We start from the raw sequence: 57,671 nt of genomic DNA, 5'->3' as shown, positions 1-57,671 counted from the left end.
CGGCGCCATCCTGGCCCAGGCCGCCCTCGAGGGGTTCTCCCTGGTCCGGGTGGTGCAGACCACCGCGGTGCTGTCCGGGCTGGTGCCCTACGGACTGTTCTTCCTCGTCGCGGTGGCCTACACCGTCGGCGCGGCGAAGAGCGGTGGACGGGGCGCGCTGGTGCAGCAGGTCAACGCGGTGGAGTCGATGAGCAACGTCGACGTCGTCTGCACCGACAAGACCGGCACGCTGACCACCGGCCGGCTCAGCCTGGCCGAGGTCGTGCCGGTCGGGCCGGCGGCGCTCGGCGACGTCGAGCGGCTGATCGGCTCGTCGGCCCGCAGCGCGGCCGCGGCCAACCTCACCACCACGGCGCTGGCCGCCGCTCTGCCCGGCGAGGCGTGGCCCGTGCGGGAGGAGGTCCCGTTCTCCTCGTCGCTGCGGTGGAGCGCGCTGCGCACCGACGACGGCGTCTTCGTCCTCGGCGCCCCCGACGCGCTGGCGCCGCACCTGTCCGGCGAGCCCCTCACCGGCGTGGTGAGCGAGCGGGCCGCGCAGGGGTTGCGGGTGCTCGTCGTCGCCCGCGCCGTCGATCCGCCGGCCTCGCTGCGTGACGGCGGACGGCCGCGGCTGCCCGCCCTGGAGCCGCTGGCGGTGATCGCGCTCGCCGACGAGCTGCGGCCGCAGGTGCGCGAGACGATCGGCCGCTTCCTCGCCGACGGCGTCGCGGTCAAGGTCGTCTCCGGCGACGACCCGCGCACCGTCGCCGCGCTGGCTCGGCAGGCCGGCCTGGACGGCACGGACCCGCTCAGCGGCGCCGACCTCGACGGGCTGACCGACCCGGCACTGGACGACGTCGTCGCGCGCACCGCGGTGTTCGGCCGCATCGCCCCGGAGCAGAAGGAGCGCCTGGTGGGCTCGCTGCGCCGGCAGGGCCGCTACGTCGCCATGCTCGGGGACGGGGTCAACGACGCCCGGGCGCTCAAGGCCGCCCAGGTCGGCGTGGCGATGCGCAGCGGCAGCGCCGTCACCCGGGACGTCGCCGACATCGTGCTCACCGAGGACTCCCTGGCCGCCCTCGTCCCGGCACGTCTGGAGGGGCGCCGCATCATCAGCGGCATCGCGACCTCCATGCAGGTCTTCCTCGCCCGGGTCGGCACCCAGGGGCTGGTCATCCTCGCGGTGACCATGCTCGGCCTGGGCTTCCCGTACGCCCCGGCCCAGGTGGGGCTGACCCTGCTGACCGTCGGTGTCCCCACCCTCTTCCTGACGATGTGGGCGCGCCCGGCTCCCCCTGATCCGCACCTGCTGGCAAACCTCGGGCGGTTCGTCATCCCCGCCGCGCTGGTCACCGCCGCCGGCGGCGTCGCGGTCTACGCCTACCACTACACATCCCTGCTCGCCGGCCCGCCCGGCGGCGAGGTCCCGGCCGACTTCGTGGCCCGCTTCGAGGAGTGGACCGGGCTGTCGGCCGACGACGCCGGGTTCTCCGAGGCGGTCGCGACCATCGGTGCGCAGACCGCGCTGTCGACCTTCGTCTCCTACGCGGCGTTCCTGCTGATCCTCTTCCTCAAGCCGCCGTCCAGGCTCTTCGCCTCGTGGACCCGGCCGGACGGCGACCGGCGACCGGCCGTACTCGTCGCCGTGCTGGTCGTGACCTTCACCGCGGGGTTGTTGATGCCCTGGTTCACCGGCTACTTTGGGCTCACCGAAGCCGCGCAGCCGGTGTTCACGACGGTGCTCCCCGCGCTCGTCCTGTGGTTTCTCGTGCTGACCGCCGCCTACCGGTTCCGGCTGCTCGACCGCGCCCTCGGGTTCGACCTGCTCGCGGATCCCCGCACACCCCGGCGCTGATCCCTGTCCGACCGGCCGGTCACCTGGCTGGGCGTCCAGCGAGTTCCCAGCCGCCGTACACCGGCTGGCGTGCCCGCCGCTGGGACCGTCGTCGGTACGGACCACCGGTGAGGGAACCGTGAGAGACATGAGCCCGCTGGACCGCCTACGCCGCCTCCTCCAGCGCCCGGCCGCCACCTGGCACAGCCCCGCCCGACCAGCTCGAGCACCTGCATGCCGAGGCGTTCACCCGGCTGCCCCCCGACCAGCGCCGGCAGGTCCTGGCCGCTCCGAGCGACGAGATCCCGCCCAGCGGCGCTGCGGAAGGTCGGCGCGGGCCCCGAGAACCCGGCCGGCTGCCGGGTCCGGTTGTCCCTCTCGTGGTGCGGACGGCCTTCAGGAGTTGCTGATCGGACCTGCGCGAACGCGTCTGTCGGCCCGCAGAGCCCCGTTGTCGAGGTGGGCGGCTCAGCTCCCGTCGATGTGGGCCGCCTTGGCACCGCCGGCGACGGAGTACTGGATCGGCACCTTGCGGGTGGCCATGAACTGCTCGAGGGTCTCCCCGCGGAAGCTGGCGTAGACCTGCGGGTTGGAGACGCCGAGCACCGCGGCCATCTTCTCCAGCACGAAGAAGCTGACCCCGCGGCGCACCATCTCCAGCCACTCGCGGCCGCGGATCAGGTCGCGCTCCTCGTCGGTCAGCTCGAACTCCTCGGCCAGCGCCTCGAAATCGTCGACGAACCGCTGCCGATGCGCGGGCTCGACCAGCCGGTGGAGGAAGTCGTTGATGCGGAAGCAGGCGCGGCTGCGCTCCAGGGTGAAAGGGTGGGTGCCCGGCAGCTCCTCGGCCCCGGCGAACTGGTGACCGATGTGCGCGCGGTAGGCCGCCACCTCCGCGGGGTCGGGGTTGCTCCCCAGGTCCTCGAACACCACGGTGGCGATGTTGGTGACCGAGGGCGCGTAGGTCTGGGCGTGCACCTTCGTGACGGTGCCGGACAGAGCCCCCCGCATGATCAGCCACACGATGACCTCGGACCCCTCCCAGCCCCCGAGCTTCGCGAACTCCGCGACGCGCATCTCGGCGAGCTTCTCGGGAGCGGTTTCGAGCAGCTGCAGGAACTCGTCGTCCCAGGCCTCGTTGATGAAGCCGGCGCGCTCACCGTGGACCTGGTGCGACATGCCACCGGTGGCCGCGATGGCCACGCGCAGGTCGTCGTCCGGGAAGCTCTCGATCGCCTTGCGCAGCGACTGGCCGAGCTTGTAGCAGCGGCGAGCGCTGGGGATCGGCAGCTGCAGGACGCCGACCTGCAGCGGCACGATGCTCCCCGGCCACGGGCCGTCCTCGTCGCCCATCATCGACAGCGGTGACAGGACCCCGTGGTCGACCGGCTTGCCCTGGAAGAACGACATGTCGAACTCGTCGGCCATGAGCGCGGCACCGATGTGGCGGGCCAGCGCGTCGTGGCCCCTCGCCGGCGGGACGTCGCGCGGACCGCCGCCCTCGTCCGCCGGGACGTACGCGTCGTCCACCCCGAGGGCGAAGGCCGAGTAGTGGTCGAAGAAGAACGACGTGATGTGGTCGTTGTAGATCATGAACAGGACGTCGACGTCCTGGCGCCGCACCCAGTCCCGCACCTCGGCGAAGCCGTCGAAGATCGGCGCCCAGGCCGGGTCGTTCTGCTTCTGCATGTCCAGGGCGAACCCGATGGTCGGCGAGTGCGACATGCCGATACCGCCCACGATCTTGGCCACGGTCTTCCTCCTGCTGCTCGAGATCTGTCTGTGCGGGGTCTTCTGTCGTTCGGGTCAGCCGGCGGCGATGAGCGAGTCGACGTCGACGGCGTCCTCGGTGGCTCCGTACTGCTGCATGAGCTCGGCGACCGCGGTGATCGAGTCGACGTCGATCTCCTGCGGGTAGGCGGGCAGCGCGATCTGCTGGGCGACCTCGGGCTCGATCTGGGTGTAGGTGGTGATGATGCGCCGCACCTCGTCGGGGTTGTCGCTGGCGTACTGCAGCGACTCCTGGACCGCGGCCCGGAACTCCTCGACGACGTCGGGGTTCTCCTGGATGTACTGCTGCGTCGTGAAGTAGGTGGCGACCGTCAGGTCCTCGACGGCCTCGGCGTAGGGCGCGGCCACCACCCGGTCACCCCGGCCGGTCATGGCGGACAGGAACGGCTCCACCACAACGGCGGCGTCGACGTCACCGTTGGCGACCGCAACCGGCATGTCCGGGAACGCCAGCTCGACGAAGTCGACGCTCGACGGGTCACCGCCCGCCGCCTCGACCACCGCGCGGGTCGTGACGTCGTTGATGTTGTTCAGGTTGTTGATCGCCACGCGGCGGCCGGCGAGGTCCGCCGCGGTCTGGATGGGGCTGTCGGCCGGGACGACGATGCCGGCGAAGTCGGTGGCCGGATCGCCGGTGGACGACGCGCCCTCGGCGACCATGCGCAGCGGGATGCCCTCCGAGCCGGCCAGCAGCGCCGAGGTGACGTTGCCGAAGGCGAACTGGAGGTCGCCGGAGACGACCCCGGGCACCGCGGCGGCGCCGCCGCTCTGCGTGACCAGCTCCAGGTCGATGCCGTGGTCGTCGAAGAAGCCCTGCTCCTCGCCGAGGTAGATGGGCGCCACGTCGACGATCGGGATGACGCCGACGGCGATCTGCGTCGGCCCGCCGCCCTCCGTCCCGGAGGCCGAGCCGCTGTCGTCGGAGCCGCAGGCGGCCGTCGTCAACACGGCCACGGCAGCGAGCGGGGCGATCAGTCGGCGGACTCGCACCGACGTGGGACCGGAGGTGGCAGAACGGGAGATCGTGGTCACACATCGAGTGTCGAAGAGGTAGATCGATCGGTCCAACGCCGATGTGCGGCCTCAGCGATCGACGAATCAGATCGATGAGCGCGCGCTTCTGGGGCACGCGTCCGCGGGCGGTGCTCGCAGCAGACGTACGACCGGGTCACCGTCGGACACTGACTGTCCGTGGCCGAGGTCTCGTCGGGCTGGGCCGCCTGTCCGATGACGCCGGTGGAGGTCATGGGGCTCGCCGCGGTGGCCTCGACGCTCGCGGTGCTGACCGGCGGCAAGACACGGCGTCACCGAGTGCCGGCCGTCGAGGAGATCGGCGTCCCGTGGGACGCCCGCACCCTCCGGGGTGAGACGACCCGCCTTCGGGCACCCTCCACGGACGAGGCGAGAACTCGAGCTCCCGGGGGTGCGGTGGAGGGATCGGCGCGGCGCGCCCATGGTCAGCGGTGGCGGAGCGCGGTCGCACGTCTGCTGGAGGTCACTCCACAGACCGACACCGCCGCGACCGCCGTCCGGGCGGGGTTGTCGATCGCCCTACCGCTCCTGGTGCTCTGGGCTGTGGGGCACGTCGAGTGGTCCCTGTACGCCACGTTCGGGGCCTTCACCGCCGTCTACGGCCGGGGCCGGACACGCGGCGCACGGCTGCGGATCCAGGCCGCGGTCGCACTCGTCCTCACCGCCGCGGTCACCACCGGGGCTCTCGTGGCGCTCAGCGTCCACCGGTCCTGGCTCGCCGTCCCGGTCGCCGCCGCGTGGGCCACCGCTGCGGCCAGGGCCTCGGACCACTACCGCTGGCGGCCGCCCGGCCCCACGTTCGCGGTGTTCGCCGTCGCGGCCTGTGCCGCCGTCCCTCTCGACCGGCCGGCTCAGGTCGCCGCGGCGGTGGCGACCACGGCCGGGACCGCCGCGTTCGCCCTTTTCCTGAGCGCTGTCGAGCCCGGACGGAGAGCCGCGTCGTACGCCGCTGGCCCTGCCGACCCGTCGGCGCACCGGCAGAAGGTGCACGCACTGCGGTGCGCGGCCGCCGTGTTGCTCGCCGGCACGGCCGCCACCGCGGCAGGCATCAGCCACCCCTACTGGGCGGTGGTGGCAGCTGTGGTCCCGCTGGCCACGCCGACGCTGTCGCGCCAGGTCGTCCGAGGGCTCCACCGCCTGCTGGGCACGCTCGTCGGGCTGGTGCTGGCGGCCCTGCTGCTGGCCCTCCCGCTGCCGCCGATCGTCACCATCCTCGTGGCCGCGGCGCTGCAGACGGTGACCGAACTGCTCGTCGCCCGCCACTACGGCGCCGCACTCCTCTTCATCACCCCTCTGGCGCTGCTCCTCGGCCACCTGGCCCATCCGCAACCCATCGGCTCGCTCCTGGCGGCCCGAGCACTGGAGACCGGCATCGGCGTCGCTGTCGGCCTCCTGGTCGCCGTCGCCACCCGGGACCGCAGCGCTGCCGCGCACAGCGCCACCGTCGGCGTCGAGCATCGATGACGACGGATGGGGCCACATGCCCGGGACGTCGTCTCGGCAGCGGACCGCGGCCTTCGGAACGGCAGGGCGATGGCGTCGCGGACGCTGGGGCCCACGTCACGACGACACGACCGACCGTCCGCGCACCCACCGGCACGGGTGCCGGTGCAGTCCTAGGTGCGCGGCCCGATGGGCTCGTCCTGGTCACACACCAGCTGGCCGTTTATCACGTGGCACGAGGCCTGGTAGCCGTGTGAGTAGAGCGCCTCGCCGACCCAGTCGTACCCGACGGCCGGCTCCGTGGGCGGCGTGTAGGGGACGAAGTTCGCTGCGTCGTCGGTACTGCCCGAGCCGTCGTAGCGCGCCACCGCCGGATACGGGTACACCGGGCGCGTGCGCGTCACCGTGCCGTCGTCGTCGACCCGGGAGGCGATGATCTCCTCCGGCGGTGTGCGCGTCTCCGTCCAGGCCATCAGCGGGGTGAGGACGTCGAACGTGTTCGCGCCCGTTCCTCCTCCGCAGTGGGCCACCCCGGGGAACACGTACAGCTTGGCGAACCGGTCGGCCTGCTCGGCCCCCATGTACTCGCGCACGTGTCGGTAGTAGTCGAGTGTCGACTGCGGGGTGATGTGTTCGTCCTCCCAGCCGTGCCAGAGCAGGAGCTTCCCGCCGCTGCGGGCGAACCGGGTCAGGTCCGGGTCGGTCGCGGCCAGGTACGCCGAGCTCTGCACGACCTGCCAGAAGTAGTCGACGGTGAACTGGAGATCGGCGAGCTGGTAGTTCGGGTCCTGCTGGTTCTGGAAGGCCAGGTACCGCAGGAAGGGTAGGGCGAACATCTCGCTGGCCGACGGGCCCTCCGCCGTCTCGGGCACGAAGAGGCTCCAGCCCAGCTCCGAACCCCACTCATGCGCGATCGGCTGCTCGAGGTGCCGCCCTTCCGCGTCGACCGGACCGTCGTGCAGCCTGCGGACCACGTCCACCTCGGCCTGGGTGAGACAGGCTGAGGCATCGGCCTGCTCGCTCGGGCACAGCAGCGTCGCCGGGTCGAAGTCGCAGGCACGGGGGTCGTCGAGGATGCCGTCCACCACGCCGTCGGCGTCGTCGCAGGCGTCCAGCACGGCCTGGTGGATCAACGGCAGCTTGCCCGCCAGCAGGATGAACCGGCCGTCCGCGTCCCGGTTCGCGAGCACGTTCCAAGCGTGGTGGTAGGTGTTCTGGACGACGATGTCGTTGGCGGGCGCGCCCGCGGCGATCCCGTCGAAGTCGTCCGGGTAGCGCTGCGCCTCCATGAGGGCCTCGCGGCCGCCGTCGGAGCAGCCGTCGAAGTAGGAGTACGCCGGCGCCTGACCGTAGAACTCGCCGATGACGGCCTTGGCGACCTGCGCGAGGGCGTGCTGAGCCCGGTAGGCGAAGTCGAGGATCGCCTGCGGGTTGTCCGCGGCCCACGTGCCGTCGTTCTGGCCCTGGTGGCCCATGTCGGTCGCGGCCATCGCGATGGTGCCGTCGGTGACCGGCCGGCAGGTGCCGGCCATCGGCGGGTCGAGGGTGATCGAGCCGCACAGGCCGCCGCAGCCGACCTGCAGGTACCGCTGCGTCCAGCCCTGGGTCGGCAGCACGAGCTCGAACACCGCGGCGCCCGGGCCGATGACCCCCGTGACGTGGCAGGCAGGGGCGGTCACGGCGAAGGGATCCCGGGAGTTGCCGACCGGGGTCCCGGCATCGATGGGGGCCGCTGAGGTGATGGTGACCGGGCCGTCGGTGACGCCGGTCAGGTCGAGCTCGGCCACCGCCGCGCAGTCCACGACCGGCAGCACCGCCGGCAGGTCCGCGAGCCCGTCGGCGGCCTCACCGGCGGGCCCGGGGTCCGCGAGGGCGGTGGCCTGGCTCAGCGCCAGGGCGGCGAGCACCGCACTCGTCACCGCCAGGATCCGCCGGGCCGTCCGCGCACCGGAGCGGCGTCGTCCCGTCCTGATCTGCATGGACCGTCTCCTCACGTCGGCGCACCAGCCGGGACGGGCGGGTTCAGCTGCTGCCGGCTGCGCCGGCCCGGCGAGGGTGGGCTTCCGTCCGGGCGGTGTCGGTGGCTTCGATCACGGCCCTGCCTGCAGCGACCACCGCAATTGTCACGTCTTCCTGGACGAGCTGCTCGCTGATCGGCCGACCCCTGGACCGGCCTCGCCCGAGCGAGGACGGCGACGGGCGCGGCGACCGTTGCGATCACCAGACGCTTCCCTCGATGGGGTCCACGTCCACCGGCATCGGCTCGACGTCGTCGGGGGCGACCGACGGCGTGCCGTGGGTGTGGAAGGACTCGATCGTCCTCAGCCCCCACGCCTGCCCCTTGGCTCGCTCGGCCTCCGTCCAGGTGATGGGCTTCCAGTCGGGGGCCAGCACCATACGGGCGCCGGCGTTGCACAGCTCGATGCGATTGCCGCCGGGCTCGTACACGTAGAGGAAGAAGGTCTGCTGGATCGCGTGCTTGTGCGGGCCGGTCTCGATGAACACGCCCTGTTCGAGGGCGATGTCGGCCGCGCGCAGGATGTCCTCGCGGGTGTCGGTGGCGAACGCGATGTGGTGCAGCCGACCGCGCGAGCCGGTCCAGTCCTGGGTGTAGACGACGTCGTAGCTCTTGTTCGTGAACGTCTGCCAGCTGGCCGCGATCGTCCCGTCGTCGAGCTGGATCTGCTCGGTGACCATGGCACCCAGGACGTCGACCTGGAAGTCCCTGTTCGCCAGCGGCTCGGCGCCGAGGAAGTTGATGTGGTCCAGGCGTCGCGCGCTGGCGCCCCGGGCCGGATAAGCCTGGGCCTGGTTCTTCAGCGATGGCGTCAGCTCGGCCGGCGGGCGGTACCACTCGCTCTCGTAGTAGAGGCCGAACTCGTGCCCGTCGGGGTCGGTGAACGCGTACGTCGGCCCGTAGCCGGGGTCGCCGTCCTGCCACCCGATGCCGTGGCCGCTGGCCTCGATCGCCTTGACACGGCGGTCGAGCGCGTCCGGGCTGGCGGCCCGCAGGTTGGTGCGCCCGACCCCGGACGTGGTGTGGTCGACCAGCTTGATCGAGGTGTTCTCGTAGTCGTCCCACGTGCGCAGGTACACCGTGTCCCCGGATGATCCGTTGACGGTCAGTCCGAGGTAGCGGGTGAAGAACTCGACGCTCTGATCGAGCACCGGGGTGCGGAGCTCGACGTGGGCGAGGTGGGCGATCTCGTGCATCGGTGGCATGACGTCTCCAGGAGGATGTGGGGTGGGCGCCCCCTCCCGGGCACCGCCCCGAGCGTGCGAGGGGTGGGGAGGAGGGGACCCTTCTCAGGCGCGGGGGTAGGCGGGGCCGTCGAAGAGCTTCCGGGCCGTCCGCACGACCCCGGAGCGCACCACCCGCGGCGGGGTGGCCGCGGCGTCGACGACGACGTCGACCAGCAGGTGGCCGGTGGGGTGCTCGACGTCGACCTGCGACCGGCCGGCGTCCCAGGCGGCGGTGAGCTCGTGCCCGACCGCCCCGGGCAGGAGCAGGCCGGTCGCCACGCTCACCGCGGCCAGCACGCCGATCGAGGTGTGCGGCTGCACGGGGATGAACGACCGGGTGCACACCTGGCCGCCGTCCCGGGCGGGGGCGACCAGCACGGTCTTGGGCACCGACGAGCGGCTCACGTCCCCGAGGCCCATGAGCTGCCCGGCCTTGGTGCGCAGCGCGTCGACCCGCTCGAGCAGCGCGGTGTCGGCGGCCAGCTGCTCGTGCGGCTCGTAGCCGGTCAGCCCGAGGGACTCCGCCGTCGCGACGACCACCGGCATGCCGTTGTCCACGCAGGTGACCTCGACCCCGTCGACGGTGTCGCGGAGGTGGCCGGTGGGCAGCAGGCTGCCGGTCGCCGACCCCTCGGTGTCGGTGAAGGCGAGCACCACGGGCGCGGCCGTCCCCGGCACGCCGGCGATCTCGACGTCGCCGCGGTACTCGACCCGGCCGCCCGGGGTGGGGAACGTGGCGACCGCGACGCTGTCGGAGTTGACCATCCGGATCCGCACGGTGGTCTCCTCCGCGCCGGCGGGCACCAGGCCGCGCTCGACCGCGAACGGCCCGACGCCGGCCAGGATGTTGCCGCAGTTCTGCTGCGTGCTGACGGTGGCCTCGTCCACCCCCAGCTGCAGGAACAGGTAGTCGACGTCGGCATCCGGGTGCTCCGAGGGCCCGACGAGGGCGACCTTGCTGGTCAGCGACGTCCCGCCGCCCAGCCCGTCGATCTGCCGCGGGTCGGGGGTGCCCATCAGCCGCAGCAGCAGGTCGTCGCGGTCGGCGGGGTCGGCGGGCAGGTCGCCCGGCTCGAAGAACAGCCCCCGGGACGTGCCGCCGCGCAGCATCGTGCAGCGGACGCCGGCGTCGTCGTAGCCGGAGGCGTCAGTCACCGCCGGCCTCCTTCCGGTACTCCTCGTAGGTCAGGTACTCGATGCCGAACTCGGGCAGCCGCTCGCGCAGGCCGTAGCGGTCCAGGCCCAGCTGCCCCTCCTGGAAGGCGGCGCGGGCGGCGGCCTCCTTGTCCAGACGGGCCTGCGAGGCGGTCAGCGCGCGGGCGACGTCGGCCCGGGGCACCACCATCACGCCGTCGTCGTCACCCAGCACGACGTCGCCGGGGTGGATCGTCTGGCCGCCCAGGACGACCGGCACGTTGACCGCGCCGGCGGTGGCCTTGACCGAGCCCTGCGCGCTGATCGCCCGCGACCAGGCGGGGAAGCCCATCTCGCGCAGCTCGGCGACGTCGCGGACGCCGCTGGCCAGGATCACGCCCCGCACGCCGCGGCGGGCCAGCGCGGTGGCGAACAGCTCGCCGAACAGCCCGTCGGTGGACGGCGAGTTGGTGGCCACCACGAGGACGTCGCCGGCCCGGCACTGCTCGACGGCGACGTGGATCATCAGGTTGTCCCCGGGCCAGCACACGACCGTGACGGCGGTGCCGCCGATCCGCGCGCCCGGCCACGCCGGCCGGTACTCGGGGCCGAGGTAGCCGACCCGGCCCAGCGCCTCGTGCACGGTGGCCACGCCGAAGGTGCCCAGCTTCTCGGCCTCGCCGGCGTCCGCCCGGGGCGGGTCGGTCACGACGACGGTCTTCATAACTGCTCCTTGGTGGTGGTGGGTCCGCTCGCTACAGATGCGGGGACGGGGGATTCGGGGGCTCCTCCTGGGTGGGACGGGGAGTCGGCACCGGTCACCGGCGTCCCCGGTGGGACTCCGGCGGCCGGGCCAGGAGGATCGAGCAGTGCGGCCGCCGCCGGATGACGTGTTCGGCGACGGTCGACCCGCGGTGGTGCTGATAGCCGAGCACGATGAGGTCGACGGCCAGTTCCTCGGCGCGCTGGACGATGACGTCGGCGACGTCGTGCTCCGTGGCCCCGACGAGCTCGCCGTGGACCTCGATGCCGGCCGAGGCCAGCCGATCGACGGCGTCCTGGACGACCTGCCGGTCCTGGACGTCGACGTCGTCCTCGACCGGGTCGACCCCGAACCCGGCGCCGGCCGTGATGTCACGGGCGCCGAGGTGCCCGCGGGCGACGTGCAGCAGGTGGACCGAGGCACCGGCCATCGTCGCGAACTGCGCCGTACGCGCGAGCGAGTCGTCCGGGGAGTCGGGGGACGCGTCGACGGCGACCAGCATCCGGTCGTACACGGTGGGCCTCCAGGGGGTCGAGGGTGGTCAGGACACCGGGCCGGGTCAGCGGCCGAGCTGCGCGGGCTGCGTCACACCCGGCGTCGTCGCCGACGGCTCGACGACGGTGGGGTGCAGGTCGTGCGCCCGGCGCGTCGGCACCAGCAGGGTCAGGACGACGCCGGCCAGGGCGATGCCGGCCAGGATGAAGAAGATCGAGTTCAACGCGAGGCCCGCGCCGACCAGCAGACCGCCGAGCAGCGGGCCGCCGATCCCACCGAGCCGGCCGAACCCGGCGCACCACGCCACCGCCGCGCCCCGGACGTTCGTGCGGAAGTAGTTGGCCACGAAGCCGTAGACCAGGGTCTGCGTGCCGCTGGTCCCGACGCCGGCGAGCGCGACGAACAGCAGCAGGAACCCCAGCGGCAGGCTCAGCGTGAGCAGGGCGATGGCGACCGCACCCAGCAGGAAGAAGCCGGCCACGACGGGCTTGGGTCCCCAACGGTCGGCCAGCCGCGAGCCGATCAGCTGACCGACCACGGCCGCGCCGTTGAGCACGAGCAGGAACGCCAGGGAACCCTTGGTCGTGAAGCCCGCGCGGCCCATCAGCTCCGGCAGCCACGTGTTGAGCGCGTAGACGAGCACCAGGCCGGTCACGCTCATGAACCCGAGCAGGATGGCCGGAAGGGCGTTGGCGCCGCTGAAGAGCCCGGCGAAGCCGACCCGCTCGCGGCGGTCGGACGTCGCGGCCACCGGCGGTGCCTCCGACAGCGGCACGCCGGTCCGCTCGGCGAGGGCACGGGCCTCCTCGAGGCGACCGCGGGCCTGCAGCCACACCGACGACTCGGGCAGCTTGACGGCCGCGAGCGGGAGCAGCGTGACCAGGGGGAGCGCGCCGATGAGGAACATGCCCCGCCAGCCGATCGCGGGCAGCAGGAAGATGGCGAGCAGCGCGGACAGCGTGCTGCCGACCGCGATGCCCGAGTACGTGAGGGCGTTGTAGAGGTTCTTCTTGCCCGGCGGGGCGTACTCGGAGACGAGCGCGGCGGTGGTGGCCAGCAGGCAGCCGATGCCGAGGCCGGTGAGGAACCGCATCAGCCCGAACACGGTGGCGGACTGGCTGAACGCGGTGACGCCCATCCCGACGGCGAACCACCCGTAGGCCAGGAGCATGAGCTTGCGCCGGCCGATGACGTCGGACACGGTGCCGGCCAGCAGCGCGCCGACGAGCACACCGACGAGTGCGTAGCTGCCCAGGGCCCCGCCCATGGCCGGCGTGACCGGACCGATCTGCGTGGGGTCGTCCAGGAAGATGGGCAGAACGGTGCCGTAGACGACGAGGTCGTAGCCGTCGAAGACCAGACCGAGGAAGCCGAGGCCGGCGACCCAGGCCACCGTCCGGCGCCGTCGGGTGTCCTGCTCGGCGGTCCTCGTGATCGCTGTGGTCATGCAGAGCTCCTCAGGGTGGCGCGCCGGACACAGGCAGTGCGGTCCCGCGCAGAGTGCACGAAGGGGGCCGGCGGGGACCGTCCACGGGTCCCGCCATGAGTCCGTTCGCCAGTGGCCCTGCAGCGGCCGGCCGACGACGAGCCCGACGGCGGATGCGGTCGGGGTGGGCCACGCCCGGGCCCCGGGAGGTGTACCGGCCCCGGCGGGCGTCCTTGCACCTACGAGGATCCGAGACCGCCGTCACAGAGTCCAACGCCATGATGTGGTCCGAACGATCGGAGACGGTGATGGATCTGCGGCAGCTCGAGTACGTCGTGGCGGTGGCGGAGGAACGGAGCTTCACCCGGGCCGCCGCCCGCTGCCACGTCGTCCAGTCCGCCCTCAGCGCGCAGGTGGCCCGGTTGGAGCGGGAGCTGGGGGTGAGGTTGTTCCACCGCACCAGCCGGTCGGTGCGGGTGGCTCCGGCCGGCGAGCTGCTCCTCCCCCACGCCCGGGAACTCCTGCGTGGTGCCGAGGTGGCCCGGGCCGAGCTCGCCGGCTTCTCCGGCGTGGTGACCGGGCGGCTGCGGTTGGGGGTCATCGGCACGGCCGCGATGCGGTTGCCCCGCTTCGACCGGGCCCTGCTCGAGTTCCACCAACGGCATCCCGCGGTGGAGATCGCCGTGCACGACAGCGGGAGCCGGCACATGGCCGAAGCGGTCCGCACCGGAGACCTGGACCTGGCGTTCGTCGGCCTCTACGCCGAGCAGCTCCCGCCCGGCCTCGTCCACCACCTCCTCGCCGACGAGCCGCTGGTCGCCGTCGTTGCGCCCACCCACCCCCTCGCCGGGCGCGACGGCGTCGCCCTCGACGAGCTCGCCGCGGCCGGTCCCTTCATCGAGATGCGGCAGGAGTCCGGGCTGCGCCTGCAGGCCGACGCGGCCTTCGACCGGGCCGGGGTCGAGCGCACCGTGGCGTTCGAGCTGGGGACGCCCGACGCCGTCACCCGCTACGCCGGCCTGGGCCTCGGCGCGGGCCTGGTCCCGACGTCCACGGCGCGGGCCGCCACCCTGGTCGCGGTGCTCCGGCTCGACGACCCGACGGCACGGCACCCGATCGGGCTCGTGCACCGAGCCCCGACGCTCTCGACGCCCAGTGCCCGCGCCTTCCTCGCCGCCGTCCTCGGCACCGGCAGTGAGTCGCCGGGTCCCGCCGGGCCGACCGGCGACCCCCGACGCTGACAGCAGCCAGCTCCCCTGCCCCGTCTGCTCACCGCCGGTCCAGAAGGTCGCCGGGCAGCCGGTCGCCCAGTTCGGTGTCCAGCGCGCGGACGCGGGCGGCAGTGTCGTCGCGGACCAGACGGGGCATGCGGCGGTCAGCCCCGTGTCGTGCACGAGCCCAACCCCGCTCTTTCATGCTGGGCCAGGCGGTCCCGGTCGCCGCATCCGCGGGTGCACCAGGCCCGTGCGGTAGGCCAGCACGACCAACTGCGCCCGGTCCCGCGCCCCGACCTTCGCCATCGCCCTGTTGACGTGTGTCTTGACCGTCAGCGGTGACAGCACCAGGGCTTCGGCGATCTCGGCGTTGCTCGATCCGAGCGCGACCCAGGTCACGAGCTCCAGTTCCCGTTCGGTCAGCTGACCGAACGCCGCACGGGCGTCGGCTTCGTCGGCGTCCGGGGACCCGGGGTCCGCGCCGCCCAGCACGTAGTCCTCGACGAGGGCCCGGGTCGCCCGTGGGGAGAGCAGGGCGTCCCCGGCGGCGACGACCCGGACCGCCTCGATCAGGTCGGCCGGCTCGGAACCCTTGCCGACGAAGCCGCTGGCACCCGCCCGCAGCGCGAGCAACACGTTGCGGTCGCTGTCGAAGGTGGTCAGGACGACGATCCGCACGCCGGCCAGCGCCGGCTGCGCGGTGATGGCACGGGTGGCGGCGATGCCGTCGAGGACCGGCATACGCAGGTCCATGAGGACGACGTCGGGCCGGTGCAGCTGGGCCAGGCGGATGGCCTGGCTGCCGTCGTCGGCCTGGGCGACGACCACGATGTCCGGTGCGCTGCCGAGCATGGCCGCCACCCCGGACCGGATCAGGGGCTGGTCGTCGGCCAGGAGCACCCGGATGGGCGTGGTCATGCCGGGGCCGGCCGGCGGGTCGGGATGCGGACGCGCACGGCGAAGCCCCCGTCCCCGGTGGGTCCGGCGCTCAGCTCGGCACCCACCAGGGCGGCCCGCTCCCGCATGCCCAGCAGCCCGTGCCCACTCCCCGGCCGGGCGACCGCCCGATCGCCGGTCGCGACCGGGTTGAGCACGATGATCACCACTTCTCCCGGGTGGACCTCGATGGTCAGCTCAGCGCCCCCCGTGCCGTGGCGCAGCGCGTTGGTGAGCGACTCCTGCACGATGCGGTAGGCGGCGATGTCGGCCACCTCGTCCAGGCCGGTCGCCGCCGGGAGCTCGGGCGGCGAGGCCACGGTCAGCCGCAGACCGGCGGCGCGGACCGACGCCAGCAGCTCCGGCAGCCGCGCCAGCCCGGCCCCGACCGGCCGCAGCTCGTCCTCGAGGGCCTCGTCGTCCGGGGCCGGGCTCGAGCGGCTGCGCAACAGGCCGACGACCGCGCCCAGTTCGGCCAGCGCCGTCCGCCCCGAGGCACGCACCTGGGCGAGCGCGAGCCGCACCTGGTCACGGTCGGTGTCCAGCAGCTGCTCGGCCGCGCCGGCCTGCACCCCCATCACCGCGACGTGGTGGGCGACGACGTCGTGCAGCTCGCGGGCGATCCGCAGCCGCTCGTCGGCGACCTGCCGGTCAGCCTCGTCCTGCCGCGTCCGCTCGGCCACGGCGGCCCGCTCGGTGGCCGCGTGCACCAGCGCCTGCTGACCGGCCACGGCGACACCGGCGGCGGTGCAGGCGGCCATCAGCGCCAGCGGGGCGAGGACCCGGCTGTCCCAGCCGCCCGTGGCGAGATCGGCGCCCAGGTAGACCAGGCAGCAGACCACCAGCAGCGCGAGCGCCACCCGCAGCGGCCGCCGGAGCGCGACCACGAAGAGGCCGAAGAACACGAGCACGACGAGGCCGGTGGGTCCGCCGACCAGCAACTGCACGGCCGTGCCCACGGCCAGGCAGACCGCCACCGCAAGGACCGGGAGACGCCGCAGGGACAGGAGCGCGGCGCCGCCGACCAGCGCCCCGACGAGGACAGCCCACGGCGGACCGCCGCCCGGACCGGGCGGCTCCCCGCCCGGGACCACCGCGGCCAGCAGCGTGATCGCGGCCACCGTCACGCCGAACCGCAGGGACGGCCGCGACGGAGGCCGTCCCGCAGGAGCTGCATCCACGACCGGCACGCTACGGGCGCACCGCGACCGCCGTGCGGCGTCACCGGGTGGAACCGACCAGCGGTCCGTCCTGCCCGGCCACCGCCGGGAAGGTGCCGGACCCGGCCCGGCGCCGCACCGCGACGCACACGGCAGCGACCCACAACAGCCCGGCCAGCCACGGCGAGGCCGGTCCCAGCCGGTCGGCAGCACCGGCCAGCGGGGTGTCGACACCCACCCGGTCCAGCAGCCACCCGGTGGCGGCCACCCCGGTCAGCACCGCCGCGGCCACGCGCAACCGCCGGTAGACCGGGGTCCGCGCGAGCAGCACCAGCGGCGGCAGGACCAGGGCGATGACGGCCAGCTGCATGAGCTCGATACCGACGTTGAACCCCAACAGGCTGCCCACCAGCTCCCCGCCGGCGAGGTCCAGCTCGGTCAGGGTGCCGGAGAAGGCGAGTCCGTGGACGAGGCCGAACAGACCGGCGACGAGCGGCTCCCGCCCCGGGAACAGCGGCCGGACGGCGTGGGCGGCGGCCACCAGGATGCTGATCGCGATCGCGGCCTCGACGGCCTGGCCGGGCACGGGGAGACCGAGTGCGCCCAGGGCGAGGGTGGCCGAGTGCCCGAGGGTGAAGGCCAGCGTGGTGGCGGTGATCCGCCGGATGGGTCGCCCGGCGGGCACCGTGCCCCGCCACCGGGCGGCCGCCACCAGCAACGGCGCCGGCAGTAGCAGGGTGAGCAGGAACAGCTGGTGGTCGGTGCCCTCGGCGATGTGGGAGACCCCCAGAGCGACCATGCCGCGGAAGCCGGTCCGGGTGCTGCTCGTGGTCTCGCCGGTCAGGTCCACCTGGAGCGCGGGGACGGTCCCGGTGACCGTGTCCACGGCGACCGCGCCGAGGCTGGCCGGCAGGTTCTCGGCCGGGGCCACGCCGGTGTCGTCGCTCCGCAGCACCACGTAGACGTCGGCGGTGACCACCTGGTGCACGACGGCGTCGTAGTCCAGCTCGAAGCGGTGCACGTCGGCGCCGGCCGACGGGGTGAGCACGACGTCGGCTGTCACCGCGGGGAAGGTCCCGGTGCCGTACTGCTCGGTGGTGGTGGCCGCGACATCGGTGACTTGGACGTCCCAGTCCCCGGTGTCGGAGGTGGCCGCGACGTGGTCGGTCAGGTAGTCGGCCACGGCGCCGGCGGTGTCCGAGTCCACGGGCACGGCGGCGCCGTCCTCACCGACGAGGGGCAGCCCGCTGGCGGCTGCCAGGTCGGTCGCCGGGATTAGCAGGTCGCCGTCCACCCGGTCGGGGTGCACGTCCAGTTGCAGCACGGTGGACGGGACGACGTGCGCCCAGGCGGGACCGGCGGACAGCAGCAGGGCCACGGCGGCCAGCAGGACGGCGCCGGCCGCCCGTCGCCCGAGCGCCCCGGCCCGGACCCCGCGCAGGGGTCGGCGCGGGGTCCGGGCCGAGATCGCCGCCATGTCAGGAGGTAAGGCCGGCGTAGTCGGACTGCTTGTCCCGCCACACCGCGTGCGGGTGCGCGCCCTCCAGCACGATGCCGTTCTGCAGGGAGAACTCGATCCACACCGACGGACCGTCGATGCGGACGTAGTCCCCGACCCCGCTGATCGAGCTGTTCCCCGAGAAGGCGACGTAGGTGTCGTCGAGCTCGCTCTCGTATCCGGCGAGGATGGACTGCGCGTTGGCGTCGTCGACGTCACCGACGTAGGTGGCGATGGCGGCCAGCAGCAGCGCCTTCTGGTCGTCGGTCAGCTCCGAGCCGACCAAGCCCTCGGAGGTCTCGGGGAAGGCCCAGTCGTTGCCGGGGCCGAGCAGGATGTCGTTGTAGGAGGTGGACAGCTGCGCGGTGGCCAGCTGGTCGTCGTCCAGCGAGCCGAGCAGCGCGGCGAACGCGGCCTGCTCCTGCTGCTCGGGCTGCACCGTCTCACCGTCCTGTTCGACGGTGCTCTGCGGCTCGATGCCGCGGAAGGACGGAGTGGCCCCGGCCAGGGCACCGTCGATGTAGGTGTTGGCCACGGCCAGGTGGTGGCCGCCGAACTGGAGCTCCCAGGTGCCCGAGGCGCTGGGCTCACCGAGGAAGGCGATGAAGTAGTTGCCCCGGCCGTAGTCGTCGCCACCGCCGTTGTCGGTGAGGTAGTCGTCGGCCGCGAGGTGCTGCAGGATCTCGTCGAAGCCCTCGTTGGCCGCGCTGCCGGTGACGCCGGCAAGCAGGTCCTCCAGGGCCGACCACTGCTCGTCGGTGAGGCTGTCGGTCTGCAGGCCCACCCGGCCGGTGCTGCTGGTCGAGCCCGCACCGCCGCCGGTGGGCGCGCCGCCGCTGGGCGGGCCACCGCTGGGCGGGCCACCGCTGGGTGCCCCGCCGCCCGGGAAACCGAAATCGCCGGTCAGCAGGGCGTTGGGGAAGTTCGACCAGTTGCTGGCGTTCTCGAACGTGTAGTCCTGCTGCAGTGCTTCTGCCTGGTCCTCGTCCAGGGTGGCCGCGAAAGCCTCGGCCAGGGCGACGACGTCGCCCGACCCGGCCGTGGAGGTGGACGACCCCGACGAGGATGAAGTGGCGGACGAGGACGCCGACGAGTCGCTGCTGTCGTCCGAGCTGCAGCCGACCAGACCCAGGGACAACAGGACGGCCGCGCTCGCGGCGATGCCGGTGGTGGAGACACGTGAGTTCACAGCAGCAGCCTCCCGGCCGGCGGGCACTCGCGGCGTCGTCCCCTCGCAGGCTTCCCCGGTCGACGTACTGCGCTCGCAGTAGGCCACAGGTCCGGCAGCGACCGTCGGCCACGGGCCGCCCGCCGCCCAGCACCGGGCGGCATTCCCGAGGACGTCCGGCGGTGCCGCCGGAGCAGCTGGAGGACCCACGACCATCCGCCGCGTCCCCGACGGTCATCCTCTCCCCGTGCCCTCCGACCCGGCCACACCCCGATGGCGCGAAGCCGTCGCCCGCCTGACCGAGGTCACGCCCCAGTCCGCCACCACCCCGACCGCCGTGCGCGCCGGGCTCTCGATCGCCGTCCCGTTGCTCCTGCTGTGGGGGATGGGCCGGCCGGAGTGGTCCCTGTACGCGACCTTCGGCGCCTTCGCCGCCGTCTACGCCCGCGGTGCGACGAGGGCCTCCCGGGTGCGTACCCAGGCGGCGGTCGGGCTGGTGCTCACCGCGGCGGTGGCCTCCGGCGCCGCCGTCGCCCTGAGTGCTGACCGTGCGTGGCTGGCGGTGCCTGCGACTGCCCTGTGGGCGTCGGCGGCGGCCCGCGCCTCTGACTGGTTCCGGTGGCGTCCACCGGGGCCGACGTTCGTCGTCTTCGCAGTGGCCGCCTGCGCCGCGGTACCCCTCGGCGCACCCTCCGCCGTGGTGGCGGCGGCAACTGTGGCCGCCGGCACCGCCGCCTTCGCCGTCCTGCTGGCCGCGCTCGAGCCGGCGCGCCTCGGCGGCCCCGCGAGCGGACCCGGGCCCGCCGATCCCCCGCTGCACCGGCAGCGGATCCACGCCGCCCGGTGCGCAGTCGCCGTCCTCCTCGCCGGCGGGCTCGCCACCGCCACCGGCATCGGCCACCCGTACTGGGCGATGGTCACCGCCGTCGTCCCGCTGGTCACCGTCACGTTGCGCCGGCAGGTCGTGCGCGGCGTGCACCGGGTGCTCGGCACCGTCGTCGGGCTGGGCGTGGCCGCACCGCTACTGGCCCTCCGCCTGACACCGATCGTGACGATCCTCGTCGCCGCCGGGTTGCAGCTCACCACCGAAGTGCTGGTCGGCCGCCACTACGGGGCGGCGCTGGTGACGATCACCCCACTGGCACTGCTGCTGGTCGACCTCGCACGCCCCGAGCCGATCGGACAGCTGCTGGCCGACCGGGCCCTCGAGACCCTCCTCGGTGTGGCGGTCGGAGTCCTCGTGGCGCTGGCGACACACGACCGGCGGGCGGGACGCCACATGACCTCCGTCGGCGACCCTCGCCCGAACACCGATCCAGTGGCGCCGACTGATGTCCGGAACGAGAGCAGCTGATGGCAACAGCAGCACATGATCAGCATGGTCCGAACGAGGCGCTACGGACAAACCACGTAGGGGCGGTCTCCGCCCCTAGGCCGCGCTGCGCATCCGGCCGATCGGCTACATCACTGCCGGCTGGCATGGGCCTGTCTCATCTCGCTGCTGTCGCCACCCCTCCTCCGCACAGTTGCTCGTCGCAGTACCGCCCCGAACAGCGCCTTGCAGAGTGAGCCAGCGGGGCTGCGACAGAGCGATGATCTCGGCTCTGTCCGCAGGTCGCGCTACGTTCCGACCATGTCGACGGAGCCGCGCGCACCGCGCACCTCCGCTCCGGAGGCAGCCGGTGGGACGGCTCCCACTTCGCGGCGCCCAAGTCCCGCCTTGAACACCCGCGTGCAGACACCGTTCCGAAGCAGGGCGACCCTCGAGGAACCACCGGTGGGATGACTGCGGTGCTTCCGCTCGCCATCCGGCTACTGGAGCCTTCAAAATCTCGAGGCGTCACCTCATGCACTGTCGGGTTCGCAGGCCGTGAGGCGGGCGGCGCCGATGCGGTGGGACCGCGCGCGGCCTACGGGGCCGGCCGGCGAGGCTCCTCGGCGGGAAGCCGGGCCGCCCCGACGCCGCGCCGCCGGACCCCGTGCCGGTCGAGGATCTTCTGCACCGCGGAGAACGACCGGCCGGTGAGCTCGGCCAGCTCCCGCAGGGAGCGGCCCGACGCGTACTGCTCGACGACGAACCGCTCCACCTGCGCCTGGACGTCGGGATCCAGGCGCGGGGATGCCGTGCCCGCGAAGGCGGCTACTGGCCGGTGCTCCTTGCGCGGCGGGCAGGGCACGGCGAGACGGTAGAGGCCGCCGGCCGAGGCCGTCGTCGCGTATCAGGGTGACGACGTCAACCGGACGCCCGACCGCGAGCTTGACGAGGCCCCGGTAGGCGGTTGGACGCGTCCAGGCACCGACTCCAGCACCAGCAACTGGAGAACTCCAGGCCCGCGACTGGAGGTGGCATGCCTACCGTCCGCGACCGTGATGTCCCTGCACGAGCTGACGGCAGGGCCGCCAGCGTGATGCTCACCCGCGGCGTGCCGCTCAAGGTGGTCTCGGAGATCCTCGGCCACTCCTCGATCGCCATCACCGGCGACATCTACGGCCATGTCTCCCCCGACGTCGCCCGCCAGGCCATGGACACCCTCGGCGACGCCTTCGACCGCTAGCGCCTCGCGCGACGCCACCGAGCGGCCGTCGCTCTCCGTGACCGCTGAACCTGTCACAGACAGCCGCCGAGGCCTCGACCCGGCGCTCGCAGCAGCCGGCCGCGGCGAACCCAGGGTCGGCTGATGGTGGTCAAAATGGTGGTCAAAATGGTGGTCAAACCGACCTGGGAAGCGGTCAGAGGCCGTTCCGGATCTCTCCGGACACGGCCCCTGACCTGCGGTTCCCGCTGTCGGGCTGACAGGATTTGAACCTGCGACCCCTTGACCCCCAGTCAAGTGCGCTACCAAGCTGCGCTACAGCCCGAGCGCCGGGCGGCTTCCACCGCCCGATCGCTGCAGGAAGAGGTTACCGCACCCGTCGCAGCGACCTGCCCGGTGGTCGCCCGCGTGCCTCAGCCGGCGTCGAGCACCCGGCGCAGCGTGGCGGCGAAGGCCTCCGGCTCACCGGTCTGCCCGTACTCGCCGCCCAGGAAGCCGCCGTGGTCGCCGGGGAACTCGACCGGCGCGACGCCCAGCGCAGCCGCCACCGCCTCGCCGCCCCGGTGCGCCAGTTCGCCGTCCGACCCGGCCCCGACGGCCGGCACGATGCGGGTGGACGCCGCGCGCAGGGCGGCGAGGTCGTGCTCCTGGTGGGTGCAGGCGACGATGTGCTGCCCGAGCATCACGTCGTCCCGCGAGCCGTCGTCCTCGGTGGGCAGGCCGAACGCCGCCGGGTCCGCCGGTGTGGCCCCCCAGTCGGCCGGGACCGGCCCGCGGTGCGAGACCAGCCGGATGAACTCCGCCATCCCCGCCCCGAAGCCGCTGCGCACGTAGGTCTCGTGCACCTGCCGGGATGCGGCGAGCGCCTCCGCGCGGTCGGGCAGCAGCGCGGCGGCCGGCGGCTCGTGCGCGACGAGGGTGCGCACCTGTTCCGGGTGCCGGGCGACCAGCACCAGCGCGTTGACCGCTCCCCCGCTGCTGGCGAAGACGTCGACCGGCCCGGCGTCCAGTTCGGCGATCAGCCGGGACAGGTCGTCGGCGTGCTCCTCCGGCGTCGACCCGGCCGCGCCGTCGGTGCGCCGGCTGCGTTCGGAGCCCCGCGGGTCGTAGGTGACGACGGTCCGGTCGGCGAAGTGGCCGGCCAGCGTGCCGAACCCCGCGGCGCCCATCGGCGAGCCGATCATCAGCAGGACCCCGGCGCCGGCCGGCCCGGGCCGGACGTCGTAGGTGAGCACTGCGCCCGGCACCTCGAGCGTGCGGGTCTGCAGGGGCGTGTCGGTCGTCGTCATCGCGGGCCTCCGGGACGGGTCGTGGCGTTCCTACCCGTGTCGACCCGCCCCGGCGGCCGAACTCATCGGCCCGCGTCAGGCGCGCGGGCGTTCCCGCCCCTCGCGGACCTTCACCGAGATCTCGATCGGCGTGCCGTGGAAGCCGAACCGCTCGCGCAGCTTGCGCTCCAGGAACCGGCGGTAGCCGGCCTCGAGGAAGCCGGTGGAGAACACCACGAACCGCGGCGGCCGGACGTCGGCCTGCGTCACGTACTTGATCTTCGGCGCGCGCCCGCCACGGGCCGGCGGTGGCGTCTCCTGCACCAGCGCCCGCACGTAGGTGTTCAGCTCCGCCGTCGGCACGCGGGTCTCCCAGGAGGCCAGGGCCTCGCGCAGGTGCTGGGCGAGCTTGTTCACCCCACGCCCGGTGGCGGCCGAGATGTTCACCCTCGACGCCCACTTCACCCGCGCCAGGTCGCGCTCGATCTCCCGCTCCAGCTGGGCGTGCCGGTCCTCGTCGAGGGTGTCCCACTTGTTGATGGCCAGCACCAGTGCCCGTCCGGCGTCGACGACCTGGCTGATCACCCGCTGGTCCTGCTCGCTGACCACCTCGTCCGCGGCGAGCAGCACGACGGCGACCTCGGCGGCCTGGATGGCGGCCTCGGTGCGCAGGCTGGCGTAGTACTCCATGCCGCTGGCCGTGTTGACCTTGCGGCGCAGCCCCGCGGTGTCGACGAACCGCCACTCCTCGCCGCCGAGGCTGATGATCGAGTCCACCGGGTCCACGGTCGTGCCGGCCACCGAGTCGACGACCGAGCGCTCCTCCTTGGCCAGCCGGTTGAGCAGGCTGGACTTGCCGACGTTCGGCCGCCCGACCAGCGCGACCCGGCGCGGGCCGCCCTCGTCGAGCTGCTCGCGTGGCGCCTCGGGCAGCGCGTCGAGCACGAGGTCGAGCAGGTCGCCGCTGCCGCGCCCGTGCAGGGCGCTGACCGGCTGCGGCTCGCCCAGGCCCAGCGACCACAGCTCGGCGGCGTTGGCCTCGCTGCGCTCGTCGTCGACCTTGTTGGCCACGACGATCACCGGCCGGTCGCTGCGGCGCAGGATGCGGGCGGCGGACAGGTCGGTGTCGGTGGCACCGACCGTGCTGTCGACGACGAACACGATCACGTCGGCGGTCTTCATCGCGTACTCGGCCTGGCGGCTGATCGACGCGCCCAGCCCGGCGGCCTTGGGGTCCCAGCCGCCGGTGTCGACGACGGTGAACCGCTTGCCGTTCCACAGCGCCTCGTAGGAGATGCGGTCGCGGGTGACGCCCGGGACGTCCTGCACCACCGCGGCGCGGCGGCCCAGGATCCGGTTGACCAGCGTCGACTTGCCCACGTTGGGCCGGCCGACGATCGCCACGACCGGCAGCGGGGCGCCGGTCCCCTCGACGGTCACGACCGCGCCCCCACCGCGGACTGGGCGAGCTCGACCACCCGGTCGACGACCCCCTCGCGGTCGAGGTGGGTGCTGTCGACGACGACCGCGTCGGCGGCCGGCCGCAGCGGGCTGTCGGCGCGGCTGCTGTCGTACTCGTCGCGCCGGCGCAGATCGGCGGCGAGCGCGGCGATCTCGTCGGGGGTGGTGAGGCCCAGCTGCGCGGCCCGGCGCTGGGCGCGGGCCTCTGGCGCGGCGGTCAGGTACACCTTGAGCGTCGCATCGGGCAGGACGACGGTGCCGATGTCACGGCCCTCCACGACGACCGCGTCGGCCGACGCCACCAGCGCCCGCTGCTGGTCGACCAGCCGGCGGCGCACCGCGGGCACCGCGGACACCGCCGAGACCGCGCGGGTCACCTCCGGGCCGCGGATCCGGACGGCGACGTCCACGCCGTCGACCTGCACCAGTTCCGTGTCGGCCGCCGTCCCCACCTCGATGCGGGCCGCGGCGACGACGGCGGCCACCGCCTCGGCGTCCTCGGGGTCGACGCCGGCGTCCAGGACGGCGACGGTCGCGGCCCGGTACATGGCGCCGGTGTCGAGGTAGGAGGCGCCCAGCCGGGTCGCCACGGCCCGGGCGACGCTGGACTTCCCCGTCCCCGACGGCCCGTCGAGCGTGACCTGCCCCCGGAAGTCGCTCACTGTGCTGTCATCCCGCACAGTGGTGTCCGCTCGCTGCCGCTCGCTCATTGTGCGATGTCCCGTCGCAGCGCCACGGCCCCGCGCAGGTACACGTGCTGCACCTCCGCGCGCGGCCGGTCGGTCTCCACGTGCGCCATCAGCCGCAGCACCCGCGGCAGCGCGTGCGGGACGTCGATCTCGGTGGCGCACATCAGCGGGACGTCCCCGAAGCCGAGCTCTCGCGCGGCCAGTGCCGGGAACTCCGAGACCAGGTCGGGGGTCGCGGTGAACAGGATGCTGATGACGTCGTCGTGCTGGAGCTGGTTGCGCTCCATCACCGCGGCGACCAGCTCGCGGGTGGCGTCGAGGACCAGCTCCCGCTTGTCGGCGTCCACCTGGGTCGCACCACGGATGGCTCGGACGGCCACTACCACTCTCCTCGATCGATGCGGGGCACGGGTCGCCGTGCCCCTCGGTCGAGTCTAGGGAGCGCCCGCCACCGCCCTCCCGGCGGCGCTCAGCCCAGCGGCCGGATGCCCCAGGAGGCCGTCGTCGACTCCCCCGGCTCCAGCCGGCGCACCGCCTCGCCCGACCGGAAGGCGTCGGGCGGGCAGGTCATCGGCTCGACCGCCAGACCGCGGCGCCGCCGCGGCTCGGGCACCACGTCGCCGGTGAACAGCTGCAGGTATTCGTAGCCGGCGTCCAGCCACACCGCGACGCCGCGCCCGCCGGGAGCCACCAGCCGCACCTCGGCCAGCCCGTCGGGACCGCGCTCGAGGTCGGTGAAGCAGTGGTCGACGACCAGGTCCCCGAGCCGCCGTCCGGACCGCAGGTCGTAGGGCGTTCCCGCGACCGGCACCGCGCCGGTCGGGATGGCCCGCCCGTCGGTCTCCAGACGGGTGGCGGCGGGCACGAGCAGGCTGCAGTCGTCCAGCCGCGGCCCCGCCAGGACGTAGGGGTGGTGGCCCTCCCCGTAGGGCAGGGCCACGGTGCCCTCGTTGGTGGCCGTCGTGGTCACCCGCAGCCCGTCGGCGGACAGCGCGTAGGCGACCCGCAGCCGCAGGGTGAACGGATAGCCCGGCCGCGGGTACAGCACGTGCTCGAGCACCACCCGCTCGCCGGTGCGCTCCACCGCCCGCCAGGAAACGAACTGCACCAGCCCGTGGATGGCGGTGCCGCGCTCGGGCTCGGTGACCGGCGTGCGGTGCTCGACGCCGTCCCAGGTGTAGACGCCGTCCCGCAGCCGGTTGGGCCACGGCGCCAGCACGTGGCCGCGGGCGAACCGGGCCATCTCCTCGACGGGGTAGCCGTCCAGCACCTCGCGGTCGCCCACCCGGTAGGTGCGCAGGCCCCCGCCCACCTCCACGGCGGTCGCCTCGGCGTCGCCGCAGCGGAGGACGAACTGCTCCCCCGTGGGCGGGATCACCGGACGCGCTCGGCGGTGAGGTCGCGGACCTCGGCGTAGCGCTCGCGGACGGCGGGCACGGGGTCGGCCTCGTGGACCTCGGTGGCGGCGCTCGGCCAGACCGGCGGGGTGTCGCCGCCGGCCAGCACCCAGGCGGCCTGCCGGGCCGCGCCGTCGGCCACGTACTCCCCCGGCGGCGGCACGAGCACCGGCACGCCGAGGACGGCGGGGGCGATCCGGCGGACCGCCTCGGAGCGGGCGCCGCCGCCGACGAGGAACACCCGCCGCACCGGCGTCCCCCCGGCGGCCACGGCCTCGAGCCCGTCGGCGAGCCCGCACAGCAGGCCCTCGACGGCCGCGCGCGCCAGGTGCGCCGGGTCGGCGGTGGCCAGGGTGAGGCCGTGCAGCGCCCCCGTGGCGTAGGGCTTGTTGGGTGTCCGCTCACCCTCCAGGTAGGGCACGAGCACCAGTCCGCCGGCCCCGGCCGGCGCGGACAGCGCCAGCCGGGACAGCTCCGCGTGGTCGACCCCGAGCAGCCGGGCCGTGGCGTCGAGCACGCGGGCGGCGTTGAGGGTGGTGATGAGCGGGAGGAAGTTCCCGGTGGCGTCGGCGAACCCGGCGACGGTCCCGGTCGGGTCGGTCATCGGCGTGGTGGAGACGGTGGAGACCACCCCCGAGGTCCCGATGGAGACGACCACGTCCCCGGGCTCGGCGTTGAGGCCGAGGGCCGCGGCGGCGTTGTCCCCCGTGCCCGGCCCGAGCACCGCTCCCCCGTCGGCGGCCAGGGCGCCGGCGGCGACCGTCCCGGCGGGCTCGGCCGGGCCGAGCACGCGCGGGACGACGGGGGTGCGGCCGAACGCCCGCTCGAGCAGGTCCGGGCGGTACTCGCCGGTGATGGGCGACCAGTAGCCGGTGCCACTGGCGTCCCCGCGGTCGGTGACGAGGGCCTCCAGGCTCTGTCGGCCACCCGCCGACCCACCCTCGCGACGCCCCGCCAGCTCCCAGGTGAGCCAGTCGTGCGGCAGGCACACCGCCGCGGTCCGCGCGGCGTTCTCCGGCTCGTGCTGCGCCAGCCAGCGCAGCTTCGTGACGGTGAACGACGCGACCGGCACCAGACCGACGGCGTCCGCCCAGGCCCGACCGCCGGCCTCCGGCCCGCCGAGCTCGGCCACCAGGTCGGCTGCGGCACCGGCGGACCGGGTGTCGTTCCACAGCAGCGCCGGGCGGACCACCGCGCCGTCCTCGTCGAGGCAGACCATCCCGTGCTGCTGGCCGCCGACCGCGACGGCGGCGACGTCGCCGAGGCCGCCCGCCTCGTCGATCGCCGTCCGCAGCGCCGCCCGCCAGGCGGCCGGGTCGACCTCCGTCCCGTCGGGGTGCGGCGCCCGGCCCTCCCGCACGAGGGCGCCCGTCTCGGCGTCCCGGACCACGACCTTGCACGACTGGGTCGACGAGTCGACCCCGGCCACCAGCGTCATGACGTCTGTCTACCGGGTCAGCGGGCGCCGAGCAGGTGCTCCAGCGCGAGCTGGGACAGGCGCACCTGCCCGCCCCGGCGGGCACCGGCCGCGTCGGCGTCGAAGTCCTCGTACGCCGAGCGGTCGCCCAGCAGCTGCTCGTGGGTCTCGCCCGCGGCGAGGGTGGGCTGCGCCAGCTCCGGCACGCGCGCGGCGGCCAGCGCCTCCTGCACCTCGGGGTCGGCGCGGAAGGCGGCGGCCCGCTCCTTGAGCAGCAGGTAGGTGCGCATGTTGGCCGCGGCCGACTCCCACACGCCGGTCACGTCCTCGGTGCGCAGCGGCTTGTAGTCGAAGTGCCGCGGACCCTCGTAGCGCGGGCCGCCCGAGGGGAAGCCGTTCTCCAGCAGGTCGACGGTCGCGAAGGCCGACAGCAGGTCGCCGTGGCCGAACACGAGGTCCTGGTCGAAGCGCGGGCCCTTCTGGCCGTTGAGGTCGATGTGGAAGAGCTTGCCCTGCCACAGCGCCTGCGCGATGCCGTGCGTGTAGTTCAGCCCGGCCATCTGCTCGTGGCCCACCTCGGGGTTGACCCCGACCAGGTCGGCGTGCTCGAGGGTGGAGATGAACGCCAGGGCGTGGCCGATGGTGGGCAGGAAGATGTCGCCGCGGGGCTCGTTGGGCTTGGGCTCCAGCGCGAAACGCAGCCCGTAGCCGCGGTCCTCGGAGTACTGCGCGAGGGTGTCGAGGCCCTCGCGGTAGCGGTCCAGGGCCGCCCGCAGGTCCTTGGCGGTGTCGACCTCGGTGCCCTCGCGGCCGCCCCACAGCACGTAGGTCTGCGCGCCGAGCTCGGCGGCGAGGTCCATGTTCCGCATGACCTTGCGCAGCGCGAAGCGGCGGATGTCGCGGTCGTTGTTGGTGAGGCCGCCCTCCTTGAACACCGGGTGGGTGAACAGGTTGGTCGTCACCATCGGGACGACCAGGCCGGTCTCCTCGAGCGCGGCGCGGAACCGCTTGACGTGGTTCTCGCGGGCGGCGTCGTCGCTGCCGAACGGGATCAGGTCGTCGTCGTGGAAGGTCACGCCGTAGGCGCCGAGCTCCGCGAGCCGGTGCACCGACTCGACCGGGTCCAGCGCCGGGCGGGTGGCGTCGCCGAACGGGTCTCGGGCCGGCCAGCCGACCGTCCAGAGACCGAAGGAGAACCTGTCCTCGCGGGTGGGCTGCGCGCTCATGGGAATCCCTCCATCGGGTTTTGTTCTTCCGTAGAACATAAAGCAGTGGCGGGGCTAACCTCAAGGGGTGCGCACGACGGAGGGGACCGGGGCCCGGCAGTCCACCCTGCGCAGCTCCAACCTCGCCCTCGTGCTGCGGACCGTCTGCGCCGCGGCCGCTCCGCTGTCCCGCGCGGACGTCGCCGTCCGCACCGGGACGACGCGGGCGACGGCCGCCCGGCTGGTCGACGAGCTGGTCGCCGGAGGTCTGCTCGACGAGGGCGAGCGCGTCGCCCCGCCCCGGCGCGGGCGCCCGGCCACCCCGCTCCTGCCGGGCGCGCGGATCGGCGCCCTGGGCTTGCAGGTGGACGCCGGGCTGCTCGCCGCGCGCGTCCTCGACCTGCGCGGCCGGGTCGTCGCCGAGTCCGTCGAGGAGGGCGACTTCGTGGGCAGCGACCCCGGGGACACGCTCGGGCGACTCGGGGTCCTGACCGCCGACCTGCTCGCCGGGCCGGGCGTGGACCTGCGGCTGGCCGGTGCGGGGCTGGCGCTACCCGGCCTGGTCCGCGCCGAGGACGACCTGCTGCTGCGCGCGCCCAACCTCGGCTGGTCGGACGTGCCCGCGGCGGACCTGCTGGCGCCGCACCTCCCGGGCGGGCTGCGGCCGACCGTGGGCAACGAGGCCGACCTGGCGGCCCGGACCGTCGCCGAGGCCGCCCCCGGGCGCCCCGGGCCGCTGCGCGACTTCCTCTACCTCTCCGGGCAGATCGGCATCGGCGGCGCCGCCGTCCTCGCCGGGCAGGTCATGACCGGCAGCGCCGGCTGGGCCGGCGAGGTGGGCCACGTGTGCGTCGACCCCGACGGGCCGCCCTGCCGCTGCGGCTCGACCGGCTGCCTGGAGCAGTACGCCGGACGCACCGCGCTGCTCGCGGCCGCCGGGCTGGCCCCCGACACCCCGCCGGCCGAGCTCGCCGAGCGGGCCGCCGACGGGGACGCCGACGCGGTGCGGGCCCTCGACGCCGCCGCCGGCGCCCTCGGGGTGGCGCTGGCCGGCGTCGTCAACGTGCTCGACATCCCGACCGTCGTCCTCGGCGGGCACCTGGGCGCGCTCGCTGACCTGCTCCGCCCGCGGGTGGAGGAGCTGCTGGCCCGGCGGGTGCTCTCCGCCCGGTGGCGTCGGCCGACGATCGAGGCGGCCTCCGCGCCGGCCGCCGCCGGGGCCACCGGAGCGGCGCTGCGGGCGCTGGCCGACGTCCTGGCCGACCCGGCGGGCCGGCTGGCCTGACTGTGCGGCTGGCCGGCGTCGCCGCGCTACAGGCCGACGAGCTCCTGCAGGGCGCCGACCTCGGCGCGGGTGAGCCGGCGGATGGAGCCGACCCGCATGCGCTCGAGCTTGACCGGGCCCACCGCGGTCCGCGTCAGCCGGGAGACGGGCAGCCCGACGTGCGCGAGCAGCCGGCGCACGATGTGCTTGCGGCCCTCGTGCAGGACGACCTCGACCACCGCCTGGCCGGCGTGGACGTCGACCACCGAGAACGAGTCGACCTTCACCGGGCCGTCCTCGAGCTCGACCCCGGCACGCAGCCGGCGGCCCAGGTCGCGCGGGATGGAGCCCGACACCTGGGCGAGGTAGGTCTTGCGCACCTCGTAGGAGGGGTGCGCGAGCCGGTGGGCGAGCTCGCCGTCGTTGGTGACCAGCAGCAGGCCCTCGGTGTCCTGGTCCAGGCGGCCGACGTGCACAAGGCCCGGCGCGAGGTCGCCGACCATGTCGCCGACGGTGGGCCGGTTGCGGTCGTCGCTCATCGCGGTGATGACGCCGGCGGGCTTGTTGAGGGCGTAGGTGACGCGGTCGTCGCGCAGCTCGATGCGGACGCCGTCGACGGCGATCCTGTCCCGCTGCGGGTCGACCCGCATGCCCTGCACGGTCACGGTCGCGCCGTTCACGGCGATCCGGCCCTGGTCGACCATCTGCTCGACCACGCGGCGCGAGCCGACCCCGGCGCGGGCGAGCACCTTCTGCAGCCGTTCCCCCTCGCGCTCCTCCTCGGCCGCGGCCGGACCGCGGTCGCCGGGGTGGGCGGGGGCCAGCTCCATGTCCTCCGACCAGCCTTCGCCGGCCGCGCTGGTGGTCTCGTCGTGCGGGGCGCTGTTCATCGCCGTCCAGTCTCCCACCGGTTCGGCTCGCGCCCCCGCCGGCCGCCGGACCCGCCCGCTCACCGGACCCTCGACCTCGCGCTCTCGTCGCCGACCTCGCGGTGTACGGCGCGGTCGGCGACGACACGGCGAGGTCGGTGCTCAGGGACGGCGGAGGTCGGCAGGGCTCCGGGGGCTCAGGCGTCGGGGTGCTCGTCCAGCACGGACGACGTCTCCGGCAGCAGCGGCCCGAGCTCGGGCAGCTCGTCGAGGGTCTCCAGCCCCAGCCGTTCCAGGAACAGCGGCGTGGTCGCGTAGAGCCCGCCGCCGCTGTCCGGGTCGGTGCCCACCTCGTGCACCAGCCCGCGACTGATCAGCGTCCGCATCACGCCGTCCACCCCGACCCCGCGGATGGCCGACACCCGGGCCCGGGTGACCGGCTGGCGGTAGGCGATCACCGCCAGCGTCTCCAGCGCCGCCTGGGTCAGCCGACTGCGCTGGCCGTCGGTGAGGTAGCGCTCGACGACGGGGGCGTGCTCCTCGCGGGTGTAGAGCCGCCACCCCTCCCCGACCCGCCGCAGCGTGATGCCGGCGCCGCGGCGGTCGTACTCCCCGGCCAGGTCCGCCAGCAGGGTCCGCACCTGTGGCACCGGGCAGCGCAGCGCGCCGGCCAGGGTCCCCTCGTCGACGGGGGTGTCGACGACGAACAGCAGCGCCTCCAGCCCGCCGCGCAGCGCCGCGGGGTCGAGCTCGGGCTCGGGCTCGGGCTCGGGCTCGGGCTCGGGCTCGGGCTCGACCGCGACCGGTGGCGGCAGCGGCAGCCGCGCCGGCTCGGGCACCGGCGCGGGCTCGGGAACCGACGCCGGCCGCTCGGCGACCCGCGCGGCGAGCTCCGCGGCGACCGCGTCCCACGTGGCCGGGTCCGGACCGTCGCGCTCGTCGGCCTCCTCCCGGGTGGCGGCCAGCTCGGCGGCCAGCGCCTCCCAGGAGATCGGGGTCCGCTCCGGTTGCTCCTCCGTCACGTGTACTCCTCGTCAGCGCCGTCGTCGTCGGCCGGCTCGGCGCCGCCGGTCCAGCGCACGTGCAGCTCCCCCAGCGGGCTGAGCTGCTCGAAGGTCACCCGCTGCTGGCGGTAGAGCTCGAGCAGCGCCAGGAACCGGGCGACCACCTCCAGGGTGTGCGTGCAGTCGGCGGAGAGCGCCCGGAAGGTCGCCGTCCCGGCTGCCATGAGGTGGTTGCGCACCAGCAGCAGCTGCTCGGCGACGCTGACCGGAGGGGCGTGCAGGTGGGACACGCTCACCACCGCCGGCGCCCGCGGGGTGAGCGCCCTGGCGGCCAGCCGCGCGAACTGCTCCGGGGTCACGCCGAGCAGCACCTCGGGGACCTGGTCGGCGAAGCGCGGCTCCAGGCCGACGTCCCGGGCGTACCGGCGGACGGCGTCGGCCTCGCGCTCGCGCAGGAACGCGGCGGCCTGCTTGTAGGCGCGGTACTGCAGGAGCCGCGCGAAGAGCAGGTCGCGGGCCTCGAGCAGCTCGAGGTCCTCCTCGTCCTCGACGTCGGCGGCCGGGAGCAGCCGGGCGGCCTTGAGGTCGAGCAGCGTGGAGGCGACGACGAGGAACTCGCTGGCCTGGTCGAGGTCGAGCTCGTCGCCGAGCGCGCGCAGGTGGGCGATGAACTCGTCGGTGACCTGCGAGAGGGCGATCTCGGTGACGTCGAGCTTGTGCTTGCCGATGAGCTGCAGCAGCAGGTCGAACGGGCCCTCGAAGTTGGTCAGCCGGACGGTGAACCGCGCCGGCGCGGCACCCGCGACGGTCTGGGGTGCCGCGCCGGTGACCTCCACGTCCCCCGACGATAGAGGGAGGACCACGCCCTCTTCACGCCTCGCTGACTCGGCGCAAGCCTCGCGACGGGGCCGGGTCAGCGGCCCTGCAACCGCCGGACCAGCACCGAGTCCTCGCCGCGCTCGGTGAGGTCGGCGAGCAGCACGCCGATGGCCTCGCGCACGATGCGGCCGCGGTCGGCGGCCACGCCGTGCTCGGCCCGCAGCGACAGCCGGGCGCTCTCCAGGGCCAGCAGCTCCTCGGCGGAGATGTAGACGGTGATCTTCTCGTCGTGCTTGACCCGCTCCGCCCGGGTGGGCCGCCCCCGGGTGGGCCGCTTGGGCGCCACGACCGGGGCCGGGGCGGGCGCGGTCCGGTAGGCGGCGAGCGGGTCGGTGCTGTCGGCGGCGCCGCCGGGGACCAGCGTCAGCGGCGCGGTGGTCTCCGCAGGGGTCGGGTCGGCCGACTCGGCGCGCCGGCCGGCGGCCCCGCGGAGGGCCGGCGAGCTCACCGTCGCGCTGATGCTGGGCAGCTCGGTGACCTCGGGGGCGGGCGCGGTGTCGGTGCGACGGAACAGCTCGGCCGCGCCGGGGAGGACGGGACGCCGAGTCACAGCGACAGGACCTCCTTCGCCAGGTCGCGGTAGGCCGAGGCGCCCGAGGACGTGGGCGCCCACGTGGTGATGGGCTGCCCGGCGACCGTGGTCTCCGGGAAGCGGACCGTGCGCTGGATGACCGTCTGGAACACCGTGTCGCCGAAGGCCTCGACGACACGGGAGAAGACCTCCCGGCAGTGGACCGTCCGCGCGTCGTACATGGTGGCGAGGATCCCGGAGATCTCCAGGTCGGGGTTGAGCCGCTCCTTGACCTTCTCGATCGTGTCCACCAGCAGGGCCACGCCGCGCAGGGAGAAGAACTCGCACTCCAGCGGGATGACCACCCCGTGGGCCGCGGTCAGCGCGTTGACCGTGAGCAGGCCGAGCGAGGGCTGGCAGTCGATGAGGATGTAGTCGTACTCGTCGCGCACGTCGGCGAGGACGCGCAGCAGGGTCTGCTCGCGGGCGACCTCGCTGACCAGCTGGACCTCGGCGGCGGACAGGTCGATGTTGCTGGGCACCAGGTCCAGGCCCGGGATGTCGGTGGGCACCAGGACGTCGCGCAGCGAGGTCTTCCGCTCCATGAGCGCGTTGTAGATCGTCCGGTCCAGGTTCTGCGCCGGAACCCCGAGGCCCACCGAGAGCGCCCCCTGCGGGTCCAGGTCGATCAGCAGCACCCGGCGGCCGTACTCGACCAGCGACGCGCCCAGGTTGATGGTCGACGTGGTCTTGCCGACGCCGCCCTTCTGGTTGCACATCGCGATGATCTTGGCCGGCCCGTGCTGCGTCAGCGGCGTGGGCTCGGGCAGGGGCCGCATCCGCGCGCGAGCGGGGTCCAGCCGCGAGGCGGCGGCGCCCATCTCCGGTCCGGTGTCGGTCGGGAGCGCGACGGCCCGGCCGGCCACGTCCCCTCGCATCGCCATCGGTCTGTTGCCTCCACCTCGTGCCCGTCCCGGCTCGTCGCCGGAGCGGTCAGCCGTTCTGCCGCTCGGGTGATCACGACGCTAGGGACGAGTCGGCGATTTACCGAGGAGGCACGCCGCGAGCCGTGTCGACTTGGCGACCCGTGACAACAGGAGTCCCGAGTCGAGGCGCAGCGCGGCACAACGTCTGCCGAAAAGTGGCGCGACGGGCTGTCAGGTGAGCGCGCGAGGGTGGCTGGTGGCGTAGACCTCGCGCAGCCGGTCGACGGTGACCAGCGTGTACACCTGCGTGGTGGTCACCGAGGCGTGCCCGAGCAGCTCCTGGACCACGCGCACGTCCGCGCCGCCGTCGAGCAGGTGGGTGGCGAAGGAGTGCCGGAGGGTGTGCGGCGAGACCTCCGCCGTGAGACCGGCCCGCTCGGCCGCCGTCCGCAGGATCGCCCAGGCGCTCTGCCGGGACAGCGGGCCGCCGCGGGCGTTGAGGAACAGCGCCCCACGGACGCCGGAACGGCCGGCCGCGGCCAGCGCCGGGCGGGCGCGCACGAGGTACTCCTCGACCGCGCGCACCGCGTAGCTGCCGACCGGGACCACCCGCTGCTTGCCGCCCTTGCCGGCCAGGCGCACCGTGGCCTGCCCGCGGTCGAGGTCGTCGACGGCGAGCCCGACGGCCTCGGAGATGCGCGCGCCGGTGCCGTACAGCAGCTCCAGCAGCGCGCGGTCGCGCAACCCGCGCGGGCCCTCCACCGCCCCGGCGGCCTCGATGAGCGCCTCCACCGACTCCACCGGGATGGCCTTGGGCAGCCGCCGCGCCGGCGCGGGCGGGCGGACCTCGTGCGCGACGTCGTCGGGCACGAGCCCGTCGAGCAGCGCGAACCGGTGCAGCCCGCGGACGGCGACCACAGCGCGGGCCGCCGACGTCGCCGACAGCGGCGGGTGCTCGTCGTCCCCCTGGCGCAGCGCGGCGAGGAACCCCGCGACGTCGCTCTCGGCCACCTCGGCCAGCCCACGCACGCCGGCGGCATCCAGGAATGCGGTGTACCGGCGCAGGTCACGGCGGTAGGAGGCGATCGTGTTCGCGGCGAGGCCGCGCTCGACGGTCAGGTGGTCGAGGTAACCGGTGACGACCCGGGCGACGTCGGACCTCGCTGTCGCTGTCGTCAGTGGAGCACCTCCTCGAGCGGGACCGCGGTCATGCCTTGCGCCTGCGCCACCTCGGGCAGCACCACCTGCCCGGCCACGACGTTCACCCCGTGGGCGAGCGCGCGGTCGGCGCGGACCGCCGCCGCGGTGCCCTCGTTGGCCAGGGCCATCACGTAGGGCAGCGTCACGTTGGTCAGCGCGTGCGTCGAGGTGTTGGGCACCGCGCCCGGCATGTTCGCCACGCAGTAGAACACCGACTCGTGCACCCGGAAGGTCGGCTCGTCGTGTGTGGTGGGCCGCGTGTCCTCGAAGCACCCGCCCTGGTCGACGGCGATGTCGACGAGCACCGATCCCGGCTTCATCCGCGACACCAGCTCGTTGCTCACCAGCGTCGGGGCCTTGGCGCCGGGCACCAGGACCGCGCCGATCACCAGGTCGGCGTCGAGGACCGCCCGCTCGACCTCGTAGGCGTTGGAGGCCACCGTCTGCAGGTGCCCCTGGTAGATGCGGTCGGCGGCGCGCAGCTTGTCGATGTCCCGGTCCAGGACGACGACCTCGGCCTGCATGCCCAGGGCGATCGCGGCGGCGTTCATGCCCGACACCCCGGCGCCGATGACGACGACCTTGGCTGCGTAGACACCGGACACGCCGCCGAGCAGCACCCCGCGGCCGCCGTGAGCCCGCTCCAGGCTGTGCGCCCCGACCTGCGGCGCCATGCGGCCGGCGACCTCCGACATCGGCGCGAGCAGCGGCAGGGCGCCGTTGGCCGTCTGCACCGTCTCGTAGGCGATCGCGGTGGTCCCGGAGGTCACCAGGGCGTCGGTGCACTCCTTGGACGCGGCCAGGTGCAGGTAGGTGAACAGCGTCTGCCCGGCGCGCAGCCGCCCGTACTCCTCGGCGACCGGCTCCTTGACCTTGAGCAGCAGGTCGGCGTCGGCCCACACGTCGTCGGCGGTGCCGACGATGGTGGCGCCCGCGGCGGTGTAGTCGGTGTCGGGGATCGAGGACCCCTCCCCCGCGCCGCGCTCCACCAGCACCGCGTGGCCGGCCCGCACCAGCTCGGTCACCCCCGCGGGGGTGAGCGCCACCCGGTACTCCCGGTTCTTGACCTCTCGGGGAACCCCGACCCGCATCGTCGCTCTCCTGGTCCCGGCGGTGCGTCCCGAGGGTGACGGGGCGTCCCGCACGCGTCTGGGCCGCCCGGTCGGGGCGGGCCTCGCGCGGAGTCTAGGCGGGAGCGGGCCTCCCACCGGGCTGCGACGTGTGCTGCGCCACCTGGCCGGGTGACGGGGTCCGGCGTCCGGGTAGGGGGCTCTCGCTGCTGCCCCGCACCGGGAGGACGACCCCATGCCGCTGTACGCCACCCATCCCGGTCTCCGGGCCCGCCAGCTGGCGGCCGACCTGGGCCTGGTGGCCTGGACGGTCGCGTGGGTGGTCCTCGCCCGCGTGGTGCACGGCGCGGTCCTCGTGCTGGCCGAGCCGGGCCGGGCGGTCGAGGACCTGGGCTCCTCGGTGGCGGGGAACATGGCGTCGGCGGCGGAGGCGGCCGGGGACGTCCCCGTGGTCGGTGACGAGTTGGCCGGCCCGTTCGAGGCCCTCGGCAGCGCCGGCTCCTCGGTGGGCGGTGCCGGTCAGGCCGCACAGGACGCCGTGGGGACGCTGGCCGCCGTCCTGGCCGTCGTCCTCGTGGCGCTGCCGGTCGGCTGGCTGCTGCTGCGCTGGCTGCCCTGGCGGCTGAGCTGGGCGCGGGAGGCGCGGGCGGCAGGGCAGGTCGATGCCGACGTGCTCGCGGCGCGTGCGCTGGTGACCGCTCCGCTGTCCCGGCTCGCCGCGCTCCCCGCGGGCACCGCGGCGGCCTGGCGCGACGGCGACCCGGACGCCACCCGCGCCCTGGCCCGCCTCGAGCTCGACCGCCTGGGCCTCGCGACGCCGGACACCCCGGCCGCAGCCGCGTCCGGTTGGCGTTGAGTCGGGGCCGGCCCGTGCCGATGACTCCTCCCGGACACGGGAGGCGGTCATGGCCGGATCGGCGGGACGACGGCGGGGACGGCGGCGCGGCGGCCGGTACGGCACCGCGATCGGGGTGCTCGCGGTCGGCCTGGTCACGCTGAGCGCACCGGCCGGTCAGCTCGCCGCCCAGCTCACCGCCGTCAGCACGCCCTCGCGGCCGTCGCCGCCGCAGCCGGTGACCCCACCCGCCGCGGCGCTGGCCCCGGTGCAGGAGCCCGCCGTCGCTCCTCCGGTCGTCGCCACCGGCCCCGCCCCGGTCGCCCCGCGCGGGGTCGACCTCGACGTGCTGAACCCGGTCGTGCCCCGTGGGACGCCGCTGGTGACCGAGCCCGGCCCCTCGATGTGCGGCGGCTACGCCAACCCGCGGCGGATCCTGCCCGCGGTCGTGCCGGGTCCCGGGACGGCCACCGTCACCTGGCAGCCCGACGGCCACGCCGACGTCGCGCGCTACCGCGTGCAGGCGGTCAGCCAGCAGCTGGTGGCCGGCCCGCAGCCCGCCCCGCCCGCCCTGGTCGCCGCCCAGCCCGAGGGCTGCGACCCGGTGACCGTGCGGTTCGCCGGTCTACAGCGCGGCGTGCCCTACGTCTTCTGGCTGGAGGAGGAGGTCCGCGACAGCCTGTCGACGCAGTGGGTGCAGGTGGGGACGACGACCCCGGTCGTCATCGGCTGAGCGCCGGCCGGGGGCGCCCGGGAGCCGACCCGGACCACCGCCGGCGCAGGTCGCTGCCCGCGTGCTCGTGCTCTGCATGCCCGCGGGACGCAGAGCACGAGCACCCGCGCCCACACGACCTCCCCCGCCAACTCGCGCTCTGCCTGCCCACGGGACCCAGAGCACGAGCACCGGCAGGCACACGACCCGCCCCGCCAACTCGTGCTCTGCCTGCCCACGGGAGCCAGAGCACGAGCACCGGCAGGCACACGACCCGCCCCGCCAAGTCGTGCTCTGCCTGCCCACGGGAGCCAGAGCACGAGCACCGGCAGGCACACGACCCGCCCCGCCAACTCGTGCTCTGCCTGCCCATCGGACGCAGAGCACGAGCACCGGCAGGCACCCCAGGGCCTGGAGGAGGTCCGCTCAGTCCGCGTCGGCCGGGCGCAGCGGCGGTTTCGTCGCCCGCACCTGCGCCGCGGCGAGCACGCCGATGACCGCCGAGGAGTTGCGGATCCCGCCGGAGAAGACCCGGGCGACCGCGTCGGCGAGCGGCACGCGCTCCACCGTCATGTCCAGTTCCTCGTGCTCGACGACGAAGCCCTCGGGCCGGTCGACCGGCGTGAGCCCCTCGGCGAGGTAGATCAGCACCTGCTCGCTGCAGAAGCCCGGGGTGCTGAAGCTGTTCACCAGCAGCGACCACCTCTCGGCGGAGAGGCCGGCCTCCTCGGCCAGCTCCCGCTGCGCCGTGGCCAGCGGGGCCTCGCCGTCGGCGTCCCGCAGGCCCGCGGGCAGCTCCCACAGGTAGCCGCCGACCGGGTGCCGGTACTGGCGGACCATGACGACGCGGTCCTCGTCGTCGACGGCGGCCACGCAGACGGCGCCGATGTGCCGCACGACCTCGCGGTCACTCGTCCCGCCGCCGGGCATGGCGACGGTGTCCCGGACCAGCGTGATGATGCGGCCCTCGTGCAGGGTCTCGCTGGCGACGACCTCGTACTCACCGGGTCGGGCGGGCTCCACCATCAGTCCTCCTCGCTGGCGCTCGTCGTCCTGACGGTGGGCCACGCTCTGCTGCCCGGTGACCTCGCGAGCTCGGTCACCCTCAGATCCCGACTTTCTCGGCCTCGTCCACCGGCACCGGCAGCCGCGCGGACTCGGAGAAGTCGATCGCGGCCTGCACGAACGCGGCGAACAGCGGGTGCGGCCGGGTCGGGCGGCTCTTCAGCTCGGGGTGGGCCTGGGTGCCGACGAAGAACGGGTGGCTCTCCCGGGGCAACTCGGCGAACTCCACCAGCAGGCCGTCGGGCGAGGTGCCGGAGAAGACCAGCCCGGCCGCGCCGAGCTTGTCGCGGTAGGCGTTGGACACCTCGTACCGGTGCCGGTGCCGCTCGGTGATCTCGGTGCTGCCGTAGGCCTCGGCCACGACCGAGCCCTTCTGCAGGGTGGCCGGGTAGCTGCCCAGCCGCATCGTGCCGCCCATGTCCCGCTGCCCGGCGACGACGTCGACCTGGCTGGCCATGGTCGCGATGACCGCGTCCGGGGTCTCCGGGTCGAACTCCGTGGAGTTGGCCTCCGGCAGCCCGGCCAGGTTGCGGGCCGTCTCGATGACCATGCACTGCAGGCCCAGGCACAGCCCCAGCAGCGGGACGCCGTTGACCCGCGCGTACCGGATGGCGCCGAGCTTGCCCTCGATGCCGCGCACCCCGAAGCCGCCGGGGATGCAGACCCCGTCGACGCCGGCCAGCGCCCGCTCGGCTCCCTCGAGGGTCTCGCAGTCGTCGGAGGGGACCCAGCGGATCTCGACCCGGCTGCGGTGGGCGAAGCCGCCGGCCCGCAGCGCCTCGGTGACCGACAGGTAGGCGTCGGGCAGGTCGATGTACTTGCCGACCAGGCCGATCGTCACGGTCTGCTTGGGCGCGTGCACCCGGTCGAGCAGGTCGCCCCAGACGGTCCAGTCGACGTCCCGGAAGGGCAGGCCCAGCCGGCGGACGACGTAGGCGTCGAGGCCCTCGCGGTGCAGCACCTTGGGGATGTCGTAGATCGACGGCGCGTCGGGGCAGGAGATGACGCCCTCGGCGTCGACGTCGCACATCAGGCTGATCTTGCGCTTGAGCCCGGTGCCGATCTCCCGGTCCGACCGGCAGACCAGCGCGTCGGGCTGGATGCCGATGCTGCGCAGCGCGGCCACGGAGTGCTGGGTCGGCTTGGTCTTCAACTCGCCCGACGGCGCGATGTAGGGCACCAGGGAGATGTGCAGGAAGAAGCAGTTGTCCCGGCCGATCTCGTGACGGACCTGGCGGGCGGCCTCGAGGAAGGGCAGGGACTCGATGTCGCCGACGGTGCCACCGATCTCGGTGATGACCACGTCGACCCGCTCGGCGGAGTCGGCCCCGGCCATGATCCGGGCCTTGATCTCGTTGGTGATGTGGGGGATCACCTGGACGGTGTCGCCCAGGTACTCGCCGCGGCGCTCCTTGGCGATCACGTCCGAGTAGACCTGGCCGGTGGTGACGTTGGCGCGGCCGGTCAGGTCGGTGTCGAGGAACCGCTCGTAGTGGCCGATGTCGAGGTCGGTCTCGGCGCCGTCCTCGGTGACGAAGACCTCGCCGTGCTGGAACGGGTTCATCGTCCCGGGGTCGACGTTGAGGTAGGGGTCCAGCTTCTGCATCGTCACGCGCAGGCCACGGCTGGACAGGAGCGCGCCGAGGGAGCTGGCCGTCAGGCCCTTGCCCAGGGAGGAGACAACCCCGCCGGTGACGAAGACGAACTTCGTCGGCTGGGAGTTGTGGAGGAGACCCCCCGGTCCGTAGTTACTGTTCCGCGTTCCAGACGGTCGATCCACGGGAGACGACCGTAACACGATCGGGGCCCGCGACCGGGTCGGGACCGGGAGTGCCGTCGGCCACCCGGGCCGCCTCGGTGCCGCTGGCGCGCGGCGCCGCGGCCAGCCAGACCAGCAGCGGGACCAGCAGGGACGCCGCCGTCGCGGGGAGGGCGACGCCGGAGTCGTTGGCCGCCGCCCCGACCGCCAGGCTCAGTGCGCTGGCGACCAGCCCGGCCCGCAGGGGGACCGGATCGCCGGCCGGCAGGAGGTCGGGCCGGCCGCGGAGGAGCCCGGGCCCCCGCAGCGGCGCCGGCAGCAGGGCCTGGACCCGCCCGCCCCGCCGTCCCCCGGCCGGGCGGACCAGCCACACCGCGGCGACCAGGGCGACGGGCAGCATCCAGGCCAGCGGGCTGCCGAGCAGGATGTCGAGGTTGGCCTGCGCCTTGCGGCTGACCACGGTCCACGCCTCGCCGGTGAGCACCTGTTCGACGAACCGGCCCAGGTGGCTGCGCTCGGCCGCCGGGCGCAGCCAGTCGACGACCGCGAGCGTGCCCACGGCGACCACGGCGAGCGCGAGGACGGCGGCCAGCCGCGTCACCGTCACCCGAGTGCGGGTGAGCAGCATGGCCAGCAGCACGAAGCCCGGCAGGGCGGCGAGCACCCCGCCGAAGTCGCGGCCGAGGGACGGCGTCCCGATGACGAGCACGGTGAGCGCACCGGCCGCCAGCACCGTGCCGGCCACGACGGCCCGGGAGCGGCCCGCCGGGGCCCGCCGTCCGGCCGCGGTCGCCGCGGCCGCGGTGAGCAGCAGCGCGCTGACCGACAGCAGGCCGAAGGTCAGGTTGCCGTAGCCGGTGAACCGGCCGGCGACGATCGCGTCGTACCCGAGCAGGCTGTTGAGCTCCAGGTGCGACCCGGTCAGCACGTCCCCGACCAGGGTCGCCAGGGTGATCGTCAGGATCGCGGCCGGCGGTCCCAGCCGGGAGGTCCGCCACGGGCCGAGCGCGGCCACGGCCAGGACGACGAGGGCGGCGGCGAGCACGGAGGCGGCCAGCGCCAGGCGGGGCGCCCCGGCCGCCTCCCACGGCAGCAGCCCGGCCAGGTGGGTGGCGACCGGCAGCGCGGCGACCCCCAGGGCGATCGGCCGGACGGCGCCCCGCAGCCGCTCCCCCGCCGGTCGGGGCGCCCGGGCGCGGCGGCGTCCGCCGGCCACCAGCAGGCCCAGCGCGACGACCGCGGCGTTGACCAGCACCAGGCCCCAGAAGAAGGCGCCGGTGCTGCGGTAGTGCACCGCGGCCCCGGTGTTGGCCCGCTCGAGGACGTCCACCGCCTCGGTCAGCGCCGGCCGCTCGCCCCCGACCCGGAGGGGCTGGCCGTTCATCGACGCCGGCTTCGGCAGGCCCAGGGCGTCCAGCGCGGTCGGGGCGACGTCGATGAGCTGGGTGTAGGGCGCCCGGCCGGTGCTGGCCGAGGTGAGCCAGCCGGGCTCGTCCAGGCCGGGGCCCGACGCGATGCCCACGTGCAGCTGCGGCCGGCCGTCGTTGACCTCGGAGATGCCCTGCAGCAGGAGCAGGGTCTCCCCCGGCGCGGCGGCCACCGCCTCGGTCAGCCGGCCGACGGCCTCGTCGATGGTGGCCAGGGCCGTGGCCCGCGGCTGCGGCTCGGTGCCGGTGTCGCTGCCCTCGAGCGCCGGCTCCCCCGCGTCGACCAGCGCGTCGAGCGAGACCAGCGTCAGCGGGCAGCCGGCCAGCAGCTCGCCGATGCGGGCGGGGTCGGCGGGCAGCCGCTCGGTCTGCGACAGCGCCACGCCGGGGCCGGCGACGGCGAGCGCCGGGGCGCGGCCGACGACGGTGGCGCAGCCGACCGCGCTGCCCAGCGCCGCCGGCTCCGCGCCGAAGCGGGCGGTGCTCTCGTCCCCGGCGACCGCGGTGACCGCCGACTGCGGATCGGCCAGCCCGGCCGCTGCGAGCCGCTCCTGCAGGCCGCAGTGCGACAGCGACGGACTGGCGGGGGGCACCGGCGGGACCTGCTCCTCGGGCACCGCGTCGTCCCCCGGCGGGGCGGCGGGGTCGCCCCCGTCCCCGCTGTCCGGGGCCTCGCCGGGCAGCGGCACGGTCGGCAGCGGCACCGGCGGCACCGACTCGTCCGGCGCCGGGAAGCGGGCGCGGTTGCCCGCACCCAGGGTGGCCCAGCCGTCGAGCAGGCAGCTGGTGGCCCGCGCCGCGCGGACCGACACCGCACCGATGGGCGAGCGCTCGGCCAGCGCCCACAGCTGCGGCGTCGCCTCCGGGTCGACGTCGCTCCACACCAGGCCGGGGACGCCGACGACGAGCACCCGGTCGGCGGTCGCCTCCTCCGCCGGGGCGGCGGAGGCACCGCCGGCCAGGGCCAGCAGCACGGTGAGGACCGCGACCAGCAGCGCCGCGCCGCGGACTCCGCCTCGCGCGACCGGTCTCATCGGGAGCCGGCCCCCGGCGGCCCGAGCAGCTCGCGGTAGACGGCGACCAGCTGCCGGGCCGTGGCCGCCTCGTCGGGCCAGGTCGCGGCCTGGCGGGACCCTGCCTCGGCCAGCCGTCGCGCCCGCGCCGGGTCGGCCAGCAGCCCGGTGACGGCCTCGGCGAGCGCGGCGGCGTCCCCCACCGGGACCAGCTCCGCGCCCTCGCCGAGCAGCTCGGGCAGCCCACCGGTGCGGGTGGCGACCAGCGGCGTACCCGACCGCAGCGCCTCCTGCGCAGTCAGCGAGCGGGCCTCCCAGCGGGAGGGCAGCACGGCGAGGTCGGCGGCGGCCAGCAGGTCGGCGACCTCGCTGCGCCGGCCCAGCAGGACGACGGGCAGCCGCTCGGCGGCGATGCGCCGGTGGAGCTCCTCGTGCAGGGGTCCGTCGCCCGCGACGGCGACCAGCGGCGCCACGGGCAGTCGCGGGTCGCCCGCCCACCGGGCCGCCGCGTCGAGCAGGACGTCGTAGCCCTTCTGCGGGTGCAGCCGGCCGACCGCGACCACCAGCAGCCGCCCGTCGGCCAGGCCGAGCTCGGTGCGCACCTGCTCGCGGGTGCGGATCGGAGGGGGCAACGGCGGGGCCGAGACCGGGGCGACCCGCACGTCCCGCGCGCCCTGCCGCCAGGCGTTCTCGGCGAGGTCCCCGGAGGCGGCCAGGACCACGTCGGCGCTGCGGACGGTGGCCCGCTCCGCGGCGGACAGCACCCGGCGCCGGGCGCCGCCGCCCTCGGGCAGCGCGTTGTGCAGCGTGAGGACCAGCGGCCGGCCGCGGTCGCCGAACCGGCGGGCGGCGGTGGCCACCAGCCCGGCGCGCAGCCCGTGGGCGTGCACGAGGTCGGTGCCCGCGGTGGCCCGCCGCAGCGCGGCCACGGCGCGGGCGTCGGCCAGCGGGGCGAGCCCGGCGGAGATCTCCACGGGCGTGAACTGCGCGCCGGCGGCGGTGAAGGCGAACAGCCGCTCGGTCGCCGCAGGCCCGCACACGCGGGCACCGGCTCCGGCCGCGAGGAGCGCGGGCAGCACGGACCGCACGTGGGTGCCCACCCCACCGGTGCTGGTGGCCAGCACCTCGGCCACCCGGCGGCCCGCCAGCAGCGGCTCAGCCACCGTGCACCTCCCGCCGATCCGACGAACGCAGCGCGCGCACGGCCGCCCGCAGCGGGCGCCGCGCCGTCCCCATCATGACCGCCCCCACCACGGCCGCGGCAGCCACCGCGGCGAGGACCCCGGCGAGCACCACCCCGGCCAGGCCGCCCTCCGGCACCGGGTCGGCACCGAGCCCGCGGGCGACCGCGAGCCCCGCGGCGGCGGCCAGCCCGGCGGCCAGCAGCCCCGGGACGCCGGTCCGCAGCACGCCGGCCAGCCCCGCCGGGCCGACCTCGCGGGCGACGACGGCCAGCAGGCCGAGGCCGGCGACGGTCACGCCGGCGGTGTGCCCGGCGCCCAGGGCCACGCCGCGGTCGGTCGCGGGGAGCACCGCCGACAGGACGACGTCCGCCGCGACCGCGAGCAGCCACCCGCCGAGGACGCAGACGGTCGGCGCCTTCCAGCGTCCGCGGGCGTAGAGGGCCCGGGTGAGCAGCGCGACCAGCCCGTAGCCGGGCAGGCCCGGGGCGAAGGCGATGATCGTGTCCCGCAGCGCGCCGACGACGGCGGGCGGCTCGGCGGCCAGGAAGACGCGCGCCATCGGCCCGGACACCGCGACCAGCACCGCGGCGGCCGCGAGCGAGCCGACCACCACCAGGACCACCACCGGGGCCAGCGCGCGGCGGAAGCCGGACTCGTCGCCAACCTCGGCGCGCTCGGCCAGGCCGGGGTAGGCGGAGGTGGCCAGCGGCACCGCGAGCGCCGCCCAGGGCACCAGGAACAGCGTCAGCGCGGCGGTGTAGACGACCTGCGTGCCGTCCGGGGCGCCGGCGTTGGCCAGCCGGATGGCCACCACCGCCACCAGCTGCTGCCCGGCGAGGGTGAGCACACCGGCGACCGCCAGCCGCCGCACCCGGGGCGCGGCGCCGACCGGGAAGCGCAGCGACGGGCGCAGGCCCAGCCGCAGCCGGCGCAGCGGGACGAGCAGGCTCAGGGCGAGGACGGCCACGCCGAGCGTCGTCCCCATCGAGAGGACCAGCTCGGCCGGGGTGGACAGGTCCTCGGCCGACCGGCTGCCGCCGATGGCGGCGAAGGTCAGGTAGGCGGTCGCGACCACGACGCTGGACAGCAGCGGCGCCAGCGCCGGGCCGCCGAACCGGCGGTGCGCCTGCAGCACGCCGGTCAGCACGATGCCGATGCCGTAGAGCACCACCTGGGGTGCGAAGACCACGAGGAACCGGGCGGCGAGCTCAACCTGCACGGGGTCCCCGCCGCCGAGCAGCAGGCGGGCGATCGGCTCGGCCAGCACCGCCACCAGGACCGCCAGCGGGGTGAGGACCAGCAGGCTCCAGCCCAGCAGCGCCGAGGCGGTGCGGCGCACCTGGTCCCGGTCGCCGGTGGCGATGCCCCCGGCCAGCATCGGGACGACGAGGCTGGCCAGCGCGCCGCCGGCGACCACCTCGAAGACGATGTTGGGCACGGTGTTGGCCGCCAGGTAGGTGTCCCCCGTGCTGTCGGCACCGACGGCGTTGGTGAACACCAGCGTGCGGCCGAAGCCGGCCAGCCGGGCCAGCACGGTGAGGACGGCGATCAGCACGGCGGCGCCGGCGACACCCGACGCCAGCTGCCTCCGGCTCCTGCGTCTCCTCCGCGGGCGCTCGTCGGCGACCCGAGCGCGGCTGGCTGCGTCCATCGGTGGGCTCGCGAGCTCGCTCACGCCGGCCGGCGGCCGAGCCGGTCCAGTTCCCGCAGCCCCGGCGTCGCCTCGATGACCCGCGTGAAGCTGACCTTCTCGCTGGCCAGGGTCAGCGCGACCACACCGGCCAGCAGGCAGGCCCGGGCCGGCCGGCCGGGCAGCGCGGCCAGCCGCAGGCCCAGCAGGGCGCCGACGGCGTTGGCGCCGCAGTCGCCGAGCATGACCCGCTCCCCCAGGTCGGCGGGCAGGACGGCGAGGCTCGCGCCGAGCGGCCCGGCCACCAGGGTCCCTGCCGGGCTGCCGAGACCGGCGGCGGCGACCAGCGCCGCGGCCTTGGCCGCCCGCCCGGGACGCAGGTCGAGCAGGTTGACCAGGTTGGCGGTGCCGGCGACCAGGCCGGTGGTGAGGACGGCGTCGGCGAGCGCGCCGGCGCCCCGGCCGCGCGGCGTGAGCAGCGCGGCGGCCGCGGCGGCGGCGCCGATGCCGGCGACCTTGACCGCGCCGGCCGAGACCCGACCGGCCCGCAGTGCGCGCAGGTGCCCGGCCAGCCCCTTGTCGCGCGCCTGCTCGGGGCGGGCGCCGGCGAGGTCGTCGTAGCCACCGACGAGCCCGGAGACGGTGCCGACGACCGCGGCCGCGGCCCGCCACCCGGGGAAGGCGCCGGCGACCGCGCTGCCGGTGGCCGCGGCGGCCAGCGCCGGGCCGCCGAGCAGGGTGACCGGCCGGCCGGCGTAGTTGGTGCGCCGCCACGGTGCGCCGGCCGGGCGGGCGGTGACCGCGGCCGCCGCGGCCAGGCCCAGCCGTGCCGCGGCCGCGCCGCCGAGCGCGAGGAACGCCCGGCGCCGCGTGCCGCCGTCCGCGCGGCGGGTCACGGGGTGGCGGCCGGCACCGGCGGCACCGGCTGGGTGTCCTCGCCGGAGCCGTACTTGCCGGAGGTGCCCTCGCGCTCCCGGGTCAGCGCCAGGACCGTGCTGACCCGGCCGGCCGCGCTGTCGACGTTGTCGACGGTGGACACGGCGGCAGAGGTCTCGGGGTCGGCACGGATCACGCCCACCAGGCCGGTCTCGCCCGCCGAGTCGGCGTCGCCGGCGACCACCGCGCCGGACCCGCGCGCGTCCAGGGCCAGCGCCAGGTCGACCAGGGTGTCGGCGCGCTCCTCGGCGTCCTCCTCGGGAGAGGACCCGGTGGTGAGGACGACGGCGTAGTCGGCCGGGGTCACCGACGGCGACTCCTGGGTGAGCACCTCCAGGGCGGACAGCCCGGCGAGCACCGAGGACAGCGCGGCGGTGTCCGGAGCCGGCCCGTCGACCGGGCGCATGAGCACCTGCGACAGCAGCGCGGCCACCAGCTGGCCGGTGTCGTCGGTCTCCGGGAGGGTGACCCCCGTCGGCAGCCCCGGCCCGGTGACGTAGCTCTGCAGGCCGCTGGCGGTCGCCGGGTCGGTGTACTCGGGCTGGAGCTGCACGGTGCCGGTCACGGTGCCGCCGGCCTGGCCGATGAGGGTGGAGACCTCGTCGACGGTGTCGGCGGCCACCTCCTCGCCGGTGGTCACGAGGACGACGTTGCGGCCCTGGAGGCTGCCGGCGACCAGGGCGGGGGCGACCGCCTCCTCGAAGGCGTCGCCGGTGTCCAGCTGGGCCTGCAGGTCGCGGTTGGTGTCCTCCAGGTCGCGCTTGTCCTGCGTCAGTGCACCCACCTGGGTCTCGAGGTCGGCGAGGATCGGCTGGTTGAGCGCGGTCGTGCCGATGACGATGCCCAACGCCACGGCCAGGAAGACCGCGATCAGCGAGACCAGGTGGTAGCGGAAGTCGATCACGAGAAGAGGTTCTCCAGCCAGAACACGAAGCTGTTCCATTGGTCGACCAGCAGGTCGAAGTAGACGCGGCCGGCCGCCGAGACCGCGAGGGCCGACCCGATGGCGAGGAACGCGGCCAGCACCAGGACGACCAGCGCGGTGGTGGAGATGCGGCTGCGGTAGAGCCGGCTCACACCCTTGGCGTCGACCAGCTTGCCGCCCAGGCGCAGCCGGGTGAGGAAGGTCGAGGCCATGCCGCCGCGGCCCTTGTCGAGGAACTCCACGAGCGTGGCGTGCGTGCCGACCGCGACGATGAGCTTGGCGCCCTTCTCGTCGGCCAGCAGCATCGCGATGTCCTCGCTGGTCGCCGCGGCCGGGAAGGTGATCGCGTCGACGCCGAGGTCCTGGACGCGGGCCAGGCCCGGGGCGCGGCCGTCGGCGTAGGCGTGGACGACGACCTCGGCGCCCGAGCGCAGCACGTCGTCGCTCACCGAGTCCATGTCCCCGATGATCATGTCGGGCTGGTAGCCGGCCTCCATGAGCGCGTCGGCGCCGCCGTCGACACCGATGAGGACCGGCCGGTAGTCGCGGATGTAGGACCGCAGCGCCTGCAGGTCCTCCTTGTAGTCGTAGCCGCGGACGACGACGAGGACGTGCCGGCCCTCGATCGGGGTGACCACGTCGGGCACGCCGACACCGTCGAGCAGCAGCGCGCGCTCGCGCTTCATGTACTCCATCGTGTTGGTGGCGAACGCCTCCAACTGCGTGGACAGCCCGGCCTTGGCCTCGGCCATCGCCTCGGCGATCGTCTCCGGGGTCTGCTCGGTGCCCTCGGCGACCACGGTGCCGTCGTCCAGGACCAGCCGGTTCCCGTCGAGGCGGGCGTGGGCGCCCTCCTTGACCGCGGTGAGGACCTCCTTGCCCACGTCGTCGACCAGCGGGATGCCGGCGTTGGTGAGGATCTCGGGGCCGAGGTTCGGGTAGCGGCCGGAGATGCTGGCCGAGGCGTTGACGACCGCGGCCACCCGGCAGGCGACGAGGGAGTCGGCGCTGACGCGGTCGATGTCGACGTGGTCGATGACGGCGATGTCACCGGGCCGCAGCCGCTTGGTGAGGTTCTTCGTGCGGCGGTCCAGCCGCACGGTGCCGGTCACTCCGGGGGCCGCCTCGGGTGCCCGGCCGCGACGCAGGGAACCGATGCGCATCCCTGCACTCTCCCACGGGGGTGCTCCGGCGCCGCCGTCCGACGCACGTGTGCAACGTCTCGCACACGCTCCGTGTCCGACACTTCGGCAAGCGCGACACGCCGGACACGCCGGTCGCAGCGGCCCTACCGGGGTCCCCGGCGGCGCTGTCTAGCGTTGCGCGGGTGACACCAGGGGCGCATGCGGTCGGGCGGACACACCACGACGACGACCTGCGCGCCGACGCCCCGATGGACGCCCCGGCCGCCGACGTCGTCCCACCGGTTGCCGATGAGGACGAGCCCTCGCAGGAGGCTCCCCCGCCACCCCTGCCCGGCGCGACTGCACCCGCGCCCCCCGCGGCCGGCACCGCCGCCGCACCCGCCGACCCGGCGGCACGGGGTCGGCGCGGGCGGCGCGCGCGGCGTGGGCCGGGGCTGCGCGAGCGCCGCCGTCAGCAGACCCGGGCGACGATCGTGGACGCGGCCGCGGAGCTGTTCGCCGAGCGCGGGTTCGACGCGGTCAGCGTCGTGGAGATCGCCCAGCGGGCGGGCGTGGTCGAGAAGACCGTCTTCAACCACTTCCCCGTCAAGGAGGGGCTGGTCTTCGAGGCCGACCCGCCGATGCGGGCCGCGCTGCTCGACGCGGTGCGCACTCGACCGGCCGGCGAGTCGGTCACCGCGGCGGCCGGCACCTTCGTCGTCCGGGCCATGAGCGGCCTCGGGGCGCCCGAGGCGGCGGCCGGCGTGGCCGAGATGGCGCGGATCATCCGCGGCAGCCACACCCTGCAGGTGCGCGAGCGGGAGATCCTCGGCGAGCTGACGACCGCCCTGGCCGGGCTGATCGCCGAGGAGACCCGGCCGGAGCCCGGGGAGCTGGCGCCCTGGCTGGCGGCCCACTCGGTGCTCGGCCTGTACGCGGCGCTGCTGGAGCTGGCCCGCGACCGGGTGCTGGCCGGCGTCACCGGTCCGGAGCTGACCGCGGAGCTGCGGGCCCGCGGTGAGCGCGGGCTGGCGCTGCTGCAGTTCGGCCTCGCGGGGTACGCCAAGCGGCGGTGACATCGCGGTCCGGGAGGACCGCACCGCGGTGACATCGCGGTCCCACCGCACGTACCGGGGCCAGGTGCCGCCCCCCTGCCGCGGTCGGGGTCGAGGATCGCCGGGGCCTCAGAGCTCGATCTGCAGGGCGCGGAGCAGCTGGGTGGAGCGGTCACCGGGGATGTCCGGGTCCTGGGTGAACAGCGCGACGGCGACCATGTACTCGTCCTCCCCGGTCCACCCGCGGCCCTCGGCGCACAGCCGGCGGATGTGCTCCCGGACCTTGGGCTCGGAGCTGTAGGGGCCGTAGTCCAGGCCCATGGCCAGGAAGTTGACGACCCGGTAGCCCAGGTCGCCCGCGGTGCGCACGGTCGTCTCCGGGTCGGAGTAGCTGGGGACGGCGACGACCACGTTGCGGTACCCGGCCTTGAGCAGCTGCAGGGCCAGGTCGTTGCCGTACACCCCGCCCCACAGCTCCGGCATGAGGATGTCGCGGTCCGGCGCCGGGATGTAGGGCGGGTTGGCGATCACCGTCGACACCGGCGGACCCCCCGCGGAGTCGGCCCCGTCGAAGAAGTCGCCGAGCTCCACCGTGTACCGGTCGGCCACCCCGCGGGCGGCGATGTTCCCACGGGCCTGCTCGACCGAGGGCGCGCTGATGTCGAAGCTGCGCACCCGCAGCTCCGGCAGGCCGGCCACCACGTCGGCGATCGCGGTGGCGTCACCGGTGCCGAGCTCGACGATCCCCTCCCGCTCCCAGCCCAGCTGCTCGCGGTAGTGCTGGAGCAGCATGCAGACGGAGAACCCGTAGTGCGCCGACTCGTCGGCGGAGGAGAAGCAGCTCACCGGGCGGCACCGGCGGTCGGGCGGGCGGCGAGGTGGTCGGCGGTGACCAGGCATCGGTTGCGCACGACCGAGCCCCTACCCCGGCCGACTCGCGGCCACGCCTGATCTCGCCTGGCCGGGCGATGTGCCCGGTCAGGCCGCCGCGCGGGCGGTCGCCGCGACCGCGAGCAGTTCCCGGGCGTGGGCCTGCCCGGTGTCGCTGTCGGTGAGCCCGGAGAGCATCCGGGCCAGCTCCCGGACGCGGTCCTCACCGTCGACCGCGCGGATGTCGGTGGCGGTCACGCCCGCACCGGTGTCCGGGGACTTGTCGACGACCAGGTGGGTGTCGGCGAAGGCGGCCACCTGCGCCAGGTGGGTGACGACGACGACCTGGTGGTCGCGGGCCAGCCGCGCCAGGCGCCGGCCGATCTCCCCCGCGGCCTGGCCGCCGACGCCGGCGTCGACCTCGTCGAAGACCATGACCGGCACCGGGTCGGCCCCCGCGAAGACCACCTCGATCGCGAGCATGACCCGGGAGAGCTCACCGCCGGACGCGCCCTTGTGCACCGGCCGCGGCGGCGCGCCGGGGTGGGCGGCCATGAGCAGCGCCACCTCGTCGACGCCCTCGGGGCCCGGCGCGCCGGGGTCGCTGTCGACGGAGAAGGAGACCCGGGCGCTCTTCATCGCCAGCCCGGCCAGCTCCCGGCCGACCTCCGCGGCGAACCCGTCGGCAGCCGCACGCCGCCCCTCGGAGATCCGGGCGGCGAGGTCGTCGACCTCGGCCCGGGCGGTGTCGCGGGCGGCCTCGAGCGCCTCGAGCGCCTCGTCGGAGACGTCGAGCTCGTCGAGCCGGCGGCGGGCGTCGTCGGCCCACGCCAGCACCCCGGTGACGCCCTCCCCCACGTCGGCGTACTTGCGCACCAGGGCGGTGATCGCGGCTCGTCGGTCGAGGACCTCGGCCAGCCGCGCGGGGTCGGCGTCGAGGTCGGCGACGTAGCTGGCCAGTTGGCCGGCCACGTCGGAGACCACGGCGACGGCGTCGGCGAGGTCCTGCGCGAGCATCACCAGGGTGGGGTCGTCGGAGGCGGCCAGCGCCCGCTCGGCGATGGCCAGCGCCGCCGTGGCGTCCTGCGGCAGGTCGTCGCCCAGGTCGCCGGTGACGTCGCCGACCAGCGCGGTACGGGCCTCGTCGGCGGCGGCCCGGAGCGCGTCGGCGTCGCTGAGCCGACGCGCCTGGGTGTCGAGCTCCTCGTCCTCGCCCGGCTGGGGCGCGACCGCGTCGATCTCCTCGAGCCCGTGCCGCAGCACGTCCGCGGCCTGGGCGAGCTCCCGGGCCTGGCCGCGGCGGCGCTCGAGGTCGGCGACGAGCTCCCGCCAGCGCGCGTACGCCGTCCGGTACCGGTCGAGCAGCTCCAGGTGCGCCGGCCCGGCGTAGCGGTCCAGCGCCCGCCGCTGCTCGGCCGGGCGGGAGAGCCGCAACTGGTCGCTCTGCCCGTGCACGGCGAGCAGTCCCTCGGCCATCTCCGCGATGACCCCGACCGGCACGCTGCGGCCCCCCAGGTGGGCGCGCGACCGGCCCTCGGCGCTCACCGTGCGGGCGAGGATGAGACTGCCGTCGTCGTCGGGGTCCGCGCCGGCGTCGGCGGCCCGCTCCCACACCGGCGAGTCGGCGGGCAGCGCCAGCCGACCCTCGACCCCCGCCCGGCCGTTGGCGCGCACCCTCCCGGGGTCGGCACGGCCGCCGAAGAGCAGGGTCAGGCCGGTGACGACCATCGTCTTGCCGGCGCCGGTCTCCCCGGTGACGACGGTGAGGCCGTCTCCGAGCTCGAGGGTGACGTCGTCGATGGCGCCCAGGCCACGGATGCGCAGCTCGGTGAGCCGGCCCAGCCGGTTGCGCGTCGCCGGCCGGTCGTCCCCGGTGGCAGGTCCGTTCCCGGCAGCCGACCCCGGCGCGGCGACCGGCTGCGGCCCGGCGGCCGCGGGGTCGCCCGAGGGGGTCGCCCCGCGGGCAGCCCGCTTGTCACGCGTCGTCGTCCGTGCCGCCACCGCGGCCCTCCTCTCCGGGGTCCCCGCCGACGAAGCCGCGGGTGAGCACGTTGCGGGTGGGGGTGAGCTCGTGCCCGGGGTCGTGCCGGCGGGCGTCGCGGAACCCCCGGACCGGCAGTCCGAACTTGGCCACCAGCCGGTCGCCGAAGGTGGTCGCGTGGACCCGCGCGATGCGCACCGGCCGGGCGGCCCGGCGGACGTCGACCCGCCCGCCCTCGGGGACCTCCAGCGCCCGGCGGCCGTCGGCCGAGACCCGTGCCCGGTTGCCGTCGGCCGGGATGGCCACGGTGAGCACCGAGTCCGGCGAGGTGACCAGCGGCCGGCCGAACAGCGCGTGGGCGTTCGACGGCACCACGAGCATGGCCTCGACGTCCGGCCACACCACCGGGCCGCCCGCGGAGAACGCGTACGCGGTGGACCCGGTCGGGGTCGAGAACAGCACCCCGTCGCAGCCGAAGCTGGTCAGCGGCCGACCGTCGATCGCCACGACGACGTCGAGGACGCGCGACCGCTCGGACTTCTCCACCGACGCCTCGTTGAGCGCCCACGTGCCGCCCACGACGGCGCCGGTGGCGTCGAGGACGTCGACCTCGATGGCCAGCCGCTTCTCCACGGAGTACTCGCACCGCTCGATCGCGGTGAGGGTCTCCTCGACCGCCTCGGGCTCGGTCTCGGCGAGGAAGCCGACCCGGCCGAGGTTGACGCCCATGAGCGCGGCGTTGCTGTACCGGGCGAGCTCGGCGGCCCGCAGGAAGGTGCCGTCACCGCCGAAGACCATCACGATCTCCGCACCGCGGGCGGCCTCCGCGTCGGCCGGCACCACCTCGGCGCCCTCGATGCCGAGCTCGGCCGCCTCCTCCTCCAGCAGCCGCACGGTGATGCCGGCCTTGGCCAGGCGGGCGGCGGAGCTGCGGGCGAGCTCGACGATGTCCTGCCGGCCGGTGTGGACGGCGAGCAGGACGTGCCGGCTCCCGCTGGGCGCCCACAGCGTGGGACTGACCTCGCTCACGGTGCCTCCTCGGTGCTGCGTGCCGGCCACGGTGCCGGCACGAGTGCGCTGACGCGCTCCCTCACGATGGTCCTTCCTCGACGGCCCGGTGCACGTCGCCCTCCCGGGGCGGCCCGGCGTCGCGACGCAGCCACAGGAAGAACTCCACGTTCCCCGCGGGACCGGGCAGGGGGCTGGCGACGACGCCGGCCGTCCCCCATCCGAGCTCGGCGGCGGCGCGGGCCACCTCCAGCACCGCGGACTCGCGGTGGGCCGGGTCGCGCACGACCCCGCCCGCCCCCAGGCGTTCACGGCCGACCTCGAACTGCGGCTTGACCATGGGCAGCAGGTCGGCCCCGGCGGTCGCGCAGGCGGTGAGCGCCGGCAGCACCAGCCGCAGCGAGATGAAGGAGAGGTCGGCGACGACCAGGTCCACCGGCCCGCCGACCTGCTCGGGGGTCAGCGAGCGGACGTTGGTGCGCTCGAGCACGGTGACCCGCTCGTCGGTGCGCAGGGACCAGGCCAGCTCGCCGTACCCGACGTCGACGGCGACCACCTCTCGGGCTCCCCGGCTCAGGAGCACCTCGGTGAAGCCGCCGGTGGAGGCGCCGGCGTCCAGGGCGCGCCGGCCCTCGACGGGGACGGGGAAGGCCTCGAGGGCACCGAGCAGCTTGTGCGCGCCGCGGGACACCCAGTTCGGCTCGTCGGGGTCGGTGCGCACGACCACGGGGGTGTTGGCGTCGACCCCCGTGGCGGGTTTCGTGGCAGCCCGGCCGGAGACGGCGACCCGCCCCTCGGCGATCAGCGCGACGGCGTGCTCGCGGGAGCGGGCCAGCCCGCGCCGCACGAGCTCCGCGTCGAGCCTGCTGCGGCGGACCATCAGAGCTCGTCGATCGTGGCCAGCTCGCGCTGCAGCCGCGCGTGCTCGGCCTCGAACACGGCCACGTGCTCGGCGACCGGCCGCCGGTCGAGGTCGGCGGGGAGCGTGGCGTCCTGCGGCTCGGGCTCGCCCGTCGCCGCCTGCTGCGGGCGGACCTCCGGGCCGGGGCCCTGGACCGGCGCCGGACCGCCCGACGGACGCGGACCGGGCCGCGGAGGCCCCGGGACCGGTCGCGATCGACTCGGTTCGGTCATCGTGCGCCTCTCGGGGTGGGAGGGTCGCGGCGCCGTGCCGCAGGGGTGGGCGGGCGCTCGCCGGGGAGCGCTCCTCGGGGACGGGCCCTGGTCCGCGAGGTTACCGGCCGGGGACGACGGGCACGGGCCGCCGACCGGGGATAGCCTCCGCCCGCCCCGTCCCTTCTCACCGTGGAGGCCTGCCCGCGTGGCCACGATGGAACAGTGCATGACCGCCCTCAAGACCGTGCTCGGTGACCTGGCGGCCAGCCCGGCGGCCGAGGGCCTGGACCGGAGCCTGTCCTGCCGGTTCCCCGACCTCGGCCAGGTGGTCCGCGGGCGGCTGGCCCGGGGACGGGTCCACGAACTGCGTGCCGAGCCGGAGGACCAGTCGCTGGAGAAGGCCGACATCCGGCTGACGATGGCCAGTGACGACCTCGTCGCACTCACCGAGGGGGAGCTGTCGTTCGGCCCGGCGTGGGCGACCGGCCGGGTCAAGCTCGAGGCGGGCCTCCGCGACATGCTGCGGCTGCGCAAGATGCTCTGAGCCGGCGTCCGCGTCCCGCGCATCGACGGACCTCAGCCGGCCTCGGCGACGGGCACGGCGGGCACGTCAGCCGCCCAGGGCCCAGCGCGCGAGCGCGGCCGCGGCCACCTCGTCGGCCGCCCGCACGGCGGCCGGGACACCCGAGTCGGGGTGCCCGGTCCAGTGGGCGACACAGAGGGCACGCAGCCCGTCGAGGCCGTCGCCGAGGTCGCCCGATCTCGGGTCGCAGCCCAGCTGGAGCCGACTCCCCTCCCCCACCGGCTGGACCCACCAGCCACGGCAGCGCCACCGGCCTTCCTCGCGCACCACGGCCGGGTGCGTGTCGAGCAGCCCGGAGGCGTCGGCGGACAGCAGGTCGGGCCGGCGCTGCGGCCCGGCGGCGAGCAGCGCCCCGGGATCGGTGACGCCGGAGAACACCAGCAGGCTGTCCGCGCCGGCCCGCCGGCCTCCCTCGATGTCGGTGTCGAGGCGGTCCCCCACCACCAGGGGCCGGCGGGCGGCGGTCCGGCGGACGCACTCGGCGTGCATGGCGGGGTCGGGCTTACCGGTCACCAGCGGCGGCCGGCCGGTGACGCCGGCGACCACCCCGACCATCGCACCGTTGCCCGGCAGAGGGCCGCGGGGCGAGGGGATCGTGGCGTCGGTGTTGGTGGCGACGTGCTGCGCGCCGTTGCGGACGGCGACGACCGCCTCGGCCAGCTGCGCCCACCCGACCTCGCGCCCGTAGCCCTGCACGACCGCCGCCGGGTCGTCCTCCGCGCGCTCGACCACGGTCAGCCCGGCGGCTCGGAGCGCCGCGGCGACCCCGGGCCCCCCGACCGGCAGGACCCGCGCACCGGCCCCCAGCCGCTGGGCCACCACCGAGGCGGCCGCCTGCGAGCTGGTGATCACGTCGCCGGGAGCGGCGGGCACCCCCAGGTCGGTCAGGTGCCGGGCGACCTCCTCGGGAGGCCGCGCCGCGTTGTTGGTGACGAAGCCCAGCCGCATCCCGACCGCCCGGGCCGCGGCCAGCGCGGCAGGTACACCCGGCACCGCGTCCGGCCCGACGTACACCACGCCGTCGAGGTCCAGCAGCGCCACGTCGTAGACCGACGTGGGCGGCTCCGCGGTCCCGGCGGCCAGGGACGGGAGGGCGCAGGCGGTCACGGGGTGGCCCCCGAACGGCGGGCCCGGACACCGCGCAGGGCCCGCGAGTAGTGGGTCACGTCCGGACGCATGGCCACGGCGAGGGCGAGGTGCTCGGCGGCCAGGTCCAGGTCACCGGCCCGGCTGGCGGCCAGCCCCAGGCCGAACTGGGCGTAGTCGTCGGTGGGGTTGCGGCTGATCAGCTCGCTGAAGGTCTCGATGGCCTCGTCGTAGCGGCCGGCGTCGTACTGGGCTCGGGCCAGCGCCTCGAGCAGGCTGCGCGACCCGGGTTCGGCCTCGGCGGCGCGGGCGAGCAGGGTCGCCGCGGCCTCCGGGTCACGGTTGGCCAGCAGTCGCAGCCCGCGCTGGTACCACTCGTACACCCCGCCCTCGGGAGCCCCCGTGTCACCCACTCCTGCCCCCTCGGTCCCGGTGGTGCCTCCCGCGGGCGCCCGCGGGGGCGGGGCGGTGTGGGGTCCCGGCGCGGCCGCGGCCCCGGTTGGTCCACAACAAAAAAAAAAAAAATTCCCAAGAATATCGCGGGCAAACCCC

Annotated in this window: 52 protein-coding genes and 1 tRNA gene (1 of these 53 running past the window's edge); 10 read left to right on the top strand and 43 right to left on the bottom strand. The window is 75.1% G+C overall.

Translation table 11 applies throughout. The features are described 5' to 3' along the window. Positions 1-1,834 carry the 3' portion of an HAD-IC family P-type ATPase gene (locus ACI79C_RS17825; RefSeq protein ID WP_456947012.1) on the top strand. Its footprint begins 704 nt before the window's first position, so 1,834 of the gene's 2,538 nt are visible here — the last part of the coding sequence; its start codon lies off the left edge, out of view; the stop codon is at positions 1,832-1,834. A gap of 447 nt (positions 1,835-2,281) precedes the next feature. On the opposite strand, the gene ACI79C_RS17820 is transcribed toward ACI79C_RS17825, so the two are convergent. Then, entirely contained in the window at positions 2,282-3,565 is a 1,284-nt protein-coding gene (locus ACI79C_RS17820; RefSeq protein ID WP_456947011.1) for a gallate dioxygenase, read from the bottom strand. Positions 3,566-3,619: 54 nt separating this feature from the next. Beyond that, a complete protein-coding gene (locus ACI79C_RS17815; protein WP_456947010.1) occupies positions 3,620-4,558 on the bottom strand; it encodes an ABC transporter substrate-binding protein in 939 nt (312 codons plus the stop codon). A gap of 237 nt (positions 4,559-4,795) precedes the next feature. On the opposite strand from ACI79C_RS17815, the gene ACI79C_RS17810 reads away from it, so the two are divergent. After that, entirely contained in the window at positions 4,796-6,100 is a 1,305-nt protein-coding gene (locus ACI79C_RS17810; RefSeq protein ID WP_456947009.1) for an FUSC family protein, read from the top strand. 152 nt (positions 6,101-6,252) lie between these two features. Here ACI79C_RS17810 and ACI79C_RS17805 read toward each other — a convergent pair whose 3' ends face one another. The 6 genes from ACI79C_RS17805 to ACI79C_RS17780 all read right to left on the bottom strand — a co-directional run bounded on the left by ACI79C_RS17805 (position 6,253) and on the right by ACI79C_RS17780 (position 13,161). Continuing rightward, positions 6,253-8,058 (bottom strand): tannase/feruloyl esterase family alpha/beta hydrolase, encoded by a 1,806-nt coding sequence (locus ACI79C_RS17805; RefSeq protein WP_456947008.1) that lies wholly within the window; start codon positions 8,056-8,058, stop codon positions 6,253-6,255. Between the two features lie 238 nt (positions 8,059-8,296). Further along, positions 8,297-9,301: a VOC family protein gene (locus ACI79C_RS17800; RefSeq protein WP_456947007.1), complete on the bottom strand. Its 1,005-nt coding sequence runs from the start codon at positions 9,299-9,301 to the stop codon at positions 8,297-8,299. 84 nt (positions 9,302-9,385) lie between these two features. Next, positions 9,386-10,477 carry a 4-oxalomesaconate tautomerase gene (locus ACI79C_RS17795; RefSeq protein WP_456947006.1) on the bottom strand — a complete coding sequence of 364 codons (1,092 nt, stop codon included), beginning with the start codon at positions 10,475-10,477 and terminating at the stop codon, positions 9,386-9,388. Continuing rightward, positions 10,470-11,180 carry a 4-carboxy-4-hydroxy-2-oxoadipate aldolase/oxaloacetate decarboxylase gene (locus ACI79C_RS17790; protein WP_456947005.1) on the bottom strand — a complete coding sequence of 237 codons (711 nt, stop codon included), beginning with the start codon at positions 11,178-11,180 and terminating at the stop codon, positions 10,470-10,472. Before ACI79C_RS17790 ends, ACI79C_RS17795 begins: the two co-directional genes overlap by 8 nt. Positions 11,181-11,274: 94 nt before the next feature. Continuing rightward, positions 11,275-11,733, bottom strand: coding sequence for a universal stress protein (locus tag ACI79C_RS17785; RefSeq protein ID WP_456947004.1), 459 nt, complete (start codon positions 11,731-11,733; stop codon positions 11,275-11,277). A 45-nt stretch (positions 11,734-11,778) separates the two neighbouring features. Next, positions 11,779-13,161 (bottom strand): MFS transporter, encoded by a 1,383-nt coding sequence (locus ACI79C_RS17780; RefSeq protein WP_456947003.1) that lies wholly within the window; start codon positions 13,159-13,161, stop codon positions 11,779-11,781. Between the two features lie 287 nt (positions 13,162-13,448). On the opposite strand from ACI79C_RS17780, the gene ACI79C_RS17775 reads away from it, so the two are divergent. Then, on the top strand, positions 13,449-14,381 hold the full coding sequence (locus ACI79C_RS17775) for a LysR family transcriptional regulator (protein ID WP_456947002.1): 933 nt from the start codon (positions 13,449-13,451) through the stop codon (positions 14,379-14,381). A gap of 171 nt (positions 14,382-14,552) precedes the next feature. On the opposite strand, the gene ACI79C_RS17770 is transcribed toward ACI79C_RS17775, so the two are convergent. From ACI79C_RS17770 to ACI79C_RS17755, 4 genes are read right to left on the bottom strand one after another with little or no spacing between them, the layout of a single operon-like run. Beyond that, on the bottom strand, positions 14,553-15,272 hold the full coding sequence (locus ACI79C_RS17770; protein ID WP_456947001.1) for a response regulator: 720 nt from the start codon (positions 15,270-15,272) through the stop codon (positions 14,553-14,555). Next, positions 15,269-16,471: a sensor histidine kinase gene (locus ACI79C_RS17765; RefSeq protein ID WP_456947000.1), complete on the bottom strand. Its 1,203-nt coding sequence runs from the start codon at positions 16,469-16,471 to the stop codon at positions 15,269-15,271. The genes ACI79C_RS17770 and ACI79C_RS17765 overlap by 4 nt, the downstream gene beginning before the upstream one ends. Positions 16,472-16,511: 40 nt before the next feature. Next, on the bottom strand, positions 16,512-17,927 hold the full coding sequence (locus ACI79C_RS17760; RefSeq protein ID WP_456946999.1) for a HupE/UreJ family protein: 1,416 nt from the start codon (positions 17,925-17,927) through the stop codon (positions 16,512-16,514). A gap of 1 nt (position 17,928) precedes the next feature. Then, complete coding sequence (locus tag ACI79C_RS17755) at positions 17,929-19,137, bottom strand: DUF3500 domain-containing protein (protein ID WP_456946998.1); 1,209 nt, start codon at positions 19,135-19,137, stop codon at positions 17,929-17,931. 226 nt (positions 19,138-19,363) lie between these two features. Here ACI79C_RS17755 and ACI79C_RS17750 point away from each other — a divergent pair, with 226 nt between their 5' ends. Beyond that, positions 19,364-20,470, top strand: a complete 1,107-nt coding sequence (locus ACI79C_RS17750) for an FUSC family protein (RefSeq protein ID WP_456946997.1) — start codon at positions 19,364-19,366, stop codon at positions 20,468-20,470. Between the two features lie 556 nt (positions 20,471-21,026). On the opposite strand, the gene ACI79C_RS17745 is transcribed toward ACI79C_RS17750, so the two are convergent. After that, positions 21,027-21,293: a helix-turn-helix domain-containing protein gene (locus tag ACI79C_RS17745; protein WP_456946996.1), complete on the bottom strand. Its 267-nt coding sequence runs from the start codon at positions 21,291-21,293 to the stop codon at positions 21,027-21,029. Between the two features lie 228 nt (positions 21,294-21,521). On the opposite strand from ACI79C_RS17745, the gene ACI79C_RS17740 reads away from it, so the two are divergent. Beyond that, complete coding sequence (locus tag ACI79C_RS17740) at positions 21,522-21,671, top strand: hypothetical protein (RefSeq protein WP_456946995.1); 150 nt, start codon at positions 21,522-21,524, stop codon at positions 21,669-21,671. A gap of 230 nt (positions 21,672-21,901) precedes the next feature. Here the strand turns inward: ACI79C_RS17740 and ACI79C_RS17735 are convergent. The 8 genes from ACI79C_RS17735 to xylA all read right to left on the bottom strand — a co-directional run bounded on the left by ACI79C_RS17735 (position 21,902) and on the right by xylA (position 29,108). After that, positions 21,902-21,975, bottom strand: a tRNA-Pro gene (locus ACI79C_RS17735). 88 nt (positions 21,976-22,063) lie between these two features. Further along, positions 22,064-22,939: an alpha/beta fold hydrolase gene (locus ACI79C_RS17730; protein ID WP_456946994.1), complete on the bottom strand. Its 876-nt coding sequence runs from the start codon at positions 22,937-22,939 to the stop codon at positions 22,064-22,066. A gap of 75 nt (positions 22,940-23,014) precedes the next feature. Next, positions 23,015-24,358: a ribosome biogenesis GTPase Der gene (gene der, locus ACI79C_RS17725; RefSeq protein WP_456946993.1), complete on the bottom strand. Its 1,344-nt coding sequence runs from the start codon at positions 24,356-24,358 to the stop codon at positions 23,015-23,017. Then, a complete protein-coding gene (cmk, locus tag ACI79C_RS17720) occupies positions 24,355-25,041 on the bottom strand; it encodes a (d)CMP kinase (RefSeq protein ID WP_456946992.1) in 687 nt (228 codons plus the stop codon). The genes der and cmk overlap by 4 nt, the downstream gene beginning before the upstream one ends. A gap of 44 nt (positions 25,042-25,085) precedes the next feature. Continuing rightward, positions 25,086-25,448, bottom strand: a complete 363-nt coding sequence (aroH, locus tag ACI79C_RS17715; RefSeq protein WP_456946991.1) for a chorismate mutase — start codon at positions 25,446-25,448, stop codon at positions 25,086-25,088. Positions 25,449-25,537: 89 nt separating this feature from the next. Continuing rightward, complete coding sequence (locus ACI79C_RS17710; protein ID WP_456946990.1) at positions 25,538-26,446, bottom strand: aldose 1-epimerase family protein; 909 nt, start codon at positions 26,444-26,446, stop codon at positions 25,538-25,540. Next, positions 26,443-27,903: a xylulokinase gene (gene xylB / locus ACI79C_RS17705; RefSeq protein ID WP_456946989.1), complete on the bottom strand. Its 1,461-nt coding sequence runs from the start codon at positions 27,901-27,903 to the stop codon at positions 26,443-26,445. Before xylB ends, ACI79C_RS17710 begins: the two co-directional genes overlap by 4 nt. A gap of 17 nt (positions 27,904-27,920) precedes the next feature. Then, a complete protein-coding gene (gene xylA, locus ACI79C_RS17700) occupies positions 27,921-29,108 on the bottom strand; it encodes a xylose isomerase (RefSeq protein WP_456946988.1) in 1,188 nt (395 codons plus the stop codon). Between the two features lie 67 nt (positions 29,109-29,175). Between xylA and ACI79C_RS17695 the strand changes: the two genes are divergently transcribed. Further along, on the top strand, positions 29,176-30,372 hold the full coding sequence (locus ACI79C_RS17695) for an ROK family transcriptional regulator (protein ID WP_456946987.1): 1,197 nt from the start codon (positions 29,176-29,178) through the stop codon (positions 30,370-30,372). Between the two features lie 26 nt (positions 30,373-30,398). Here the strand turns inward: ACI79C_RS17695 and ACI79C_RS17690 are convergent, their stop codons facing one another. The 7 genes from ACI79C_RS17690 to ald form a co-directional block, all read right to left on the bottom strand. Next, positions 30,399-31,241: a pseudouridine synthase gene (locus tag ACI79C_RS17690; RefSeq protein WP_456946986.1), complete on the bottom strand. Its 843-nt coding sequence runs from the start codon at positions 31,239-31,241 to the stop codon at positions 30,399-30,401. Positions 31,242-31,417: 176 nt separating this feature from the next. Further along, positions 31,418-32,242, bottom strand: coding sequence for an SMC-Scp complex subunit ScpB (scpB, locus tag ACI79C_RS17685; protein WP_456946985.1), 825 nt, complete (start codon positions 32,240-32,242; stop codon positions 31,418-31,420). After that, positions 32,239-33,060, bottom strand: coding sequence for a segregation and condensation protein A (locus tag ACI79C_RS17680; RefSeq protein ID WP_456946984.1), 822 nt, complete (start codon positions 33,058-33,060; stop codon positions 32,239-32,241). The genes scpB and ACI79C_RS17680 overlap by 4 nt, the downstream gene beginning before the upstream one ends. Before the next feature lie 77 nt (positions 33,061-33,137). After that, the gene (locus ACI79C_RS17675) at positions 33,138-33,653 is read right to left on the bottom strand and encodes a hypothetical protein (RefSeq protein ID WP_456946983.1); all 516 of its coding nucleotides are present in this window, start codon (positions 33,651-33,653) and stop codon (positions 33,138-33,140) included. After that, on the bottom strand, positions 33,650-34,558 hold the full coding sequence (locus ACI79C_RS17670) for a ParA family protein (protein ID WP_456946982.1): 909 nt from the start codon (positions 34,556-34,558) through the stop codon (positions 33,650-33,652). Before ACI79C_RS17670 ends, ACI79C_RS17675 begins: the two co-directional genes overlap by 4 nt. A 213-nt stretch (positions 34,559-34,771) precedes the next feature. Beyond that, positions 34,772-35,719 carry a site-specific tyrosine recombinase XerD gene (gene xerD, locus ACI79C_RS17665; protein WP_456947041.1) on the bottom strand — a complete coding sequence of 316 codons (948 nt, stop codon included), beginning with the start codon at positions 35,717-35,719 and terminating at the stop codon, positions 34,772-34,774. Further along, the gene (gene ald, locus ACI79C_RS17660; protein WP_456946981.1) at positions 35,716-36,831 is read right to left on the bottom strand and encodes an alanine dehydrogenase; all 1,116 of its coding nucleotides are present in this window, start codon (positions 36,829-36,831) and stop codon (positions 35,716-35,718) included. The genes xerD and ald overlap by 4 nt, the downstream gene beginning before the upstream one ends. 214 nt (positions 36,832-37,045) lie before the next feature. Here ald and ACI79C_RS17655 point away from each other — a divergent pair, with 214 nt between their 5' ends. Together ACI79C_RS17655 and ACI79C_RS17650 are read left to right on the top strand one after the other, a co-directional pair. Beyond that, positions 37,046-37,666, top strand: a complete 621-nt coding sequence (locus tag ACI79C_RS17655; protein ID WP_456946980.1) for a hypothetical protein — start codon at positions 37,046-37,048, stop codon at positions 37,664-37,666. A gap of 49 nt (positions 37,667-37,715) precedes the next feature. Next, positions 37,716-38,378, top strand: coding sequence for a hypothetical protein (locus ACI79C_RS17650; RefSeq protein WP_456946979.1), 663 nt, complete (start codon positions 37,716-37,718; stop codon positions 38,376-38,378). 405 nt (positions 38,379-38,783) lie between these two features. Here the strand turns inward: ACI79C_RS17650 and ACI79C_RS17645 are convergent, their stop codons facing one another. From ACI79C_RS17645 to steA, 8 genes are all read right to left on the bottom strand, one after another. Continuing rightward, positions 38,784-39,383: an NUDIX domain-containing protein gene (locus ACI79C_RS17645; protein WP_456946978.1), complete on the bottom strand. Its 600-nt coding sequence runs from the start codon at positions 39,381-39,383 to the stop codon at positions 38,784-38,786. 79 nt (positions 39,384-39,462) lie between these two features. Continuing rightward, positions 39,463-41,202 (bottom strand): CTP synthase, encoded by a 1,740-nt coding sequence (locus ACI79C_RS17640; protein ID WP_456946977.1) that lies wholly within the window; start codon positions 41,200-41,202, stop codon positions 39,463-39,465. Further along, positions 41,171-43,642 (bottom strand): hypothetical protein, encoded by a 2,472-nt coding sequence (locus tag ACI79C_RS17635; protein WP_456946976.1) that lies wholly within the window; start codon positions 43,640-43,642, stop codon positions 41,171-41,173. Before ACI79C_RS17635 ends, ACI79C_RS17640 begins: the two co-directional genes overlap by 32 nt. After that, positions 43,639-44,784, bottom strand: a complete 1,146-nt coding sequence (locus tag ACI79C_RS17630) for a glycosyltransferase family 4 protein (protein WP_456946975.1) — start codon at positions 44,782-44,784, stop codon at positions 43,639-43,641. The genes ACI79C_RS17635 and ACI79C_RS17630 overlap by 4 nt, the downstream gene beginning before the upstream one ends. Then, complete coding sequence (gene murJ / locus ACI79C_RS17625; RefSeq protein WP_456946974.1) at positions 44,777-46,360, bottom strand: murein biosynthesis integral membrane protein MurJ; 1,584 nt, start codon at positions 46,358-46,360, stop codon at positions 44,777-44,779. Before murJ ends, ACI79C_RS17630 begins: the two co-directional genes overlap by 8 nt. A 116-nt stretch (positions 46,361-46,476) precedes the next feature. Continuing rightward, positions 46,477-47,331 carry a hypothetical protein gene (locus ACI79C_RS17620; protein WP_456946973.1) on the bottom strand — a complete coding sequence of 285 codons (855 nt, stop codon included), beginning with the start codon at positions 47,329-47,331 and terminating at the stop codon, positions 46,477-46,479. Continuing rightward, positions 47,328-48,275: a copper transporter gene (locus ACI79C_RS17615; protein ID WP_456946972.1), complete on the bottom strand. Its 948-nt coding sequence runs from the start codon at positions 48,273-48,275 to the stop codon at positions 47,328-47,330. Before ACI79C_RS17615 ends, ACI79C_RS17620 begins: the two co-directional genes overlap by 4 nt. Continuing rightward, positions 48,272-49,459, bottom strand: coding sequence for a putative cytokinetic ring protein SteA (gene steA / locus ACI79C_RS17610; RefSeq protein WP_456946971.1), 1,188 nt, complete (start codon positions 49,457-49,459; stop codon positions 48,272-48,274). The genes ACI79C_RS17615 and steA overlap by 4 nt, the downstream gene beginning before the upstream one ends. Before the next feature lie 164 nt (positions 49,460-49,623). Here steA and ACI79C_RS17605 point away from each other — a divergent pair, with 164 nt between their 5' ends. Next, entirely contained in the window at positions 49,624-50,496 is an 873-nt protein-coding gene (locus tag ACI79C_RS17605) for a TetR/AcrR family transcriptional regulator (protein ID WP_456946970.1), read from the top strand. Positions 50,497-50,604: 108 nt separating this feature from the next. Here the strand turns inward: ACI79C_RS17605 and ACI79C_RS17600 are convergent, their stop codons facing one another. From ACI79C_RS17600 to ACI79C_RS17580, 5 genes are all read right to left on the bottom strand, one after another. Then, positions 50,605-51,321 carry a methylase gene (locus ACI79C_RS17600; RefSeq protein WP_456946969.1) on the bottom strand — a complete coding sequence of 239 codons (717 nt, stop codon included), beginning with the start codon at positions 51,319-51,321 and terminating at the stop codon, positions 50,605-50,607. Positions 51,322-51,453: 132 nt separating this feature from the next. Continuing rightward, a complete protein-coding gene (gene recN / locus ACI79C_RS17595) occupies positions 51,454-53,346 on the bottom strand; it encodes a DNA repair protein RecN (protein WP_456946968.1) in 1,893 nt (630 codons plus the stop codon). Then, the gene (locus tag ACI79C_RS17590) at positions 53,321-54,355 is read right to left on the bottom strand and encodes an NAD kinase (RefSeq protein ID WP_456946967.1); all 1,035 of its coding nucleotides are present in this window, start codon (positions 54,353-54,355) and stop codon (positions 53,321-53,323) included. The genes recN and ACI79C_RS17590 overlap by 26 nt, the downstream gene beginning before the upstream one ends. 61 nt (positions 54,356-54,416) lie before the next feature. Next, on the bottom strand, positions 54,417-55,214 hold the full coding sequence (locus ACI79C_RS17585) for a TlyA family RNA methyltransferase (RefSeq protein ID WP_456946966.1): 798 nt from the start codon (positions 55,212-55,214) through the stop codon (positions 54,417-54,419). Next, positions 55,214-55,468: a hypothetical protein gene (locus ACI79C_RS17580; protein WP_456946965.1), complete on the bottom strand. Its 255-nt coding sequence runs from the start codon at positions 55,466-55,468 to the stop codon at positions 55,214-55,216. The genes ACI79C_RS17585 and ACI79C_RS17580 overlap by 1 nt, the downstream gene beginning before the upstream one ends. 208 nt (positions 55,469-55,676) lie before the next feature. Between ACI79C_RS17580 and ACI79C_RS17575 the strand changes: the two genes are divergently transcribed. Further along, a complete protein-coding gene (locus tag ACI79C_RS17575; protein ID WP_456946964.1) occupies positions 55,677-55,994 on the top strand; it encodes an alkyl sulfatase C-terminal domain-containing protein in 318 nt (105 codons plus the stop codon). A gap of 66 nt (positions 55,995-56,060) precedes the next feature. Here ACI79C_RS17575 and ACI79C_RS17570 read toward each other — a convergent pair whose 3' ends face one another. Together ACI79C_RS17570 and ACI79C_RS17565 are read right to left on the bottom strand one after the other, a co-directional pair. Beyond that, on the bottom strand, positions 56,061-57,140 hold the full coding sequence (locus ACI79C_RS17570; protein WP_456946963.1) for an HAD-IIA family hydrolase: 1,080 nt from the start codon (positions 57,138-57,140) through the stop codon (positions 56,061-56,063). Continuing rightward, the coding region (locus tag ACI79C_RS17565; RefSeq protein WP_456946962.1) for a tetratricopeptide repeat protein at positions 57,137-57,671 on the bottom strand (535 nt) is incomplete at its 5' end. The genes ACI79C_RS17565 and ACI79C_RS17570, both read right to left, overlap by 4 nt.

It is taken from the genome of Geodermatophilus sp. SYSU D00697 (genome assembly GCF_054050175.1).
The sequence above is the reverse complement of the archived record's forward strand: the minus strand, read 5'-3'. Positions and strand labels throughout refer to the sequence as shown.

Coding starts and splice junctions, on each gene's coding strand:
- xylB (WP_456946989.1), bottom strand. CDS start 27,903: ATGACGCTGGTGGCCGGGGTCGACTCGTCGACCCAGTCGTGCAAGGTC.
- ACI79C_RS17790 (WP_456947005.1), bottom strand. CDS start 11,180: ATGAAGACCGTCGTCGTGACCGACCCGCCCCGGGCGGACGCCGGCGAG.
- ACI79C_RS17760 (WP_456946999.1), bottom strand. CDS start 17,927: ATGGCGGCGATCTCGGCCCGGACCCCGCGCCGACCCCTGCGCGGGGTC.
- ACI79C_RS17580 (WP_456946965.1), bottom strand. CDS start 55,468: ATGACCGAACCGAGTCGATCGCGACCGGTCCCGGGGCCTCCGCGGCCC.
- ACI79C_RS17800 (WP_456947007.1), bottom strand. CDS start 9,301: ATGCCACCGATGCACGAGATCGCCCACCTCGCCCACGTCGAGCTCCGC.
- ACI79C_RS17635 (WP_456946976.1), bottom strand. CDS start 43,642: ATGAGACCGGTCGCGCGAGGCGGAGTCCGCGGCGCGGCGCTGCTGGTC.
- ACI79C_RS17650 (WP_456946979.1), top strand. CDS start 37,716: ATGGCCGGATCGGCGGGACGACGGCGGGGACGGCGGCGCGGCGGCCGG.
- ACI79C_RS17775 (WP_456947002.1), top strand. CDS start 13,449: ATGGATCTGCGGCAGCTCGAGTACGTCGTGGCGGTGGCGGAGGAACGG.
- ACI79C_RS17690 (WP_456946986.1), bottom strand. CDS start 31,241: ATGAACAGCGCCCCGCACGACGAGACCACCAGCGCGGCCGGCGAAGGC.
- ACI79C_RS17805 (WP_456947008.1), bottom strand. CDS start 8,058: ATGCAGATCAGGACGGGACGACGCCGCTCCGGTGCGCGGACGGCCCGG.
- ACI79C_RS17670 (WP_456946982.1), bottom strand. CDS start 34,558: ATGGCGATGCGAGGGGACGTGGCCGGCCGGGCCGTCGCGCTCCCGACC.
- xylA (WP_456946988.1), bottom strand. CDS start 29,108: ATGAGCGCGCAGCCCACCCGCGAGGACAGGTTCTCCTTCGGTCTCTGG.
- ald (WP_456946981.1), bottom strand. CDS start 36,831: ATGCGGGTCGGGGTTCCCCGAGAGGTCAAGAACCGGGAGTACCGGGTG.
- ACI79C_RS17655 (WP_456946980.1), top strand. CDS start 37,046: ATGCCGCTGTACGCCACCCATCCCGGTCTCCGGGCCCGCCAGCTGGCG.
- ACI79C_RS17575 (WP_456946964.1), top strand. CDS start 55,677: ATGACCGCCCTCAAGACCGTGCTCGGTGACCTGGCGGCCAGCCCGGCG.
- ACI79C_RS17730 (WP_456946994.1), bottom strand. CDS start 22,939: ATGACGACGACCGACACGCCCCTGCAGACCCGCACGCTCGAGGTGCCG.
- ACI79C_RS17585 (WP_456946966.1), bottom strand. CDS start 55,214: ATGGTCCGCCGCAGCAGGCTCGACGCGGAGCTCGTGCGGCGCGGGCTG.
- steA (WP_456946971.1), bottom strand. CDS start 49,459: ATGCGCATCGGTTCCCTGCGTCGCGGCCGGGCACCCGAGGCGGCCCCC.
- ACI79C_RS17645 (WP_456946978.1), bottom strand. CDS start 39,383: ATGGTGGAGCCCGCCCGACCCGGTGAGTACGAGGTCGTCGCCAGCGAG.
- ACI79C_RS17780 (WP_456947003.1), bottom strand. CDS start 13,161: ATGACCACAGCGATCACGAGGACCGCCGAGCAGGACACCCGACGGCGC.
- ACI79C_RS17770 (WP_456947001.1), bottom strand. CDS start 15,272: ATGACCACGCCCATCCGGGTGCTCCTGGCCGACGACCAGCCCCTGATC.